Genomic DNA, 57,671 nt, shown 5'->3' with positions numbered 1-57,671 from the left:
CGTCCACCCCGGCGTCGGCGTAGCGGCGCACCCGGTCGCGGCAGCGCTCGGGCGAGCCGTGCAGCACCAGCGCGTCGACCACCTCGTCGGGCACGGCGGCGCCCGCGCCGCGCCGGTCCCCCGCCGCCCAGGCCCGCCACATCGGCCCGAGCGTCTCCGCCCGGCCCAGCCAGCGGTGGAACTCCGCGTACGCGGGCACGGTGAGGTAGCTGGTGATCAGCCGGCGGCCGAGGGCGCGGGCGTGCGTGGCGTCCCCGGTGGGGCAGACGAAGATCCGGGCCACCACCTCGAACCCGTCCCGCCGCTCCCCCAGCGCGCCGAGGGCGGTCGGCACGTCGTCGGCGGCGAGCCAGTTGAGGATCACCCCGTCGGCCTCGGCGCCGGCCAGTCGCAGCATTCCCGGGCGCAGGGCGGCCAGCAGCAGCGGCGGCGGCACGGCCGGCGGCCGTTCCAGGGTGAACCGGCGCACCGCGAAGGTGTCGTAGGCGCCGTCGACGGTCTGCCCGGCCAGGGCGGCCCGCAGGAAGCGCAGCACGTCCCGGGTGCGCTTGAACGGCTCGTCGAAGGGCACGGCGTTCCAGTCCCGCACCAGCACCGGCGAGGACGCGCCGAGGCCCAGGGCGAACCGGCCGGGGGCGGCCTCGGCGAGCGCTGCGGCGTGCATCGCGAGCAGGCCCGGCCCCCGGGTGAAGACCGGGGCGATGGCGGTGCCGAGCCGCAGTTCGGGTTGCCACGCGGCGGCGAGGGCCAGCGGGGTGAACGCGTCGGCCCCGGCCACCTCGGACGACCAGAGGTCGGTGAAGCCCGCCCGGTGCAGGGCCGCGTAGACGGCGGCGTGGTCGGCCAGCGGGACGCCGCTCAGCGGCACGGTCATACCCCATCTGTTCGTCACCGGCCGATCCTCCCGCCGGCCGGGCTGCCCGGCAAGGTTCCGCCGGGCCGGATCGGCCCGATCGTCCTGGCGCACCTGCCCCGCACCGCCTCCGACCACGCCTGACCGCAGCCTGGCAACCGCACAGCACCATCCTGGAAGTCAGCCGCCAGAAGCGAGCCAGCGCAGCCCGGCGCCCTCGGCCGCGGCCCGCTCCCGGTCGGTGAGCGGGGCCCGACCGGTGGCCTTGCGGACCACCGTCAGCCGGTCCCAGCCGAACTCCGCCGGGACGTCCCGGCCGCCGGTCAGCAGCGCCGCGACGACCTCGGCCGCGGCCGGTGTCAGCCACGGCGCGCGGCCCGGGGCGGCGGAGTTTCGCCACCCCGCTGGTCAGTTGCGGCCGATTGCCGGGTCGGGGGCGCCGAGGGTCTCGCCCTCGACCAGTTCGCAGGGGAGCAGCCGTTGGTAGTCGCTGATCCGGCCGTGCAGGATGTCGTCGAGGACCTCGATGGCCTGCCAGCCCATGTCCTCGCGGGGGATGCGGAAGCCGGTGAAGTCGAGGTCGGTCTCGGCCTGTTCGGTGGGATCGCCGAGCGCCAACAGGGACAGGTCACCGGGCACGGACAGGCCCCGGGCCCGCGCCGCCTCGGCCATCGCCGCCGCCTCGACCAGTTCCTCGCAGAAGACGGCGGTGACCCGGGCCGAGCACAGTACGTCGAGCAGTTCCGCCCGGGTCCGTCCGCCGACCGGTTCGTGTCGACCGTCGACTCCGGTCTCCCGGACCGCGGCGGTGAAGCCGGCCAGTCGGTCGATGGCGGACTCCGGGCCGGCACCGGCGCCGACGTACGCCACCACCCGATGCCCGAGGTCGACGGCGCGGTGGACGAGGGCGGCGGTGGCCTGGGCGTAGTCCGCACCGACATGGGGCACCGGACCGCCCTTGCCCGAGGGTAGGTAGGCGTCGTCGCGTCGACCGACAGACACGAAGGGCATGTCCTCAGCGACCATCCGGGCCAACTCGTCGGGGGGAATCTCCCGACCGAGCAGAACGCACCCGTCGGCGAGCCGGATGCGGTTGTTGTCGTGGAAGATCCGCCGGCTGCCGCCACTGACGGGGGCGCTGGTGAACAGCAACAGGTCGCACCCGATGCTCTCCGCGCACGCCTCGATGCCGGACAGGAACGGGTGGTAGAAGTTCACGCTGGTGCTCGGGAACACCGACTCGTAGGTGAACACGCCCAGGATCTGGTTGTGCTGCTGGAGCAGCCGCCGGGCGAGCGGGTCGGCGACGTATCCTGTCTCGCGAATGACGCGCAGCACTCGCTCCCGGGTCTCCGGGGCGATCCGCCAGGCTGCCTCACAACGGTTGTTGAGCACAAGGGACACCGTCGTCTGGCTCACCCCGGCCATCCGGGCGATCTCATTCTGCGTCAGCCTGCCCCGCCCTGCGGACACGGACACCGGCCACCTTTCGAGGTAGTAGGTATTGCCGAGTGTTGTTGCGGAGGATGCTGCCCGGCGCGCGGAACCAGTGTCAAGGGTGGACAGAGGCAGTAATACGAATTACGGGCTCCGGTGGTCTTGACCCGGGGTTCCTGTTGATCCAAGACTCAGCGCACCCCCCGGCAACGCAAGGAGCCGAAATGCCTGATCACGCCCTGTCCCGACGTGGCCTTCTCCGGGCAGCAGGCCTCGCCGGTCTGACCGGCGCCGGCCTCGCCGCCCTCGGTCCCCCGGCTCACGCCCGGCCGAAGACCCCACGACTCGGCGGTATCGCCCTCGTCCCCCTCGACGACCGGCCCTACACCTGGTACGCCCCGCAACAGATCGCCACCGGCGCCGGCTACGACACCCTGTTGCCGCCACGGAAGACCCTGGGTCGGCACTTCACCCCCGGCGACGGTCGCGCCGTCGGCCAATGGCTCACCTCGTCCACCTCGTCGGCGGACGCGCTGGTCGTCGCCCTACCGATGCTCGCCTACGGTGGGCTGCTCAACTCCCGCAACAGCTCCGTACCAGAGGCCGAGGTATTCGCCCGGCTGGCGGCGGTACGGACCGTCCGACGGCGCCGCCCACACCGGCGGCTCTACGCCTTCGACACCATCATGCGGCTCACCCCCGAAGGGCCGTGGCGCAACGAGCTGCGGGGCTGGGCGACGGTGAAGGACGAGGTCGACAACCTCGGAATGGTGGAGAAGCGTCCTCAGCTCGACGCGCTGGAGGCCCAGATCCCGGCCGACGTGCGAAGCGACTATCTGTCCACCCGGGCCCGGAATCACCGGGTCAACCTGACGATGATCGAATGGGCTGCCGAGGGGATCTTCGACTTCCTCGTGGTGGGCCAGGACGACGCCACCGGCAACGGCCTGCACCGACCGGAGTCCCAGGCACTCGCCGCCCGCATCGCCGAGCTGGGCGTCGGTGACCGGGTAGTGATCTACCCGGGTGCCGACGTGGTGGCCGCCCTGCTCATCGCCAAGATCGCCATCAGCGACGCCGGCGTGCGTCCGAAGGTGAGCATCGAGTACTCCCGGGTGCCGGGTGAAGCCTGGACCGCGCCCTTCCAGAACATCCCGTACGCCCAGCTCGTCCGGGGCTACATCGACATCCTCGGCGGGACGGTCGTGGACCAGCCGGAGCAGTCCGACCTGGTCCTGATGGCCAACACAGGTGGCAGTTCCGCGTCGGTGGCGCCGTTCGCCGACCGTCTGGTGGCCCACGTCCGGGCCGGCCGCCCCGTGGCCCTCGGCGACGACGCGATCGCCGGACACTCCGACCGGCGACTGCTGTCCCTGCTCAACGGCCGAATCCGGTACGTCGAGCTGGCCGGCTACTCCGGCTGGAACGTCGGGATCAGCCTTGCCCAGGCGATGTCCCGCTGGGCGCTGCGGCAACGATCGATACATGGTGACCTGCCACCCGGCGCGCGGGCCACCGCCGGTGAGCCGGTGCTGGCCGCACGACGGGCGCTCCTGCACGACGCGGCCCGAGCCAGCATCGAACTGTCCGTCTCGGAGCTGGTGCAGACCGACTCGTACCGCAACAACGTCCGCACCGCCACCACCGCCTACGCCTCCTCGCTGGGCGAGCCGGACCCGCAGATCATCAAGACCTACTTCTCCGAGATCAACGCGTACGCGGTCGACAACACCACCCCGTACGCGGAGAAGCTGTTCGCCGACGAGTTCGCCGGGGCCACGCTCGCCCTCGGCAGCGATGGACGATCGCCGGTGACGGCCCGCGTGGACCGACTCGACGCCTGGCACATCTACCTGCCCTGGGACCGTACCGGCGAGATTGCCGCCGAGCCCCGGATCGCCCTGACCTCGGATCGGGGGCACCGGTGAGGGCGCGGGCAGCGGCGCTGGTGGCCGCGCTCATCGTCGGCGTCGCGGCACCAGTCCCGGCCGCTCCGGCCGTCGCCGCCACCCCCGTCCCGCTCGTCGACAGCTACTTCGACTGGATCCTGGCGTCGTACGACGGGGTACGCAACGGGTTGCGCCGGGACATCGAACACATCTACGGCAACCAGTTCACGGTAGCCGGCCGGCCATGCTCCCCGGCGAGTCCGTGCACCGTCGGCGGACCGCGGCAGAGCACCGCCGCCTGCACCAGCCTCCAGTTCATCTCGGTCTACCTCGACCAGCGGGCCGCGTACGAGCAGCGGTCGCTGTCGAGCGTGGAGACCGGAATCATCGACGAGTTCGCCAACGCGGTGCTCGCCCACCGGCTGACCAAGAACCCGAACGCCCCGAAGATCTTCGACGATGCGGTGGCCAGTACCCCGGACGGCCAGATCCGCTACTTCACCTCGTTCGGCAATGCGGCGTGCGGAGAGGCCCTGCTGGCCGCCCACCAGGCGACCGGCACCGCCGGATACCTCGACGCGGCCACCGGCATCGGCGAGTTCCTGCTCCGCATGCAGGATCCGCGCGCCTACTACCTGTCCTACGGCATCCATCCGTTCGTCGACGCACTCGACCAGCCCACCACCCCGCCGGGCGGCTACGTGGACCAGATCTCCAGTTGGAGCAACCTCTACTCGACGATCTCCATCTGGAATCTCACGGCGATCGCGTTCATGCAGCGGTTGGAGACAGCCGTGGCACCGCCGGACAACAGGTACGGCCAGTCGGCCGCCACCGCCCGGCAGTTCCTCAGCACGGGCCTCCAAGCCGGTGCGGACTGGTACACCTTCGACTTCGACTCCCCCGCCACCAGCCAGAACCGGGTGGTCGCGCAGAGCGCGTACAGCGCGGACTGCCGGGACAACCGGTGGCACCGCAAGGGATCCTGCACCTACACCAACGGCCAGATCGCCGGCGGAACCCTGGGCACCGACATGATCGAGTACGGACTGGCCGGACTCTACGACCACGAACGCCAGCTCAACGGCGCCAGTTCCGCAGCCGCCGCCGTAACGTCCCTCTACACCACCTACACCAGCCTCCCTGGCTGGCACACCGCCTCGGCCAGCGACCCGCTCGACTGTGTCGACGACACCGCGTCCGGAGCCGTGGACCCGTACTACCCACCGGACAACCAGGGGGCGACGCCGTCGGGTGACGCGTCGGACTACGACTCGCACCTGTCCTTCGGGGGTTTCTTCCGCCTCACCTCGCCCAACATGAACGCCGAGGCGAAGTACTACGACATCGTCGGCTTCGGCGTCCTCGCCGAGGTGCGCAAGGAGCTGGTACCGGCCAAGTTCACGGCGGGTTACCAGCGGTTGCAGCAGGCGGACCGGCAGGACGCGCTCTACGCCCTGCTCGACCGCTCACTGGTCGCGATGTTCCTACCCACCCGGGACACCAACGACCTCGACGGTGACACCGACACCACCGAATACCTGTGCAAGGGCACCCGGGGCACCCTCCCGATCGCCCACAACGGGCTCGGCATCCTCAAGGCGGTCGGCTACGCAGGCACCCGGTAACCCCGCGACCGGCGACCTTCATCCCCCAGCACCGAACGAGAGAGAACCGATGCGTCGCACCAGACGACTCACACCTCGCACCCTCAGCATCATCACCACAACCGCCGTCGCCCTCACCCTCGCGGTCGCCCTCCCGGGCACTCCGGCCGCAGCCGCCCGACCGCCGGCCGACCTGGGCCAGCTCGCCGTCGTGCCCCTGGACGACCGGCCGTTCACCGCGTACACGCCGGTCGCGGTCGCCGAGGCCGGCGGGCACCAGGCACTGACACCACCGAAGAACCTGCTCGGCGAGTACTTCACCTATGGTCAGGCCGACGCGGTCGGTGCCTGGTTCCGGAAGGCCGCCGCCGGCGCGGACGGCTCGGTCGTCGCGGCCCCGATGCTCGCCTACGGCGGACTCGTCGCCTCCCGGTCCTGCGACACCAGTCTGGCCGAGGCGCGGCGGCGGCTCACCGTGCTGGACGAGGTGAAACGGAAGAACCCCGACAAGCCCCTCTACGCGTTCGACGTGATCATGCGCCTCACCATCGAGCCGACCAGCAGCTATCCCGGCATGTACTCCGGGCCGATCCGGCGCTGGGCGATTCTGATGGACCAGGTGGAGAACCTCGGTCAGGAGGAGCACCGGGCCGAGTACGAGCAGGTCGCCAAGGAGATCCCCGAGGAGATCAAGGCGGACTTCCGCTGCGCCCGGGCTCGGGACCACCAGATCAACCGGGACATGATCGAACGGGTCGCGAACGGCACCGTCGACTATTTGATCCTCGGCCAGGACGACGCCACCGAGTACGGCCCGCACCGCCTGGAGAAGGCGGGTCTGGCCGCGCTCGCGGCGAAACTCGGGGTCCAGGACCGGGTCAAGATCTACCCGGGCGCGGACATCCTCGGCGCGCTGCTGGTGGCCAAGCACATCACCAAGCGGCTCGGCGAATCCCCGACGGTCGACGTCGAGTGGTCCCGCACCCCCGGCGACCAGTGGGTCGCGCCCTATCAGGACGTCCCCTACGCCACCCTGGTCGACGAATACGTGCGTACTCTCGGTGCCCGCCCCTCGGACCGGCCCGACGCCGACATCCTGTTGATGGCGAACACGGCCGGGGGCGGCGATCTGGAACCCTTCGCCGACCAGATCCACGACGCGGTGGCTCGGGGCCGACTCGTCGCAGTCGGCGACGACGCGGTGGCCGGAAAGGTGGACAGCGAGCTACGTTCGCTGCTCGCCCCCCGGATTCGGTTCGGGGAACTGGCCGGTTGGTCCGGCTGGAACATCGGTCTGTCGATCTCCCAGTCGGTGGTCCGCGCGGCGCTTCTGCAGGCGAGCCGGGCCGGACGCCTGCCGGGTTTCCCGGGCAAGTCGAAGGGGCTTCCCTTCCAGAACGCACGCCAGGCCATCCTGCTGGGCGCCGCCACCGCACACGTCGAGTTGACGTTGCAGGAGCTGGCCCACACCGATGTCTACCGGAACCAGGTGCTCAGCCAGGTCCAGGCGTACGCCCAGAACAACGGCGACGATCCGCAGCACATGACGAAGGTGTTCGAGGGCGCCAACCAGATCGCGGTGGAGCGGACCAGGCTGCTGGCCGATCAGCTCTTCGCCGACGAGTTCGCCGGCACCCCGATCCGAGCCGGCAACAACGGCTCGTACGAGGTGAGCGCCGTCGTGCACCGGCTGAAGTCCTGGGAGATGACGCTTGCCTGGTCGCGCTACCAGGAGCTGGAGGCCTTCCCCACTCTCGTCCTGAGCACCGCCCCCACCGACCGCAGTGCGCTGCTCACCGTCTCGGCCCTGCCCGTGCGAACCACGGTCCGGCCGGACTCGGACGTGGACACCCGGATCACCGCGGTGCTCCGTAACGACGTCGGCATACCGGTGACGGCAAAGCTCGGTGCCGTCGTCCCGCAGGGGTGGGCCAGCCCGGCCCCGGTCGAGGTACGGCTCGCCCCGTTCGCGGTGGTGGAGGTTCCGTTGACCGTGGGGGTCCGACAGCTCGCGGCCGAGCAGAGCGCCACCGTCACAATCGACGCCCCGCACGGCGTGCTGACGAGCGGGCTCCGCCCGTTCACCGCGAGCGCCACCACGACCGTCAGCGCGGTGTGGCGCAACGTGGCGCTGGCGTCCGAAGGCGCCACGGCCACCGCGTCGGGCTGGTGGCAGAAGTACGTGCCCGCGCACGTGATCGACGGCAACCGGGCCAGCACCGGTAGTCGCTGGATCACCGATCCGGCCGGCAGCCACTGGCTGCGGGTGGGGTTCGCCGACCCGGAGCTGATCGACACCGTGCAGCTCCACCAGTACGGCGGGTACGAGCTGACCGCGTACCGGATCTCGGGCCTCGTCGACGGTGTCTGGCAGGTGCTCAGCGAGATCACCGGAAACACGACCCAGGTCACCACGCACACGTTCACGCCGGTCCGCGCAACTGCGGTCCGCCTCGACGTGCTCGGCAGCCGGGACAGCCGGGCGCGGCTCTACGAGATCGAGGTGACCTGCCGGGCCGCCTCCTGCGGCTGACCGTCCGCCCCACCGGGCCCGCGGACCGGCGTCAACACCACCGCTCGACCCAGGTCCGGTTACCGGATGGCTCTCCACCCGGTAACCGGACCGGCGGGCGGCCTGCGGGTCCGCGACGCTCCGGGTGCGGGTAGGGCCGGCGGCTGTCCCCCGCCGGCCCTACCCGTCCAGCGCGGCGGCCTGCTTCGGGTGCCGGGCACGCCACTGCCCAGGCGGGTCGGCTGTCACCAGGCGTCGCCGGGGCGGCCCGTTTCGCGCCGGCCCCGGCGGGTACGCGCGCCCCAGACGAGGAGAGGGGCGCCCAGAGATGGCCGGCATCATGCTGCGCAGCACCGCGTTCAACGATCATGACCAGTTGCCCGGACGCTTCGCCCGTGGCGACGCGAACGTCTCGCCGCCGTTGCAATGGGCCGACGTGCCCGACTCGGCGCAGGAGCTGGTGCTGCTCGTCGAGGACCCTGATGCCGGCCGGGAGCCGTTCGTGCACTGGCTGGTCACGGGGATCACGCCGGAAAGCGGCGGGGTGGCCGAGGGCGCGGTGCCCGACGGGGGGCGGGAGTGGCCGAACGGGTTCGGCGCGACCGGCTGGGGTGGCCCGCGCCCGCCGCAGGGCGAGGAGGCACACCGCTACTTCTTCCGCCTGTACGCGCTGGACCGGCCGCTGGAGCTGCCCGCCGAGCCCTCCGCCGGGGAGGTGCACCGGGCGTTGGCCGGCCGGGAGTTGGCCAGCGGCACCATGGTCGGCACCTACCGCCGCTGACCGTGCACCGGCCGTGCGGGCCACCGGCTGTGCGGGCCGGCGGCCGGGTGCCCGGGTGTCGGGCCCGGGTCAGCCCTTGATCCGGGGGACGAGCCGGTGCACGACCGCGAGCAACAGCGCCGCGACGATGGCCATGGTGCCGGCGATGCCCGCGGCGCTGCCCGCGTAGCCGACGAAGAGCGACCGGCGGCCCATCTGGTCGGGGTCCAGCCGGGGCAGGTCGATCAGCCAGGACAGGGCCAGCGCCGAGCTGACCACGGCCAGTGCGCCGAGCAGGCCGAGCACGATGGCGGCGACGCGGTGGGCGTCGGCCGGCTCCACCTGTGCCTGTTCCCGCTGGGTGACCAGCAGCATCAGCCCGGCCAGCGCCGCCCAGGCCCCGACCACCAGGAACGCCGCTATGGCGTCGCTCGGGCGGTGCCAGCCCGCGGAGAGGGTGGCCACCCCGGCGACGGCCGCGTACCCGACGCCGACGAACGCGCCGAGCACCCGCACGGTGCGCGGGAGGACCAGGATCAGCGCCAGGGCCACCGACGCGGCCACGGCGGTGTGCCCGCTGGGCAGGCTGTTACCGGCTACGGCCCGTTCGGGATCGATGCCGTACTCGGGACGGACCAGGAAGTGCTTGAGCAGTTGGGTGGTCACGTTCGCCCCGGCGATCAGCAGGGTGGCCGTGATGGCCAGCGCGACCCGACGCCGGATCAGCGCGATGAAGCCGATCACCGCAGTCGCCACCAGCAGCGACAGGGCCGACATGGTGTTGAGGATGCGGTCCACCGGTGAGGCGATGGTGTCCTGGCCGATCCGGTTGCCGGTCAGCGCCACCGTGTCGACCCACTGGCCGAGCTCGGTGTGCAGGGCTCTGCGCCACACCACGACGAAGGCGGCTGCCTGGGCCATGGCCAGTACGACCAACCAGACCGCCGTCCACCCTCTCGCCGTCGCACGCACCCGCACACCGTAGCGGCACGCCCGGGAGCGTCTCCCAGTGGCCCGCCGACACCATGGCGCTAGTTTGGGGCGGACCGACAGGAGGTTGCCGGTGACCGTCACACCCGAGCCTGGAGGGCCGTCCACCCGCGAGCCGCGCCCCGCCGACCGGCCGGAGTCGCTCGCGGACCTGCTCGGCGGCCGGCGGGGCGCGGTCGACGCCACGCTGCCGCCGGTGGCGTTCGCGGTCGGCTGGCTGTCCACCGGTCACTCACTGGTCGGCGGGGTGGCCGCCGCAGTGCTGGCCGGGACGGCGGTGGCGGGCTGGCGGCTGCACCGGGGGGACCGGCCTCGCTCGGTGCTGGTCGGCCTGCTCGCGGTGTGCGTTGCCGCGCTGATCGCGTTGCGCACCGGGCGGGCCGCCGACTTCTTCCTCATCCAACTGCTGTCCAACGCGGCCAGCACGCTGGCCTGGGTCGTCAGCATCGTGGTGCGCTGGCCGCTGCTGGGCGCCGTGGTGGGGGTGATGCTGCGCCAGCGGGGGCGGTGGCGGCGCGACCCGGCGCTGCTGCGGGCGTACTCGCGGGGGAGCTGGGTGTGGGCGGCCACGTACGTGCTGCGGCTGGCGGTCTTCGTGCCGCTCTACCTCGGCGGTCAGGTGGTGGCGCTGGTGGTGGCGCGGGTCGCGCTGACCTGGCCGCTGGTGGCGGCGGCGCTGGCGGTGAGCTGGCTGGTGGTCCGCCGGTCGTTGCCGGCGGGTCACCCGGGGCTGCGGCACCCGGTCACCGGGCCCGGCCCCGCAGCGAGGGAGGCGGAGGCGGGCGACGCCCGGAAGGCGGGCGGGGCCGACAGGTGAGGGCCTGGGCCCGGACGTAAAGGGAGAGGCCGCCACGGGGGGAGCGGCCTCTCCGGTGACGTACGTTACTCCGTCGACGACCGTCGCGTGATCCCTCGACGGCCGATTTTCGCGGCGCTTTTTCGCGGCAACTTCGGTTTCGGGCGGTGGGACGGGCCGGCCGGTCCGCTGCGTTGACCGGACGGACGGCCCGTCCCGGCCTGACCGTGGAAGTCAGGCCGTCCGCCGACCGGGCTCACAGTTCCCCCTGGCCCGGCCGGGCTCCGGGTGGGCGGGCCGCGCCGCCCACCCGGAGGACCTGGGTCACCCGTTCGGGAACAGGTTCCCGTAGTCGGCGTACGCCATGGCGACGTCGGCCTGGGCCCAGAACCGGTGGTAGTTGAACGTCGGCTCCGCGCCGCCGTTCAGGTATGCCTGCACCTTCGGCCAGTCGGGGTCGTTCTTGTAGAACGACCGGATGTCGAGGAAGCTCTTGCCGGCGGCGATGGCGTCGCCGTTGGGCATCTTCCCGGTCCAGCCCGGCGGGACGTAGAGGCCCTGGCCGTCGGCGGCGTTGTAGACATCGTCGAAGCGCTTGTAGTCGCCGCGCTTCTCCGGCATCGAGACGCCCTTGGCGTCGCTGGCCGCGTACAGCGCGTCGAGCAGGCCCTTGGCGGTGGTCTTGGCCGCCGCGTTGCCGGACTTCGCGGCGTACGCGATCAGGGTCCGGGCGTAGGCGGCGGCGACGCCGACGTCCTGGCCCTTGACGGTGACCTCGACGTGCAGGTTGGTGTTGGGCTGCGGGCTGGCCGGGTTCCAGTTGGTGGGCTGGCCGGTCCACTTCATGTCCGACGGGATCGACCAGTTGGCGCCCACCGTGGTGTTGGCGATCGCCCACGGCACCCACTTGTCCAGCAGGGCCTTGGCCTTGGCGTTGCCGGTCTCCAGGTACAGCTCGGCGATCCGCTGCATCGACCACGCCTGCATGCCGAACCACTGGTTCGACGGCGGGTCGTTGTAGACCGGGTCGACGTCGTAGAACATGCCGTAGAAGGTGGCGGTGCCGGCCGGCGGGGTGCCGTAGTTGCCGTCCCAGCTGTTGGTGGCGCCGCCGGCGATGCCGCCCTCGGCGGACTGGAGCCAGGTGTAGAACTCCAACTGCCGGTCGAGGCTCTTCTGCCAGTCCGCGACGGCGGTCGGGGACTGCGGCTTGAGCTCCGCCACGTTGGTCAGCGCCCAGGCCGCGAACGGGTTCTGGTAGCCGAAGTGGTTGTGGCTGGAGCCGATCCGCCACGACCAGTTCTGGTTCGCCTCGTACGCGCCGCCCCAGGCGTAGTACCAGGACATCAGGTAGTGCGCCGAGTCCTTGCCGGTACCGGCCGGGCAGGCACTGGCGCCGACGCAGTTGCCGATCTTCTTGAAGTACTTGTCGAACATCGCGTACCGCAGGTAGTCACCCATCTTGGCGGCCTTGGCCACGGTGGCGGCGACGTCGGCCTGCTTGCCCTGCGCCTTGGCCCAGGTCAGGGCCCAGTACGCGGCCTGCACGGCGCGGGCGTCCGCGTCGGGGGCGTTGGTGTACTTCCACTGCTTGGCGGGGGCGTTGGCCTCCTTGACGAACAGGTCGAGGTAGCCGTACTGGCCGCCGTGCTTGAACGTGTCGCAGGACGGCTGCGGCACGGTCTCCCACACCGATTCCTGGGTGCCCCGCTGGAAGGTGTTGATGTACGCCGGCTTGGTGGTGCCGTCGCCGCAGCGGCCGAAGCCGTAGGTGTTGTCGACGTCCAGGAGCCAGTGCATGCCGTAGATGTCACCGGTGCCGTAGGTGCTCTGCAGCTCCGAGCGCAGCGGGTCCGCACCGACCGGGACGTTCGGCTGGAGCTGCGACGGGTACTGGTTGGGCAGCGGCCACTCCGCGGCGTACTGCGGGGTGCCCGCGGCACCGGCGGTCGCCTGGTCGGCGTGCGACGGGATGATGTACTTCTCCATCACCGTCCAGGAGTTGTTGAACGGGGCCCAGTTCTGGGTGACCCGGCCGTACTGGGCCTCCAGCCACAGCCAGAAGCTGAACGCCTCGGACGTGGTCTCGTGGCCGTGGTCGGGCGCCTCGACGATCAGCGTCTCGATCGAGTGGTAGGGCACGCCCTCGGCGCTGAAGTAGCCCGAGTTCTTGATCTTGCCGTACTGGTCGAGGAAGCGCTTGATGTAGGCGTTGTCCCCGCCGGGGGTGTCGTTGTCGATCTCCGTGGCAGTGACGGCCAGGGGGGCGACGCCGGTGCCGGAGGCGGTGATGGTGGCCGTGCCCCCGACGGTGTCGGCGTCCTCCGCCGCAGCCACGGTGACGGTTGCGCCGGTGTTCCAGTTGGCGGGCGTCAAAGTGACCGAGGACGGCGTGACGGTGATGTCGGCGTCGCCGGTGCGGGCGAGCGTCACCGGCACGTTGGCCGTCGGTGCCGCGCTGAGCTTGAGGTTGAACGTGGCGGTGCCGCCCTCGCTCACGCTGACCGCGGACGGGGTGGCCACCAGCCTCGGGCCGGAGGCCGCGGTGACGGTGAACGCCTTCTCGTCGACGGCAATGCCGTTGGCGTTGTCGTAGGCCTTGGCCTGGACGGTGTAGCTGCCGGCCGGCAGGTCCTCCAGGGTGTAGCCGTACGGTGCGGTGGTGTCGGTGTTGACCAGCAGGCCGTTGCGGTAGAACTCGACCTTGCTGATCGTCCCGTCCGGGTCGCTGGCGGTGGCGGTCAGCGGCACGTCCGCCGGGGCCTCGAACGGGCCGGCCGGCACCCCGAGGGACACCGTCGGCGGCTGGTTGGCGGGGGTGCCGTTGCAGGTGACGCCGTTGAGGGTGAACGCGGTGGGCTTCGGGTTGCTGCCGGTGTAGCTGCCGTTGAAGCCGATGGTCGTCGACGCCCCGGTGCCGAGGCTGCCGTTGTACGACTCGTTGGTCGCGGTCACCTCGCTGCCGGTCTGGCTGTACTTCGCCGACCAGCCCTGGGTCACCCTCTGGCTGCTGTTGGGGAACGTCCACTTGAGCGTCCAGCCGTTGATGGCGTCGCCCAGGTTCTTGATGGTGACGTTGGCGGTGAAGCCGCTGCCCCAGTCGTTGGTGGCGTAGACCACGTCGCAGGCCGGGGCGGCCTGCGCGGCGCCGGCCGGCAGGGCGACCCCGCCGACGGCCAACGTGGCGGCGGCGAGCATCGCCGTCCGGCGACGTCTTGCCATGAGTCTCATGTGCGCGGTGTCTCCTCGGACCAGGCCGGGGCGGGGGGCCCCGGCGGGAGCACCTCCACGTGCGGGTCGCACGGGGGGACGGAGGTGCTCGGGATGGTGGTCGATCCGGCCCGGCCGGGTTCGGGACAGGGCGCCGGCGCTGGCAGACAGCGGCCGTCCGTCCTGTCGGGTGCCGTCCGGTAACCGGATGCCCTCGGCGACCCACGCTCACGCGAGCTGGCTCCTCGTCGCGGTAGGCCGACAGTCTGGCATGGAAGCGCTCCCACAACAAGGAGTCGTCGAGGAGAAGCAGGCAGATGTTTCGATCTCGTTTTGGGTCTTTCACAAACCCGTGACGGGCGTTACAGTCGCTTCATCCTCGATGGGAGCGCTTCCATCGATGGAGATCCACCGAAGATGTTGACCGGGGTCGTCGTGCCCGCGACGTTCCCGGGACACTGCCCGAAGGCTGACGGCGGGCCAGCCCGGACGCCGCCGCCAGCCACCACCCACCGGCAATGGAGGGAGGTGGAACCAGAGCCACTCGCGTGGCCCGGCTCCCGCGCGACACGCACGGCAGGACGCCAATTCCACTCGTGCGTGTTTGCATCGAAGGTGGGGACGGGGGTTGCCCTCCCCCGTCCCCACACTAAACCCCCCGCCACGATGGGAAAAGAGGCCGACGGGTCAGGCGTGCCACGCCGCCCGGCCGGCCTCGCTCGCTATCGGCCCACACCCGCGCGCCCCGACCGCTGCCCGCAGCGCCCACTTGGCGCGTCCGCGCAACCGGCCGCGCGCCAAACCCATTCCGCACAGCAGAGCCGACCCGGCGCAGTGGGGTCGGCCGCCCCCGCCTGCCCTATGCTGGGAGCGCTCCCGGCCGGTTGCGGCGGGCACCCACCACAAGGAGAAGGCCCCATGTCGATGCTCAGCCGCCCCGCACTCTCCGCCACCGCCGGGGCCACCGGCGCCGGCCCGCGCGCCGGCGGCCCCGCCGACGCCGCGACCGCCGGTAGCCCGGCCGCCGGCTGCGGAACCGGGTCGGACCCCGACACCGACCCCACCGACCGGCCCCGGGGCGCGCTGCGCTTCCCGACCGGTTTCGGCTGGGGCGCGGCCACCTCGGCGTACCAGATCGAGGGCGCCGCCAAGGAGGACGGCCGGGGCGAGTCCGTCTGGGACACCTTCAGCCGCACCCCCGGCCGCACCCGCAACGGCGACACCGGCGACGTGGCCGCCGACCACTACCACCGCTACGCCGACGACCTCGACCTGATGCGCGACCTGGGGCTGCGCAGCTACCGGTTCTCCATCTCCTGGCCGCGCATCCAGGCCGACGGCGCCGGCGCGGTCAACCAGCGCGGCCTCGACTTCTACCGCCGGCTGGTCGACGGGCTGCACGAGCGGGGCATCTCGCCGATGGCCACCCTGTTCCACTGGGACCTGCCGCAGGCGTTACAGGACGCCGGCGGCTGGGAGAACCGGGACACCGCGTACCGGTTCGCCGAGTACGCCGAGGCGGTCTTCCGGGGACTCGGCGACCAGGTGCCGGTCTGGCTGACCATCAACGAGCCGAAGACCGTGGTGCAGAACGGCTACCTGATCGGGCACCACGCCCCCGGCTTCCAGGACCCGCAGGCGGCGTACCTGGTCGCCCACCACCTCCAGCTCGCCCACGGGCTGGCCGTGCGGGCGCTGCGCGCCACCGGCAGCGCCGGCCGGATCGGTCCCGCGCTCAACCTGCACCCCTGCTACGCCGCCGACGACAGCCCCGAGGCCGCCCGCGCCGCGCGCCTCTACGACGGGTACGAGAACCGCCTCTACCTCGACTCGATCCTCAAGGGCAGCTATCCGGCCGACGTGCTCGACGACCTCGGCGCCGACAGTCGGCTGGCCCGGGGCGTCGCCGACGGTGATCTGGAGATCATCTCCTCGCCGATCGACCTGCTCGCGGTGCAGTACTACACCCCGTACTACCTCACCGGCGACGGCGCGACGGTCACGCGCTGGCCCACCTCGCAGGCGGACTGGCAGCAGATCTACCCGGACGGCATGTACGACATCCTGACCCGGGTCACCCGCGAATACGGACCCGTCCCGCTGACCGTCACCGAGAACGGCCTGCCGCAGGCGGACATCCTCTCCGCCGACGGCACGGTCGACGACGCCGGGCGGATCAGCTTCCTGCACGACCACATCGCCGCCGCGCACCGGGCCGTCTCCGACGGGGTGCCGCTGGAGAGCTACCACGTCTGGTCACTGCTCGACAACTTCGAGTGGGCCGAGGGGTACGACCAGCGCTGGGGCCTGGTCTACGTGGACTACCCCACCCAGCGCCGGGTGCCCAAGCGCAGCGCGCACTGGTACCGCGAGGTGATCCGGGCCAACGGCCTTTAGGCCGACGGCCTCCCGGCCGGGCGGGCGTGGCACGGCCGCGCCCGCCCGTGTCCGGTGCTCGCGTCGTCCCGGCCCCGTCGGGCGGGGCCGGGACGACGGGGTCAGCGGGGCAGCGCCTGCTGGAGTTCGGCGCGCAGCGCCGGGGTGAGCATCTCGCCGGTCTGCTTGGCCAGCCGGGCCATCTCGTAGCCGACCACGCCGATGTCGGCGTCCCCGGCCGCGAGGGTGGCCAGGATCGACCCGTCGCGGACCTGCATCACCAGGAAATACCCGCGTCCCATCTCCACCACCGTCTGCTTGACGATGTCGTCGTCGAACATCTGCGCCGCCCCGGCGGCGATGCTCATCAGGCCCGAGGTGACTGCGGCGAGCTTGTCCGCGTTGTCGCGGGGCAGGTGGTCGGAGATCGCCACCAGCAGCCCGTCGGACGAGACCACGATCGCGTGCGCCACACCGGGCACCCGCTCCGCGAACCCGCTCACCAGCCAGCTCAGGTCCCGGGCTTCCTGGCTCAACGTCATCACTGTTGTCCCCCTTCGGTGCTCCCGCCGGACGGCGGCCGGATGATCTCGGTGGTCTCCTCAGCCTCGGCCCGCCGCACCCCGCTGTAAAGCCGGGACAGCATGCCGCCGACGGCTTCCGGGTCCGGGTCGTGCCGTGGAGTCGGCTCCGGCGGCCGGGCGGGCCGCCTCACGGCGGACAGCTGCGCCATCGGCACCCGCACCGGCAGGCCGCGCTCGTTGGTGCCCCCGGTGATCGGGACCGCCGGGGGCGCCGGGGCCGCCGGGGCGGAGCCCGGGGCCGGGCCCTCCCGCGACCACCAGCCGCCCCCGCCGTCCGCGGGCACCCCGGCGGCCGGGGCGAGCACGTCATCCGCCCGCACCGGCACCGGCCGGGACTGCCGCGGCACGGTCACGCGTCGCGGCGGGCGACCGGCCACCGGCGGCTCGCCCCGGCCCGCGGCGGTGCCGCCCGGCCGCGCGGACCCCGGAACGCCGTTCCGCGTGGCAACGACCCCGCCCGGGCGCGCCGTCGGGGTCAGGGTGGTGGTCAGCATCCGCCGCGACAGCGGCGGGTCGAGCTGGACCGGCGGGGCGTCGGTGAGCAGTGCCGCCGGAATCCGGACCAGAGCCACCAGGCCGTCCTCGCGGGGGTGCAGGCGCACCTGCACCGCGTGCCGGGCGGCCAGGTGGCTCACCACGAACAGGCCCATCCGCTCGGACGCCGCGACGTCGGCTGCCGGCGGGGACGCCAGCACCTCGTTCGCCTCGGCCAGCGCTGCCGGGCTCATCCCCAGCCCTCGGTCGGTCAGCTCCACCAGGGCGCCGGGGCCCTCGAACCGGGCGGCGACGAACACGACGGTGTCCGGCCGAGAGAACGTGGTGGCGTTCTCCAGCAGCTCGGCGAACAGGTGCACCAGGTCGCCGATGACGTGCCCGACGACGTGCAGGTCGGCCACCTGCTCACGGTGTACCCGCTGGTAGTGCTCGATCTCGGCGCTCGCGGCCAGCAGCACGGCGGCGAGACTCACCGGGCGGTTCCACCGCCGGGTCGACTCGCTGCCGGCGAGCACCAGCAGGCTCTCGTCGTTGCGCCGCAGCCGGGCGGCGAGGTGGTCGAGCCGGAACAGGTTCTCCAGCTGGTCCGGGTCGCTCTCGTCGCGTTCCAGGCCGTCGAGGAGTTCGAGCTGCCGCTCCACCAGCACCTGGCTGCGCCGGGCCAGGTTGACGAACATCAGGTTGACGTTGCGGCGCATGGTCGCCTGCTCCACCGCGACGCTGACCGCGCTGCGGTGCACCGCGACAAACGCCTCGGCCAGCTCGCCGATCTCGTCCAGCGAGCGGACCACCGCCGGCGGCACCTCGATGTCGGACACCCCGCTGTTGACCTGCCGCAGCTGGTCGAGGGCCTCGGGCAGGTCGATCTGGGCGATCCGCAGCGCCTGGCCACGAAGCAACCGCATCGAGCGGGCGACGGACCGCCCGACCACCACCGAGATCAGCAGGGCGACCAGCAGCACCGTGCCGATCCCGCCGACCACCAGCAGGGTGGTCCGCAACTGCTCGGATCTGGCGTCATCGGCCTGGGTCACCGCGTCGCCGAGGACGCCGACCTCCAACTGTCGCAGCCGATCCTGGCGCTGCTCGCTGGCCACCCACCACTGCGGCGCGTTCAGCACCCGCGGCGCGGCGCCGCCACTGGGCAGGCTCTGCTCCTCCAGCTTCGTGGCGGCGGCGAGGGCCGGCTCCGCCGAGGCCGCGTCGTACCGGCGGATCTGGTCGGCGGTGGCGGCCACCCGGAACGCGCCGAGGGCGGTGAGCTGCTGGGCCCGCAGGTCGGTCAGCTTGACCTGGTCCGCCACTCCGTACCGGCCGGCGCGGGCGGCGGCGTAGAGCTCGGCTCGGGCCCGGGAGGACAGCTCCTTGACCCGGGCGAGCTGGACGTAGCGCAGCACGCTGTCGTTGAGCACCCGCTGTCCCTCGCCCGGCGAGGGCTGGGCGAGCAGGGTCAGCAGCGCGTCGACCGCCCGGTGGTAGTTGCCGAGGACGGTGTCGCTGCCCAGCACCGCCGGGGGCACGGCCGCCCGGATGTAGATCACCTGGTCGTACGCCTCCAGCGCCTGCGAGTAGGCGATCTGCCAGGCGGCGTCGGCGTCGGCCAGCGGGCCGGCCGCCCGTCGCAGCTCCCGCACTGCCGCGTCGCTGGCGGCATGCAACGGCCGCAGCGCGGCGATCGCGGCGTCCCGGTCGGCCCGGCCGCCGACCCGGCGCAGTTCGGCCAGCTCACCGGCGGTGCGGTCGCGTTCCTGTTGGAGCTGGTGCACCACGGCGGTGATCTCCCGGCCGATGCCGACCTGCCGGGCGAAGTCGCTCAGCGTGGTGGTCTGCCCGACCAGACCCCGGGTCTGCACCCCGGCCAGCACCAGGAACGCCACCGAGGGAATGACGAGCACCGTGACGAGCTTGGTCCCCATCCGCCAGTCCCGCAGCCGAAACGGCGAGCGGCGGCGGTGCGGCACGACGCGGACGTCGAACCGGCGCCGGCTGGGGTTGGACACCCCACTCCCGGCGGGGTCGGGACCTACGCCCACACATGCCTCCTAGGCCCTCGCGTCCGCCGCATCGGGGAGCGGGGTCCATCCAACCAGGCAAGCCGGTGCTGTCAACGGGATCACTTGAGCAGAAGCTCAGGAAGGATACCGAGGGCTGCGCGGACCTGACGGGGTCGGTGAGGGCACCTCATCCGTCCGGCCGATGTCGCGGAGCACCACCGGCTCGTCCAGCCGGCCCAGCGCCACCCGGGCCGCGCCGGTCGCGCCGATCTCCGGGTCGGGCCGGTAGCGCACCCGGCGAGGTGCCAGGACGGCCGCGAACGACTCCCGCCACCACCCGGACGCGGCCAGCGCGCCGCCGCCCAGCACCACCTCGACCGGCCCGTCCACGGTGGACTCCAGCTCGGCCAGGTCGGCGGCGACCAGCCGGCAGATCCCGGACATCAGTCCGGCGAGGATGTCGACCGCGCCGGTGTCGAGGCTCAGCCCGCGCAGTTCGCCGACGCCGGCCGGGGCGCGCCCGGGCGGCCGGTCGCCGCCGAAACGCGGGTTGGCCGACACCCCGCCGCCCGGGGCGACCCGCGCCAGCGCGGCGTCCAGTTCGGCGCCCTCGGGCAGCCGCAGCACCCGCCCGGCCCAGGCGAACAGGTTGCCCCCGCTGGAGTAAGCCGCCCCGGTGACCACATGGTCGTAGTCGACCCGGTACCGCCACAGCCCGGCGGGCAGCGGCGGCAGCTCCGCGCCGGCCGGCATGGCCTGGACCAGCCGGACGGCCGCGGACGTGCCGACGGTCACCGCCGCCCGGCCCGGGCCCACCGCGCCGGAGCCGACGTTCGAGGCGGCCCCGTCCCCCACCGGCGCAGCCCAGGCCGCGTCGGCGAGCTGCGGCCAGCGGCGGGCGTGCTCCCGCCGCAGCCGGCCCCGCCAACCGTCGGGGGCCAGCTCGGGCAGCTCTCCCGGGCCCGCACCGGCCAGCTCGCACGCCTCAGCGTCCCAGGTCAGCGTGCCCAGGTCGAGCAGCCCGGTGCCGGAGGCCTCGGACACCGACATCGGGGCCGCGTCGAGCAGGGCGCCGAGCACGAACTCGGCCAGGCCGAGGAAGCGGGCCGGCGGGGTCGAGGTGCGCTCCCGCAGCCAGGGCAGCCGGACCGACCAGTAGCAGCGGTGCCACCAGGTGCCGGTGCGCCGGTGGTAGGCGACCTCGTCGGCCGGGCCGGTAGCGCCGGCCGGGGGCGCCGGGCGGGTGTCCAGCCAGGTGAGCACCGGGCCGAGCGGCTCGCCGGCCCGGTCCACCGGCAGCACCGAGTGCCACTGGGCGGAGACGGCGACCAGCCCGATGTCGCGCAGGTGACCGCCGGCGGCCAGCTCGTCCAGGCACTCGGCGAGGCAGGCCAGGTAGGTGGGGCCGTCCAGGGTGCCGGTGCCGTCGTCGTCGACGGTGAGGCGCACCTTGCGACGGGCGAGGGCGCCGGGCCGCGGGGTCGCGCCGGTGTCCAGCACGAGACCCCGCACCGAGGAGGTGCCCAGGTCGAGGGCGAGGATGTCCATCGTCGATCACCGTACCCGGCGGCCGGCCCGGCGGCCCGGCGGTCCGCGTCGCCGCAGGTGGCCGCCGTCCGGTCCCGTACCCCGGGATCGGGTTCCGGGCGCGCGGCGGCGCGCGTAGGGTGATCGCATGCCCGCGCACCTGACCTGCTGGTGGCCCGCCGACCCGGCGGCCCACCCCCGCGCGTAGCTTCCCACGCGGCCGCCCGACAAGGCGGTCGCCGGTTCTCTCCCCCGGCCCAGGGCCGCCCCCGACGGCGACGCCCGGCCACCAGGAGAAACCCCGATGACCAGCCCGCACGACCTGCTCGCCGCCGTCGCCCGAGGCGTCGACCCCGGCCCCTTCGCGCTCATGCGCCGCGAGGGCGCCGACCATCTGGAGCTCTTCACCGGCACGGTACGCCCCGTCGACCGGCTCGCGGACATCCCGCTGCCCGACGGGCCGCCCGGCCCCCGCACCCTGGCGCTGGTGCCCTACCGGCAGGTCACCGAGCGCGGGTTCGACTGCGTGGACGACGGCACCCCGCTGGAGTGCCTGGAGATCGTCGGGCACGCCCGGCTGCCCCTGGCCGACGCGCTCGCCGCCCTGCCCGACGCCCCGGTGGCCACCGCCGACGCCGGGTTCGACATCGCCGACGCCGAGTACGCCGACATCGTCGCCCGGGTGCTCGCCGAGGAGATCGGCCGGGGCGAGGGGGCGAACTTCGTCATCCACCGCGCCCTGCGGGCCACCGTGCAGGGCTCCCCACTGGTCTCCGCCCTGGCCGCGCTGCGCCGGCTGCTGCTGCGCGAGCGGGGCGCGTACTGGACGTTCGTGGTGCACACCGGGACGCGGATCCTCGTCGGGGCCAGCCCGGAGCGGCACGTCAGCGTCGACGACGGGCTGGTCATGATGAACCCGATCAGCGGCACCTTCCGGCACGGCGGGACGGCGGACCGGGCGGCGCTGCTGCGCTTCCTCACCGACCCGAAGGAGGTCGACGAGCTGTACATGGTGCTCGACGAGGAGCTGAAGATGATGGCCCGCGTCGCCGAGCGCGGCGGACAGGTCGTCGGCCCGTACCTCAAGGAGATGTCCCACCTGGCGCACACCGAGTACCTGCTGGCCGGGCGGGGCCGCCTGGACGTGCGGGAGGTGCTGCGGGAGACGATGTTCGCCCCCACCGTCACCGGCAGCCCGATGGAGAACGCCTGCCGGGTGATCGCCCGGCACGAGACGACCGGGCGGCGCTACTACGCCGGGGTGCTGGCCCTGCTGGGCCGCGACGACGCCGGCCGGCAGACCCTGGACGCGCCGATCCTGATCCGGACCGCCGAGATCTCCCCGGCCGGCGAGCTGCGGGTGCCGGTCGGGGCGACCCTGGTGCGCCACTCCACGCCCTCCGGCGAGGTGGCCGAGACCCACGCGAAGGCCGCCGGGGTGCTGGCCGCCCTCGGCCTGCGCCCCGACGCCCCCGACCCGGGCCCCGGCCCGGTGGAGCGGCTCGCCGACGACCCGGAGGTACGGGCGGCGCTGGCCGCCCGCAACGCCCCGCTGGCCCGGTTCTGGCTGGACCAGCGGCCCACGGGGTCGGTGGCGCTGGCCGGGCTCGCCGGCCGCCGGGCGCTGATCGTGGACGGCGAGGACACCTTCACGGGCATGCTCGCCCACCAGCTACGCGCCCTCGGGCTGGCCGTCGAGCTGACCCCGTGGCAGCGCGCCGCCACCGACGGGTACGACCTGGTGGTGGCCGGCCCCGGCCCGGGTGACCCGCGGGCGGTGGACGAGCCGAAGATGGCCGCCCTGCGCGGCCTGCTCGCCGGGCGGCTCGCCGTCGCCGCCCCCACCCTGGCCGTGTGCCTGAGCCACCAGCTCCTGGCCGGACTGCTGGGGCTGCCGCTGCACCGCCGGGACGCGCCCTACCAGGGGTTGCAGCGGGACGTCACGGTGTTCGGCACCAGCCGGCGCGTCGGGTTCTACTCCACCTTCACCCCCGTCGCCGACGCCGACCGGGTGGCCACCGCGTACGGGCCGGTGGAGCTGTCCCGCGACCCCGTCGACCACGCGGTGCACGCGCTGCGCGGGCCCGGCTTCGCCGGCGTGCAGTTCCACCCGGAGTCGGTGCTCAGCCGCGACGGCCTGGCGGTGCTGGCCGACCTGCTCGGGCACCTGCTGTCGGTGCCACCGGGTCGGGGGGGGGGGGGGGGGGGGGGGGGGGGGGGGGGGGGGGGCCGCGGCGGCCGCCGCGGGGGGGGGGGGGGGGGGGGGGGGGGGGGGGGGGGGGGGGGGGGGCGGGGCGCCCCCCGGCCCCCCCCCCCCCCCCCCCCCCCCCCCCCGACCGGGGGTAGGGATGCCGGCGACCGGTGGCCGGACGAGGGCTCCCGTACCGCCACCGGTCGCCGGACGAGAGGGGTCAGCCGGCGGCCATGCCCTTCTTCAGCGCCGCGCCGATCCGCACCGCCCGCTTCGCGGTCAGCGCCGTCGCGCCGAGCGCCACGGAGTCCGGGGCCACCTCGCCGTTGTTGCTGGTGTGCGAGGCGCCGTACGGGTTGCCGGCGATGAACTGGCTCGGGTCGGTGTAGCCGGGGGTGACCACGACGCCGCCCCAGTGGTAGAAGACCGTCAGCAGCGACAGCAGCGTGGACTCCTGCCCGCCGTGCGTGGTCGCCGTCGAGGTGAACGCGGAGTACACCTTGTCGGCCAGCGCGCCCTGCGCCCACAGCGGGCCGGTGGTGTCGATGAACTGCTTGAGCTGCGCGGCGACCATGCCGTACCGGGTCGGCGAACCGAAGATCACCACGTCGGCCCAGGACAGGTCGTCGGGCTCGGCCTCCATGACCTCCTGGGTCTCCAGGCGGTGCGCCTGCCACCCCGAGTTGGAGCGGATCGCCTCGTCCGGTGCCAGCTCACGCACCTTGCGCAGGCGGACCTCCGCACCGGCCTCCCCGGCGGCCTCGGCAGCCGCAACCGCCATCTGGTACGTGATGCCGGTCGCGCTGTAGTAGATCACCGCGACCTTGATCTGGCCGTCCATCCGATGTTCCTCTCCTCGATTCAGGTCAGCTCCCGCGCCTACCCGTTCCTTTCGGCGTCAAACGCCGGGCCGGTGCCGCCGCCGGCCCGCGCGCTGGCATGCTCGACGCATGCCGATCAGGGAGGCCACCACCGCCGACTGGCCCGAGATCTGGCCGTTCCTGCGCCGGATCGTGGCCGCCGGTGAGACGTACACCTGGCCCCGGGACGTCGACGAGGCGACCGCCCGGCGGCTGTGGCTGCCCGGCCCGCCCGCCCGCGCGGTCGTCGCCGTTGACGACGACGCCGGGACGGTGCTGGGGACGGCGAAGCTGGCCCCCAACCAGCTCGGCCCCGGCGACCACGTGGCCAACGCGAGCTTCATGGTCTCCCCGGCCGCCGCCGGGCGCGGGGTGGGCCGGGCGCTGGGCGTGCACGTGCTGGACCTGGCCCGGGCCGAGGGCTACCGGGCGATGCAGTTCAACGCGGTGGTGGCCAGCAACGAGCGGGCGGTGGCGCTGTGGCGGTCCCTCGGCTTCGCGGTGGTCGGCCGGATCCCCGAGGGCTTCCGGCACCCGAGCCGGGGGTACGTCGACCTGCTCGTCATGCACCGCCGGCTCTGACCGGTCAGCGGACCAGGGCGTCCAGCAGCCGGTCCAGCTCCGTCGCCGGATCGGCGGTCAGCCCGGTGTGCACCGGGCTGGTCTGGATCATCGTGCTGCGCGGCGCGGCCAGCCAGCGGAACCGCTCCCCGCGCTTCATCCGCCCCGACGGCCCGTCCCCGGCACACGTCCGGTCCCAGGAACCCAGCGCCGCCGCGACCTCGGCCAGGTCCACGTCCGGCGCGAGGGCCCGGACCCGGTCGGCGTCCAGATGGGTACGCGCCGCGAGGAAGTCCCGCCCCTGGCAGTACAGGATCACCCCGACGTTGATCTGCTCGCCGCGCTCGATCCGGGGCACCAGCCGGATCACCGCGTACTCGAAGGGTTCTCTCACGCGGGGCTCCCCTGCGGCAGCCAGTCGGCGGTGCGCGCGACCCGGCGGGTGAGGTGGTCGACGTACGCGGCGCGGGCCGCGTCGGCGGAGTCGAAGTCCGGCCCGGCCAGCCAGGCGTCGGGGACCAGGGCCAGCACCTCGGCCAGCAGCCCGGGGGTGACCCGGGGCGTCAGGTCCGCGTCCGCCTCGGCGAGCCGACCGGCGTACGGGGCGAGCACGTGATCGTCGGCCCGGTACGCCCGGTGCACCGCCGCCTCGGCGCGCGGCCAGTTGTGGTGGAAGTACAGGCAGGCTCCGTGGTCGATCAGCCACAGCTCGCGGTGCCAGATCAGCAGGTTGGGGTTGCGCCAGCTCCGGTCGACGTTCTCGGTGAACGCGTCGAACCACAGCACCCGGGACGCCAGCGCCGGGTCGACCGGGTGCGCCACCGGGTCGTAGCCGAGCGCGCCGGGCAGGAAGTCCATCCCGAGGTTCGGCCCGCCGCTGCCGCGCAGCAGCTCCTGCACCTCCTGGTCGGGCTCTGCCCGGCCGATCACCGGGTCGATGTCGAGGACCACCAGCCGGGGCACCGCCAGCCCGAGCCGGCGGGCCAGCTCGCCGCAGATCACCTCGGCGACCAGCGCCTTCGGCCCCTGCCCCGCCCCCCGGAACTTCGCCACGTACGTGCCGAGGTCGTCGGCCTCGACCACACCGGGCAGCGAGCCGCCCTCGCGTAGCGGGGTGACATACCGGATCCCGGTGACCTGACGGAGCACGATCTCCACCCTAACCGGCCGGCACGGGGGCGACCGTGCGGGCACGCCCCGCAGCTCACCGCCTGCTGGTGGCCGGGCGCGCGGGCCCGGCGGGTTGTCGGTGCCCGGTCCTATGCTGACCGTCGACCCGGACGGAAGGCGGCTGACCACGTGGCAACGAGCGACGCGAGGATGCGTACGGCGGCGGCGGCCGGGGCGGCGGAGCTGACCGGCGCAGAGGCGCTCGCGCTGCGGACGACCAGCCTGCTGCTGCGTCCCCACCCCACCGCCCGGCCCACCGACGTGGCCGGCGTGGTCGAGTGGTTCGGCGCGATGCAGGCGCAGGACGTGGCGAGCGGCCTGTGGTCGCTCGGGCTGCGGCTGCCCGGCTGGACGCAGGCCGACGTGCGGGCGGCGCTGGAGCGTCGGGAGGCGCTGCGCACCTGGCCGATGCGCGGCACCGTGCACCTGGTGCCGGCCCGGGACGCCCGCTGGATGCTGGAGGTGACCGGGGTGCGCATCCTGGACGCCGCCGGGCCCCGGCGGGCGAGCCTCGGCCTCAGCCTGGAAGACGTCGACCGGGCCGCCGACGTGCTCGGCGAGGCGCTGGCCGGCGGCGTCCGGTTGACCCGCTCGGAGTGCCTGGGCACGCTCAACGCGGCCGGCTTCGACACCACCGGGCAGCGCGGCTACCACCTGATCTGGTACGCGGCCCAGCGCGGCGTCACCTGCATCGCCCCGCACGTCGGCACCGAGCAGACCTTCGCCCTGCTCGACGAGTGGGTGCCCGACCCGCACCGCCCCGACCGCGACGAGGCGCTGGGCATCCTGGCGCTGCGCTACTTCCGCAGCCACGGCCCCACCACCCGGAAGGACTTCGCCGGCTGGACTGGCCTGACCGCCGCCGACGCGAAGCGGGGCATCGCCGCCGCCGGGGCGGCGCTGACCACCGTGACGGTCGACGGGGTCGAGTCCGTGGTCGACCCGGCTCTGCTCGACGCGCCCCGGGAGCCGGTCGACGACGTGCACACCCTGCCCGGCTTCGACGAATACCTGCTGGGCTACAAGGACCGGTCGCTGATGGTCGACGCGGCACACAAGCAGGCGATCATCCCCGGCGCCAACGGGGTCTTCCAGTCGACGGTGGTGCGCGGCGGCCGGGTGGTCGGCACCTGGAAGCGGACGCTGACCAAGACGAAGGTGAAGGTCGCGGTGCGCCCGCTGGTCGACCTCGACGCCGCCACCCGGGCCCGGGTCGACGCGGCCCTGGAGGCGTACGCCGCGTTCGTCGGGCTGCCCCTGGCCGTCGACTGGGCCGCCGCCTGACCCGTCGTGTCCGGTGTGCTCATTGCCGGGTCAGTCCGACGGTGGCGGCGAGGCGGGCCACGTCGGCGGCGGTGGGGCCGGCGCGGAGCACGGCGGTCAGCGCGGTGCGGGCGGCGGGGCGGGTGCGGGTCTCGGCGGGGGCGGTGACCAGGGCGCGGCCGGCAGTGTGGGGGTCGCCGAGGTCGAGGTGGGCGCGGGTGATGTCGATGAGGTGGGCGGCCCGGTGGTGGTCGCCGAGGCGCATGGCGGTCAGGGCACGGGCGAGTTCGACGGCAGTGGGTCCGAAGCCGGTGCCGTCGTTGTCGTGGTGGCGGTGCTCGCCGTGGGCGGTGGCGAGGTGGGCCGCGCGTTCGGTGAGTTCGCCGGCGGCGGTGTCGTCTCCGCATGCTGCGGCGGCGAGGGCGGCTTCGATCAGCAGGGTTCCCGTCAGGGCGGGTTCGTCGGGCAGGAAGACGCGGGCGGGTGTCCGGTCGAGTTGGTGTACGGCGGTGAGGGCGGCGGTCATCGCCAGCCGGCCGCGCCGTAGGGCCCGGAGTGCCTGGGCGAGGGAGATCGCGGCGAGGCCGGTGCGGTGTGGGTCGCCGGTGGCGGCGGTCATCGCCCGGTCGGCGGCCAGCCAGGCCAGATTCGCCTCGCCGAGCTTGACCAGCACCTGGGCCTCCACGTCGAGCCCGACTCGGTCGCAGTGCTGCGGCGATGCGTCCGGTACGTCAACGACCAGCCGTCCTCGTTGCAGGACAGCTACTACCCGATGGACCTCGCAGAGGAGGTCCACGAGTTGCTCTCGCCAAAGGACATCCCGCAGGGCACCACCCGGCTCCTGGCCGAACGGGGTCACGAGCAGACGGCCTTCTACGACGAGTACGTCTCCCGGATGCCCACGCCCGAGGAAACGAGGCTGCTCGGGTTGCAGCCCGGCACGACGATCCTGCTGCACATCCGCACCGGCTACACCGAGCAGCGCCCCGTGCGGGTGTCCTTCAACGTGTTCTCCGGCGACCGCAACCAGATCGTCACCACCCACGGAGACGTGCGCATCATCGGCAGATTCCGCCCGGAGGAAGCCCCCGAATGATCATCACGCCGGCCCGGCTGAGGGATGTCGACGTCATCATGAGCTGGCGGCGCGAGCGCGTGGCGTGGCTTGCCACCCGGGGTGAAGAGCAGTGGTCCATCCCGCTGCCCCGCTCCGCCGTGGCATCGACGATCTCAGCCGGACTAGACGTGGATGGTCTGGGAGGGCGACGACCCGATCGCCACCATCACCCTGACCGCGTACGTGGACGTCGACAACCGGTGGAAACCGGACCGGGACCCCGAGGCGCTGTGGCACCCCGAGGATGACCCGGCCGACGCGCTGTACGCGGCGAAGATGATGATCCCGCTCGCCCATGCCGGCGCGAACCTCGGCGGTGAACTCCTGGACTGGGCCGGTGGCCGGGCATACGAGGCGGGGCTGACGTGGCTGCGGCTCGACGCCTGGACCACCAATCACCGGCTGCACAACTACTACCGCCGGCAGGGCTTCCGACACGTCCGCACCGTCGAATCCCGCGTCTCCGGCACGTGCTTCCAACGACCGTCCCAGCCCTACCTGCACGGCCGGCTCAAGACTGAGGCGGCACGACCCGCTCCGGAACCGTGCCAGGCCGCACCACACGCGTCCGGCGGCCCGAACTGCTCGACCCTCTCGTAGTCTCGTCATCGACACCGGGCCTGCCCGCCAACGCGTCCGCCGGCACCATGCCGAGAAAGCGGGAAAGAACGTGGGAGAAGACCCTGCTTGTCAATGGCCTGGCGCTGCCCGCCGTCCTGACCGGACTACTCCACGTTGGCCGCTGGCGGCACCCCGGTAAGGACGTTCTGCGTGATCTCGTACTCTGGTTCAGATCTCCGCTGGACTTTCTCACCAGCATCGAATGGATGCGCCGCGAGAGCAGATCGCTCACCCTGTTTGCCGACGACCCGCCCTCCATGGCCTCGGCGGGTAGGAGGCTGGCTGAGCCCCGCCATCGCGCCGCTGCTGAGGTAGAGCACGACCGCGTACCGGCCAGTCGCGTCGGGCTCAAAGCCAACTCATGCGGCCGAGGACAGCCAGTCAGGATCGGCGGGTGGAGCGATCACGACACGGCGCCCGGGGATGCGCGCGCTGCCGGCATCATCGGCCCCTGCCGGGTCGGTCTGCTCTGCGTTGGTCCCTATGGAGCTGCCCCGTCTGTGCGGTCGGTGGAGTGGGAGCGTGGACGGGGCAGCTCCATAGGGACCGATGGGTAGGTCCCCGACCGGGTGGGGGCAGTTGTCAGGTCGCCGCCCGACTGCCCGGTGCACGGGGCGGCATGGGGCGGCGTAGCGGCGGCCTCCCGGGCATTTGGGCGAGAAGTGGAACAGCTGAGGTTCGGCGGAACCAAGGCCCCGGGCCCCCGTACGGCGCACCACTACCAGGAGCGCCATTTCCGACGGCACGACTGACCACGCGGGAGGTCTTGGTAAAAAAGGCCCCCGGAGGGGCCAATTCCTTCCATGATCTCCGGCCATCCCGAGACGCGGAACGGGATTCCCGGAAGGTGGATGAACTTCGGGCAGAATCGGACACCCTCGCGACTTTGCCGGGGCCCTGGGTCAGACCCCCGCTCGAGTTCCCATTGTGGAGCTGACGTTTCACCGAGTCGTAGACCCACCCGAAGACATTTTCACTGCTGGCCGGCGACAAGAAGCCCAATTCTGTTCAGCCCGCCCTGAGGGTGACGGCGATGTGCATGATCGTCGTCTCGGGCCGGGCCGACGCGTCTCGGGCCGCGCTCCGGGCCGCAACCGGCGAGGCCCCGCACACCGAAGCGATGGGCGACACTGCGCTTCCCGGTACGACGCTCGGCCGGCCGGCCCAACCGGGTCGCCTCGACGCCCATCCTGGGCCGGCCCGATCTCGCCAACATCAACACCGCGCCGGAACCGGTTCTGTAAACAGACTTATCCATCGTGGAGGCTTCGGATGCATCCGGTCCGTCACGAACCGGCCTTGATCATCATTTATCCAGAGTGGATCATAAAAGAGGCCCCCCTACCTGGGAAAACGTATGAGATAGATCTTCACAGTGCCGGCGGGCTGCGGTAGCTTCAGGCCACTTTGCTAGGAGGCTGTCAATGTCTGCTGCGCGGTTCACCCGTGCTCTCGCCGCCGCCGTCACCGGCACGGCTCTGGTCCTGACCTCAACCCACCCAGCGCTCGCCGAACCGTCCACACCGGATGGTCCGCCACCCCCGACAGCCCCATCGGCCCCACGACCCGAACCGGGAGAGATCGGCACGCACCGCGTACCGCTGCTCACCGGCGACACGGTCACCGTGAACACCGGTGCCGACGGCCGATCGACGTACGCGGTCGACGCCGCCGACGATCCGACCCGGTCCGCCACGTTCACCGTCCAGGGCAGCGGCGACGACCTGTTCGTCATCCCGTCCGACGCGGCACCGTACGTGACCTCGGGTTTCCTGGAGCGCGACCTGTTCAACGTCCGCGAACTGGTCCGGCAGGGAATCACCGGCACCGCGAAGACCCTGCCGGTGATCGTCACCTTCCAGGGCGACCCGGCCGCCAAGACCCTGACCCGACAGGCCGACGCGCTACCGGCCAGCGAGAACAAGCGCACGTTGGCCAGCATCGACGGGGCGGCGCTAAGCGTGTCGACGGCGAATGCCGGGGAGTTCTGGAACGCACTCGCCCCGGCCACGCCCGACCGCACCGGCCGCGCCACACTCGGCAGGAGCGTCGAAAAGGTCTGGCTGGACCGCAAGTTCAAGGTCAACCTGGCCGAGAGCGTGCCCCAGATCGGCGCCCCCGCCGCCTGGGCGGCGGGCGTCACCGGGACCGGTGTGAAGGTCGGTGTGATCGACACCGGCATCGACCCGACCCACCCGGACCTGTCCGGCAGCATCGCCGGCATCGCCAACTTCACCGGCGAAGCGGACGGCGTCGACCACCACGGCCACGGTACCCACGTGGCCTCCACGGTGGCCGGCACCGGTGCCGCCTCCGGCGGACGTTACAAGGGTGTGGCACCGGGCGCCCAGGTGCTCTCGGCGAAGGCCCTCGACAGCAGCGGCTCCGGGCAGGACTCCTGGATCATCGCCAGCATGGAGTGGGCCGCCGCACAGGGGGCCGCCGTGGTCAACATGAGCCTGTCGGCGCCCGTCACCACCGACGGCACCGACCCGATGAGTCAGGCGGTCGACTCGCTGACCGCCTCCACCGGCACGCTGTTCGTGGTCGCCGCCGGCAACAACCAGGGTGACCTCTCCATCGGTAGCCCCGGCGCGGCGAACACCGCGCTGACCGTCGGCGCGGTCGACAACCGGGACGTACTCGCTTCGTTCTCCAACCGCGGTCCCCGCTACGGCGACGCCGCGGTCAAGCCGGAGATCACCGCGCCGGGCGTCGAGATCGCGGCGGCCCGCGCGGCCGGCACGTCCCTCTGGCCGATCGTGGACGGGCAGTACACCAGGGTCAGCGGCACCTCGATGGCCACGCCACACGTTGCCGGCGCAGCCGCGCTGCTCGCCCAGGCCAACCCGGACTGGACCCCGGCGCAGCTCAAGGACGCGCTGGTGACCACCACCAAGGCCGGCGCCTACTCGTGGTGGCAGGGCGGCACCGGGCGGCTCGACGTTCCGCGCGCCCTTCAGCAGCATGTCTACGGCTCGGCCACGGTCAACGTGGGCAGGATCGCCGACGGCACGCAGGCACCGATCGAACGTAAGGTCGCCTACACCAACGCCGGCGACGCTCCGGTCACGCTCAACCTCGCCCTGGACGTGAAGGCGTTCGACGGCAAGCCGGTGCCCGCCGGTTCCGCCACGCTCTCCGCGACCAGCGTCGTCGTCCCCGCGAGGGGTGCCGCCGAGGTGACGTTCACCGTGGACCCCAAGGCCGGCCCGACCGGTGGGTACGGCGGTCTGCTGCTCGCGAGCACCGCCGACGGCTCGGTGTCGGTGCGGACCGCGCTGTCCTGGTACAAGGAGACCGCGATGCAGCCGGTGACCATCCGGCTCATCGGGTCCAGGGGCGACACGCCGCGCCCGCAGACGGTGGGCGCGATCCGGGTCGACAATCCGGTCGACAACGACCCGATGACGCTCCCGGCGTACTACGAGAACGTCCGCGACGGTGTCGTGACGATGCGCCTGCCGGTCGGGGTGTACGACATCCAGGTAGCGATGATGGAGCACGAGGAGGACGTCCGGCGGGCGACGCTGATGACCGAGACCGAGGTGCAGGTCAACGCGCCGACCGAGGTGACGTTGGACGCCCGCACGGCGGTCAACGTCCGGCCGCCTACGGCTGCCCCGACCGACATGCCGAGCGTCAGCTACGGCACCCTTCGCGGGTTGGCCGACGGCTCGGTGCTGCCCTTCGCGATGCTCATCGGCGGCGGCCAGTACGAGGGCTACGCCACGCCGACCAAGCCGGTGAAGATCGGCTTCTTCGAGTTCCACAACCAGTGGACCCTGTCCGAGGCGCTCGTGGACCTGCGGGTGCGGGGCGGGGGCCGGCTCGCGCCGGACTACGACATGCTGTCCGCCAGCAGTCACCTGAACGGCAAGAAGCGGAACCTGCCGATGGTGTTCGCCGGTGCCGGTAGCCCGCAGGAACTGGCCGCGGCCGGCGTCAAGGGCAAGGCGGCGCTGATCCGGATCCAGATCCCGACGGACATGGAGTGGCCGTGGCGACACGCGTACGCGCAGAATGCGGCGCGTACGGCACGGGACAACGCGGCAGCCGCCGGGGCCGGGCTCGCCCTGATCTATGTGGACGTCGCGAGGGCTCCCGCGCTGCTGGGCAACCTCGTGCCGAGCACCGGCACGATGCTCGCCCTCACCCTGTCCCGCGACGAGGGTGAGTCGCTGCGCAGGCGCGGCAAGAGCACCGTCACCCTGGGCGGCACCAGCGGCCCGTCGTACGTCTACCACCTGCGTCGGGACCACCCCAACGGCGTGCCGGGCACCCCGGAGCGGCCGGTGGACCCGAAGGCGATGGTGAAGCTGAAGACGACCTACCACGCCGACAAGCCGCTCATGGTCGACTCGATCTGGGGCGCGCTGGGTCCGAGAGACCCGTGGTCATCGCAGAGCACCTGGCGGTTCCCCGGCCCGACCGCACGTACCGAGTACGTCGGTGAGGGTGACCACCTGCAGTGGCTGCGGTACATCGTGCAGGTGGGCAAGACCCAGGCGGGCGGGGAGGAACAGTTCTGGTGGACCTCGGACGACTACTTCCGGGCGGGCACCCGCAGCCGGGACGAGTCGTGGTTCGCCGCGCCCATCCGGGTCGGGGCGATCGAGGTCACGTCCCCCGTCGTGCGGGCGAACACCTGCGGGTTCTGCCGGGACGGCGACACCTTCCTCGCCGGGCAGTACTGGCTGGACGGCACCCCCGGGCACAGCATGGTCGCCTCCACCGCCAACAGCACCTGGAAGCTGACCCGGAACGGCGTGGTGATCCCACCGCTGACCACGTCCCCGCGCCGGTTCCAGCTACCGGCCGGGTCGGGCGTCTACCGACTGGAGACCACGGACACCGGCTACGGGCTCAGCTCGGTCCAGACCCTCGCCCCCCGGGTGGACTCCGTCTACACCTTCCGCTCGGCGACCCCGACGAAGGGCACCCCTGCCGGGTACATCTGTCCGATCGGCACCGGCTCGTGCGCGTTCCAGCCGGTGCTGCAGCTCGACTACGACCTTGACCTGGACCTGAACAACCAGGCCAAGGCCGGCCGGGGACACCAGTTCACGATCACCGCGGCCGCGCACGGGCTCACCCCCGACAGGTCGAGGGTGAAGGGGATGTCCGTCTCGACGTCGACCGACGGGGGGGCCACCTGGCACGCCGCGCGGGCGGTGCCGATCGGCGGCGGGCAGTTCAACGTCCGCACCGTTCACCCGGCGTTGTCCAGCACAGACGGCTACGTCTGGCTGAACGTCAACGCCTGGGACGCCGACGGCAACCGAACCGAGCAGACCGTCCAGCGGGCGTACGCCCTCCGGTAGCTCACCGTGGTGGGGCGCGGTCGGATCCTCCCGTCCGCGCCCCACCGTTGGTGTCCAGTCCTACTGGCAGGACCTTCAGCCGTCGGACCGCTCTTCGAGCACTCCCACGAGGGCCGAGGCGATGAGGGCGACAGCCCGATCATCGTCGTGGGCCAGTTGCCGTAGGACGCCCTGCGCGATGGTCGCCGGCATCTCGGCGAGTGCCTGGGTCAGGCGTATCCGCACCGCAGAGTCCGCAGGGTGTGCGGCGAGCTCGTCGACCAGCGCGCTCATGATCCGGTCCCCGTACCCGGGGTCCAGTGACAATGCTCCCAGGACCTCGGCCGCCTCGACGTCGATCGCGCCCTCGACCACCATGCCGACGAGTGTCGGCACGGCTGCGGTCGCGCCACGCGCACCCAATGCCAGAGCAGCATGCCTGCGCACCGTCTTGTCCGAGTCCCCGAGTGCGTCCGCGAGCACCGCGGTCGCCTCGTCACCGGGCATCTCGGCGATCGCCAGGACCGCGCGCCGCCGGATGTCGACGTCCTCCGAATACACGCCGGACGCCACGCTCGCCACACCGCCACCGCCCGCCCGCGCGAGGGCCCACCGCAGGGCGCCGGCGACGTTCGGATCGGATTCGGCGAGGACCGCCCCAGCCAGCAGCTCGGTGGGAACCGGCACGTCCTCGGCCGGGGCCAGGACGGCCTGCTGCCGGCGCGCGGCACTGGGCGAGTTGAGCCCGTGCAGAAGCTCGACGATGCGCAGCACGCCCTGCCAGCCGGAGGGTACCGAGGCATCGACCGTACGGAGTCGATCGAGTAGCTCCTGTTCCCGCTTCAGTCGGTCTTCGGTCCGTCGGATGAGGTCGCCGACCAGTGCGGACGGCGCGAAGGCGGGATCCTCCAGAGCGCGTCCGATCTGTCGCAGCGACAATCCCAGGGACCGCAGGCTCTCCACGTGGTAGATCCGGCGAATGTCCTCGGCGGAGTACTCGCGATAGCCGCCCACGGTGCGGCCTGTTGGTCGCACCAGCCCGAGCGAGTCGTAGTGCCGGAGCATCCGGGTACTCACCCCCGAGCGGCGTGCCACCTCGCCGATCAGCACGCTGTTCCCTCGGCCCGTTCCGGGCCGAGGGCGACGATCCGCTTCGCCTCGTCGACGGCTGGGTCGAAACCGGCATCCGGGTAGCGCAGGAGCCGCTCCGTGGCGCGGGCATGCGCACGCACCGTCGGGTCGCCACTCGCCAGTCCCGTATGCAGGGCCGGCTCGATCACGTCTCCGAGGGCGACGAGTGCCCGGCTGAGACTCAGTTGCACATTCCGGTCGCCGCGACCGAGTTGTGCGGCCAGTTCCGCAGCCAGCCCTTCCTGTCTTCCGGCGGGCACGAGGACGACGGCAGCACGCCATGCGCTTCGCGCGACCTCGTCGTCGGCGTCGTGCAGCAACGACCGCGTGATCGCGGGCCATGCGCTCCCGTCCCCGATCTTGGACAGCGTATGCAACGCCTGGCTTCGGGCCTGAGCGCGCTCGGAACGGAGCTCCGCGCGGAGTCTGGGCACCGTGATCTCCGGCGGGAGGCGGGTCAACGCCCAGGTGAGCATGTCGCGTACGAAGAAGTCCGGCTCGATCGCGCACCGTGCCACGAGCGCATCGAGGAGGCCGGGGTCGGCGTGCGTGCCAACGGCCAGAGCCGCCTGGAGCCGCGCCGACGGGTCTCCGGCGCCCAACGCGTCGGGCAGACGCGTGTCCGGTGAATTCCTGTATGTCGAGTTGACGGGGACCACCTCCTGCACCCAGTGAAGACCTTGTCACGGTGTCAACGTCAAGTGCAGGATGCCCGGGCAGGGCCCCGGCAAGTTCGCGGAGTGTCCGATCCCGCCCGAAGCTCATCCATCCTCCGGGAATCCCGTTCCGCTCCTTGCGGATGACCCGAAATCCTGGCCAGGGCCTCGGTCTCACCGGTCCTCCGCCATATCCCTCTCCCGCGCATGCCCTGGGAAGGCCGCCGCTACGCCGCCCCATCCCGCCCCGCACACCGGGCAGTCGGGTAGAGCGGGCCGACGAATACCCCCACCCGGTCGGGGACCCACCCTCCGGTCCCTATGGAGCTGCCCCGTCCACGCTCCCACTCCACCGACCGCACAAACGGGGCAGCTCCATAGGGACCAACGTAAGGCAGGCCGACCCGGTAAAGGCCGACCAGGCTGGGGCCGATGGTGTCGGCAGCACGCGCATCCCCTGGGGCCGGCCGCAACAGCGAGGCGTCGATCTGGGCGCGCGCCAACTGTCCGGTCCGGATGAACCTGGCACGCCCGGTCGCCCGCGACCTGCGGTGGTGCCAGGTAGCTCGGACGGTCCGGCCCGATGTTGTCCGGACCTACTTGGCGCTTTCTGTGATCCTCAAGGTCACTCAGCGCCGCAGCGTTCCGGCGCTGAGTGCCCTGGCTCATTGAATCTTGCAGAGGTGGAGCCGATGAACTGCGGAGTGACAGGCTGCTTGCAGAGTTCGCCGGGTGTTTGTCAGTGGGCGTTCAGCGGATCGGTGTCGTCTGCGCCAGGGCAATGCGCCAGTCGTCGCCCCTGCGGGTCATGACGTAGGTCATGATGCCGGTCAAGGGCAGCTCGGATGAGTCCTCCGCCTCGGGCCGTTCGTCGTGGATCGTCTTTGTCAGGCTCACGATGGCGACGTCGGGGGTGGCGAACCGGATGTCGTTGACTTCCAGCACGGTCCGGATGTCCTTGAGCGGGGAGGAGAGCGCTTCGGCCATGGCCGAAGCGAAGGACTCGCGCCCGAAGAGGCGCCGCCCGGCGAGGTTGATGAGCACCAGGTCGGAGGTGTGCAGGGCGGGCAGTACGTCCGGGTCGATCTGCGCCTCCTGGGTCCGCGCGACGAGTTCGCGGATCCTCTTCTCGTCGTCGTTGGTGGGGGGAGTGGAGTTCGTGGTGTCCATGGGGACAACCTAGAACCTCAACTTAGGTTGAGATCAACTCCTCGGGCCACCCTCACCCGGACTGGACCACCCGCTGGACCAGATAGCCCGGACTGGGCCACTTTCACCCGGACGGGACACCAACGAGCGCGTAATCGCATCTGATCGAACAGGCGCCGGTAAGACCAAGACGGAACGATCATTACGAGAAGACGTCCACACTCGGGGGTTACCCCTGGGCAGTTGCCGTTGCGGTAGTCAGGAAAGGTCCCCTGCTATCAAAATCCGATAGCAGGGGACCTTTCCTTGCGCACATCGTTGCCGCGCTGGGGCCCCGTCCGGGCTGCCGCGCTGCCGCGCTGCCGCGCTAGACGCGGGTGATGCGGATCGCGTCGGCGATCACGTAGCCGGTGCTACCGGACCACCGGCTGATACCTACCTTGTTGGCGTCTCCGGCGGCCAGCGTGAAGTTGCCCAGCGAGCGCCAGCCACCACCATTGGCCGACTGGTTCACGTTGACCGTCTGGTTGCCGCTGCTGGTCGCCACGATGTACGGCGTGGTGGCGTTGTAACCGGCGACGGCCGGATACCAGACCTCCACCCGGTAGGTGGCGGTGGCCGGGATGTTCACCTTGTACCAGGCGGCGTCGCTGGCCGCGACCGGGTTGGCGTACCGGTAGTCGGCCCCGTAGCGCTGCGACGAGTACGACGAGGTGCTCCAGTTGGCGCTCGCGGTGAACCGACCGGCGGTGGTGTTGTCCACGATGGTCGACCAGGTCGGCGGCGGCGTCGTGGTGCCGGTGACGAGCTGCATGTAGTAGGTCCAGTTCCAGTTCGGACCCGGGTCGGTGTGCGTGGCGCCCGGCACCTGGTTGTGACCGATGATGTTGCTGCGGGTCTTCGGGATGCCGTACTTGTCGCACAGGTGCCGCGTCAGCGCGGCCGACGACCGGTACATCGCGTCGGTGTACCAGGAGGCGTTGTCGACGTAGCCCTCGTGCTCGATACCGATCGACTGGGTGTTGTAGGTCCAGTTGCCGGCGTGCCAGGCGACGTCCTTGTCCCGCACCATCTGGGTCACCGCGCCGTCCGAGGAACGGAGCAGGTAGTGGGCGCTGGTGCCGGCGGCTGCGTTCTGGAACCAGCTGATCGAGCCGGCGTAGCTGCCCTGCATGGTGTGGATGATGATGTAGTTGATCGGGTACGACGACTCGCGGCTGGAGGCCGTGTAGTTGGACGAGTTCGCCGCCACCCAGGCCGCCGGGCCGTAGTCGGTGCTCTGGGTGCCCATGTCGGCGGTGCCCAGCGGCGCCACGTTGGCGTAGTCGCCCCGCTGGGGCGCGACCGGACGGCCGTCCACGGTGACCTGGCCGGCGGCCGTGGTCGCGCTGAAGCCGCGGCCGAGCAGGTCGTACACGGCGTCGGCGTACAGCCGGGCGGTGGCCTTGTCCGACGAGCCGCCGTAGCGGGCGATCAGGCCGTACCACTGGTTGACGTCGTCGCGCTGCTTCGCGGTGAGCCCGGCCTGATCGGCGTACGAGCGGAGCACCGCCGCCGCGCCGGCGACGTTCGCCGCGTCACTGGTGCGCAGTTCGGTGCGGTCCAGTCGGGCCCGGCGCGCCGCCTCGTCGAGGGTCCGCACCTTCGGGTTGCTGGTCAGGTGCATCACGCCGTACCCGCCGGAGGCGCTGGGCTCGCCGTTGTGACCGTCCAGCCGGGTCTCCGCGTACCCGAGCGCGGCGAGCAGGTCGCGCGGCACGTCGGAGCGGGCCGAAGCCTGGTCGAAGGCGGCAGCGAGCGTCTCCGCGCCCTGCTGCGGCTCGGCCTGGGCCGGCTGGCTGGTCAGGCCGATCATCAAAATCGCTGCGCCGCCGAGCAGTTGGCTCACCCGACGCGAGGGTCTCCGAACAGTCACCGTCACTCCTCGTCGACTACAAAGGGCGACTGCAATCCTGCCGCCCGGGTCGCCGCACCATATAGCGCGACATCTGTCTATGTCGAGACCTTGCATCGAGCTTGATGATGATGAAGAATTCCTTCATTTCGTGGGCCTCGGGACAACAGCGGCGTGCCGCCTGGGGCACGCCGTCGACACGACTCACCCCACCACACCTGCCGTGGAGCGGCACCCACGCCAGGACCCCCAGGCCCCCTGATCGAAGCGCTCCCATCCGACGTCGCAATCGCCCCGGCCCTCAAGACCGGAAGCCACGGATGGGCCGGCCTGGTTACCTCCCGCAGTCGCTGACGTCGCAGGCCCGTGGGTACGACACTCGGTCAGTCGCCTCGACCGTTCGGCGGTCACCCGCCCCGGGCGCGTCTGTCTTAAGGTGACAGTCCTGACGAACTACGTACACCCATCAGGATCGCGTGTCTTCTCCACCGCGCCCTCGACGATCGGAAGAGCGATGACCGGCCTCGCCGTCCTGTCCGACGCACCTGTCCGCTGCGATGAGGACCAGCTGCGGTTCGACCGATACGTGGAGCCGATCCTCTCGTTGTTGACCAGCCCCACGAGCACGACCCCCTTCACCGTCGGTGTGCTCGGCGCGTGGGGCAGCGGGAAGTCGAGTGTCCTCGCCATGGTGGACGAGCGGCTGGGTGTGGAGAACCCGGATGCCTTCGTCCGGGTGCACTTCAATCCCTGGGTGCACCGCAACGAGCCGAACATGCTCGTACCGCTGTTGCACGCGCTTCAGGAGACACTGCTGGCGGACCGGAAGAAGCGATTCACCCACGCCGTAACCCGGGTCGCCAGCGTCATCGGGACCCTCACCGCGGACGCACTCCTGACCACCCTCACCGCGGGCTTCCTGACCGTGGACAAGTACGACCAGGCCGTGGAGCGGTACGTGGCACAGCGGAGCCAGGTCGAGAGCGAGCTGCGTAACCTGCGTAACCTGCTCCGCGACGAGGTGGCCGGCATCCGTGGCCAGGGCGCCCAGGTCGTCTTCTTCATCGACGACATCGACCGCTGCGAACCGGACCAGATCGTGGACCTGCTCGAGTCGGTCAAGCTCTTCCTCGACGTGCCCGGGGTGTTCGTGCTGATGGCCATCTCGAAGGAACTGGTCGACCGGGGCGTGGCCATCAAGTATCAGGGCTTCGGCTTCGACCCGGACGGCATGATGGACATCGGGGACGAATACCTCGAGAAGATGATCCAACTGCCGCTGTACCTGCTGCCGCTGGACAGCCGGAGCGTTCGGCGTTTGGTCGAGGCGCACGCTCAGCCGGCTCTGCTGGCTCGGCACGGCGACCTGTTGCAGGCGGTGCTGAGGCCGAACCCGCGCAAGATCAAGCGCGTGCTGAACTTCCTCACGGTCACGACCGCGATCGTCGCCGGGACTCCCGGCCTCGACGAGTTGCGCGACGACCTGGTGGTCCGGCTGGCCGTACTGCGGGTGCAGGTGCCCCGGCTCTTCTCCGCCGTGCTGACCGATCCCCGGGTGCTCGTGGTCCTGGAGTGTCTGTACCGGGACCGCCTGGAGTTCACCGAGGACGGCTTCCGCAGTCGATACGGGGACGACTCGGGCACCTCCCTCTACCACGCCGTCGCACCGCACTACCGGCGGCAGCCCGAACTGGAACACCTGTTCGCCGCGTCCACCTTCGAGGAGGAGCAGGACCGGATCCACGACTACCTCACCCTGTTCGGCGGGCGGGCGGCATGAGCGGTGGCGTCGGCCCTCGGGCCCGAAAAGCCAAGGACCAGGTGGACTACAAGCGGTACGGCCTGACCCAGGGCGACCCGTACCGGCACCGTGACCTCGATCCCCGGAAGGAGCGGGACCGCGCTCTGCTGGTGGACTTCGCCGGGGCCCCGTTCGACGAGATCGAGGAGCAACTCGACCAGGCGGCGGCAACGGGTAAGGCCGCCGCCTTCCTGCTGTCCGGCCGCGAGGCGACCGGCCGAACCTCGTTGGCCAAGCTCATCGCGCACCAGTACCGGGAACTCCACCAACTGGGCGACGACTTCAGGTTGATCGTGTACGACGAGATCGATCACGACAGCCTCCGGCGTGCGCAGGAGGTGCTGAAGGCGATCCGGAACGAGCTGATGGAGCTGGGGGGCTGGGGCGAGCACCGGGACCGGCTGCTCGAGGTGGTCCCCAACGGGCCGACCCGGCCGGAGATCCTCGACCTGCAGGCCCAGGCCGGTTTCCTGGCGAACTACATGCGGAAGCGGATGAAGCCGGCCTGGACGCTCGGCCTGCTGATCGAGGGCATACAGAACGACGACTTCCTCGACACGCTGGCTGTCGTGTTCGCCCGGGTCGATCTCCTCGTCGTCGTCACCCGGGACGACTACCGCACCGCCGACACCGCCGACCCGGACCGGATGAAAGAGCGCGACCGTTGGCGGCGGTGGGCTCTGCCGGTGCAGGTGCCACTGCTGAGCGGGGACGACGTCGACCTGCTGGCCCGCAACCGGTGGCAGCACGAGGCACCCGAGCTGGAGTGTCCCTTCGAGCTGAAGGGCATCCGGGACACCTTCGGCGCGCGGCGCCCGCCCGTCGGACGCGCGCTGCACTGGCTCGGTTGGCTGCTGGAGTGGCGGCTACGCACGTACAACGGGGACGAGTGCTGGCCCGCCGCGCGGAACCTGCGCATCCCCGCCCAGTGGATCGAGGAATCGGTGCAGCAAGCCGAGAGCGCCCCGCCCCACGCGGAAGGAGGCCTCCGTCGTGTCCGCTGAGCTGCCCCGGTTGAACCCCTTCCCCGCGCAGGCCACCACCGCCATCGAGGAGGGGCCCTTCGCCGAGTCGTACCAGAGGTGGGCCGGCGCCACGCCCACGGTGGCCCTGCAACAGGTCCGCCGGCTGAGTCTGCTCGTGAGCAGGTTTCGCCGGTCCCATGAGCTGGGCGGCGTCTCCAGCGGCCAGGTGGCATACGTGCACGGTGCCCACGGCGCCGGCAAGACCCACGCCATCCGGGCCGCCGTCGGCCAGATCGCCACCCATCCCGGCAACGCGCAGGTGTTGCCGTTGTACGTCAAGCTCGATGGTTCGGACTTCGTACAGGCGTACCGCCGGCTGATGGCGCAGCTCTCCCTCTCCGACCTCACGGGGCTGGCGCTGCGGTTCCTTGGTTCCCTGTCGGCCGTGGCCGACCCGTCGCCCGCGACCGCCGATATCCAGGACGACCTCCGCCGGGATCCCGCCGCGTTGCTGCAGATGTTCGACGACCACCTGTTGGAGCGCGGCCTGCTGCTGGAGGCGCAGGCGGACCGGATGCGCGACGCCGTACGCGACGAGAGGAACTTCCAGCGCGCACTGACCTACCTGCTGGAACCGGCCCTGAAGGAGGTCGCGTACGACTGGCTGCTGGGGCGGCAGGTCAGTGAGCCCGAGCTGCGGCGCGTCGGCATATCGCGGCAGCTCGACACGCCGGACCAGTGCCGCTACGGCCTCCAGTTGCTGACGCTGATCTGCGAGCGGGCCGGTCGGCCGCTCGTGCTCATCCTCGACCAGGCCGAGAAGCTGCTCCTCGATGCCCAGGAGCGGGTGGTCCCGGAGGGCGCGGGGCTACTGCACTCCCTGGTCGAGGCGATTCCCGACCTCAAGGGCATGCTCATCGTCGCCAGCAACGACCGCGCCTGGAACGCGCTCCCGCAGGACCTGCGGCAACGCTTCGGCGCGAACGACATCGTCTGCTCGACGTTGCAGCCCGACGAGGCCCGGGACCTGGTCGGCCGGTACGTCGTCGCGTCGTTCGGCACGCAGACGCCGCCGGGCTACCGGGCCCCCTGGCCGTTCAGCGACGCCGCGATGCGCAAACTCCTGCGCAACAGCGGTGGCAATCCGCGGGCCCTGCTACAGCTGGCATTCCAGTCCTTCGACGCGCTGGACACGGACGCGAAGGAGATCGACGAGAGCGGCGTGCCGGACGATCTCGCGGTTCTCGACCGCGAGGGCGTGGACCGGGCCGTCCGTCGGGTCCTACGGCGGCTCGGGCCGATCACCCGCGAGCCGGAGCTGGGCTTCCACTACGCCGTGGACACTCCGCACGACGGCCGCCTGCTGATCCGGCTCAGCGAGGCCATGTTCTACACCGACGAGACCGAGCGCGCCGAGGAGGACGTGGCGGTTCGGCTGACCATGCCCCGGAGCGCGGCTGACCGTATGGGCGGGCCCGCCGCGCCGGTCGGCATCCAGCCGAGGCACGTCCTGATCGTGATCGGCTATGCCAGCACCGAGGTGCTGCACCTGCTGCGGGACGTCTACGACGAGGTGCTCGTCTACCGTGACGGCGAATCCATCGCCAGGGCGCTGGCGGCTCTGATCGAGGGAGCCGAGCGGCACGGCACGGGGCGATACGAGCAGGTCGACTTCCCCAGGCTCTACGGCGAACTCGCCGACCTGGGGCTGGACCGGTCCCGTAACGCCGGTGAACTGCGGCGGGCGATGCTCGGGGCGAACCGGCGACAGGTCGACAGCCAGATCGAACGGCGCTTCGACGAGTTGGCCATCCGCTGGCCGGACGAGCGGCGGCGGTTGGTGGACAGGATCGAGGCGGTTCGGGTTCGGCGGGAGCGGGAGGAACTGGCCGAGATCCACGAGGTCTACCTCACGCACCGGCAGCGCACCTGGTTCATCGGCTCCCTGATACTGCTCGTCACGACGGGGGTGGCGGTCATCGCGTTGGCGGTCGGCGAAACCCTGCCGACCAACCTGCTCTATCTGGTGGCGATGTTCGCACTCGCCCTCGCCTTTCTCGTGCTGGTCCATGGCAGCCGGACCAGGGTGATACGAGCCGGTGAGCCAGCGTCGAGGGCGGAACTCGACCGCATCGCCGCGGACCAGATCCGGCATCGGGGACCTGCCCTGTGGCGGGCGCCGCTGCAACCGTTCCTGGCACTGCTGCAACAGCCGCCGTGGACCGATCTCCGCTCCGGTGATCCCTACCGCCGGTACGGCTTCGTGCTGACGAGAAGCCGTGCGGACCATCGGAGGAGGCTCAGGGCCGCGCTCGCCGTCGAGCGGGTGGCGGTGATCCGCCGCGCAGTGATGAACGCACTCGGTCAGCTGACCGAACAGAGTCAGCATGCCCCGGACCTCGTCGACGTGGAACTTCTGCCCCGGTCGGTTGTTCCCCACGACCCCACCGCGGCCGAACCGGCCGACGTCGAGCTTCCTTACCGGATCCAGCATCAGCGGATCGACGCCTGGTCGAAGATCGCCCGGCGACCGCCGGCGGAACGGCTGCTCATCGCCCTGGCGAATCTCGATCGCCCGTGGGTGGGACGGCCGGAGAACAGGACGAACGAGAACACGACGACGTCTGCGGACGGCGGCCGGGGCCGGCCTGCGCACCCGGGCGTGGTCGGCCAGGTCGACCGGAACGTGCGGGGCGAGACCGACCCGGCGATCCTCTTCGTGCTGGACGTCGCGAGGGGTCGAGGCGCGGCCGGCGAGTTGTACGACACCGGCCTGACCCGGCACCCGGACCTGCTGCTGGACGCGTTGGCGGAGGTGTCCGAGGGCGGCATCCGGCGCGCGGCGCACCTGTTGTCCCCCTTCACGCCGCAGGGCCTGGGATGGCACGACCAGCTACATCTCGCCACGGAGATCGAGCGGCTGTACCTCTTCGTCGAGCAACTGCTCTTCTTCCGCGACGGGGGAGTCGACCGGGGCGCGGCATGATCGGCCGGGGCGGTGGACCACCCCACCATCCCCGCTGTCAGCCGTGGGGACGACCTCGGCCCGCTGCGGTCCGGCCCGTCCCGCCGTAGGCTCGGCCGATGGACGCCACCTTCTTCTTCGACCCCGCCTGCCCGTGGACCTGGCGCACCTCGCGCTGGCTGGTGGCCGTGGCCGACGCCCGCGGGCTGACCGTCGAGTGGCGGTCGTTCAGCCTCGCCATCCTGAACGAGGGGAAGGTGGCGCCGCAGTTCGCCGAGGCGATGGCCGCCTCCGGCCGGGCACTGCGGCTGGTGGAGGCGCTGCGCGCCGAGGGCCGGGGCGAGGACACTGCGCGCTTCTACGCCGAACTGGGCGCGCGCACCCACGACGCCGGCAACCCGCTGTCGGGCAAGCTGGTGGAGGCGGCCGTCGAGGCGGCCGGCCTCACCGCCGCCGCGCCGGCCCTCGACGACGACCGCTGGGACGAGGCGGTACGCGAGTCGCACGCCCTGGCGTACTCCTCGGCGGGCCCGGACATCGGCTCGCCGGTGCTGACCGTGCCCGGCGCGGAGCGCGGCATCCACGGCCCGATCCTGACCGAGGTCCCCGGCACCGACGACGCGCTGACCGTGTGGGACTCGCTGCTGCCGCTGCTGCGACTGCCGGCCTTCCACGAGATCAAGCGCGGTCGCCGCTGACCGGCGCGGACGGTGGCCGTCGGACCCGGCCGGCATGATGGCCGGATGATCGCGCGCTTCAAGGACCTCTGCATGGACGCCAACGACGCCCTCCGGCTGGCCGGCTTCTGGGCCGGTGTGCTCGACGGCGAGGTGGTCGACACCGGCGACGGGGACGCCCGGATCGACCCCCGGGGTGGCCCCGGCGCCGAGTCGATCTGGGTCAACCGGGTGCCCGAGCCGCGCACCGCCAAGACCCGGGTGCACCTCGACCTGCGACTGGCCGGGCCCGAGCCGACGGAGCTGTTGGCGGCCGGGGCCCGGCTGGTCCGCGAGCCGGACGTGGAGGTGAGCTGGTGGGTGCTGGCCGACCCGGAGGGCAACCAGTTCTGTGCCTTCGCCCCCCGGGAGGGCTCCCGGCCGGGGACGTTCGAGCTGGTGGTGGACAGCGCCGACCCGATCGCCCAGGCCACCTGGTGGGCGGGGATCGTCGGCGGCCGGGCGGAGACCACCGAGGAGGGCACCGCGTCCGTCGTCGGCGCGGCGGGCTTCCCCTGGGACCGCTGGGTCTTCGACCCGGTGCCGGAGCGCAAGCGGGTGAAGAACCGGGTGCACTGGGACGTCGACCTGACCGGCCCCGACGCCACCCGGCTGATCGCAGCCGGCGCGACTCTGCTGCGCGAGCCCGACGCCGACATCGGCTGGTGGGTGCTGGCCGACCCGGAGGGCAACGAGTTCTGCGCCTTCGCGCCGCGCCCCAGCTCCTGAGCGCCCGCCCGGCGGCAGGAACGTTCCGACACGGGCTCGGCGATGCTACCCAGCGTCCACCGGTTCGACTAGCGTTTCCCCAGCGTTTGCCCAACTCGGCCGCCAGGCGTCGCCGTCGAAGTCGACACCCCTCCGGCCAAGCCCTGCCTGCCCGATCGGTGGGTAATCGAGCGATCCCCCCGCTGCCGGTCCACCGGTTGGGCAGGATCGTTGACGACGAGGAGGTGCCGTCGTGCAGGACACCCGCGCTCTCGCCCTGACGTTCGAGGTGAGCGGCCTGCCACCGGTGAAGACCGAAGCCCTGTCCATCTTCGCCGCCGGCCACCGGCAGGCGACGAGGGTCCGGGCCCTGCTCCTGGCAGCCTGCTCGGCGGCCCAGCGCACCGGCTGGACCCCGCTGGACGGGCCGGTGGAGGTGGAGGTGACCCTGCGCTGTCCGCCGGGGCACCGCATCTCCGACGCCAGCGCCCTGCTCGGCGGGGTCTGCGCGGTGCTACAGAACAAGAAGCGGGTCGCCACGATCGGCCTGACCCACCTCGGTGTCCTCGCCGACGTCGCGCTCTACACCGACGACCGGCAGATCCGCCGGCTGTCGTACCTGGAGAAGCCGGCGGAGGAATTCTCCTACCAGGTACGGGTGGCCGCCGTGCCGGCCATGGTTTGACCGACGCCCGAGGTGGGGTACCGCGGACGCCGACGAAGGGAGCGCCGATGTCGGAGCCACATGTCACGCTCGACCCGAGCGGGCTCGACCCCGTGCAGCAGAAGTTGCGGGGCCCGCTGGAGGATCAGCTGACCTCGGCCCTGCAGGCGGCCACCGAGCGGATCCGGGTCAGCTACGCGGGCGAGCCGGTCGAGCAGGTCTGTCAGCGGCTGCTGGACGAGACCCGGTCCGGGCTGCACCCGGACATCGCCGCCGGATTCCGACCGGACATGGACGAGTTCTGCCGGGTGGCGGTGGCGATCGTCCGGGGCGAGATCTCCTGAACCACGGTCGCCGGCCCGCGACCGGCGGCGTCGGCCCGCCGGGTCGGCTCGGGTCAGGACCGGGTCCGCAACTCCCCGGCCCTGACCCACCAGCCGTCGTCCGGCACGGCAGCGGAATCCGCCGCGACGAGCGCGGGCGCGCGGCACGCCGCCCACGCCGGGCTCAACGCGGCGAGCCAGCCCGCCCGCACCTCAGCTCCACGGTGCTCCACCGCCGGACTTCGGCACGCTCCCGACTCACCCCGACGAGCCGCGAGCGCCGGCCAAGGCTAGGTCCGTCGCCACCGGTCGAACAAGATTTCCCGCCGCCGGGCGGGGATGATTGATGTCAATGCCGAAAACCGGCATGTCCCCGTAACAGGGTCAGCGGTCCCGGCGCTTAACCCACCGGGAGCGGGTCCGTCCGGGTGGTTCGCGAAAAGCCGGACGAGGGCTCAGAAGTGCCGGAGCAGCTCCGGGAAGGCGGCCAGCCGGAGCACCCCGACGTCCGTCGGGTCGAGGTCGTCGTGCTCCAGTACCCAGGTGTTCTCGTTCGGGATGAACACCGCCCGCATCCCGGCCGCCCGCGCCGGCAGGATGTCCGACCTCGGGGAGTTGCCGATCATCCAGGCGGCGGCCGGGTCGAAGCCGTGCTCCCCGACCAGCCACCGGTAGGTCTCGGCGTCCTTCTCCCGCACGATGTGCGCGGCGTGGAAGTGGTGCAGCAGCCCGGACGCGTCCAGCTTGCGCTGCTGCTCCTCGCGGTCGCCCTTGGTGAGCAGCAGCAGCCGGTGCCGCCCGGCCAGCGCGTCGAGCGTCTCGGCGACCCCGGGCATCAGCTCGACCCGGTGCGCGACGAGCGCCTCGGCCAGCAGGTCGATCTCCCGGCGCTCGGCGTCGGTGGCGGGACGCTCGCGCAGCCGCTCCAGGCACTCGCCCAGGCTGCGCAGGAAGACCTTGCTGCCGTACCCGTGGGCGACGGCGTTGGCCCGCTCCACGTCGTCGAGCACCTTCCGGATCTCGACCCGGTCGAGCGTGGGGTGGTCCAGCCAGTCGAGGAAGTCGTCGATCACCCGCTCGAACAGCACGTTGTTCTCCCACAACGTGTCGTCGGCGTCGAAGACCATCACCTGCGCGCCCCGGCGCCGCCCCATGGCGTGTCCCATGTTCTTCCCTCCCGCACGACCCCGGGACACCGTACTGCCGGCGCGGGAACGAGGCACGCGGGTTTACGCCGGGCAGAACGGGTACCGCCGGGACGACCCGCGACGAGAGGAGCAGCCGCGATGACGGCGACGACGAGCGCCATGCTCAAGACGTACCCGGCCGAGATCAACCTGGACCGCGACCGGCTGGCCCGGACGATCGACGCCCTCGCCGCGTGCGCCCAGGCGTGCACCGCCTGCGCAGACGCCTGCCTGGGCGAGGACAACGTGGGCATGCTCGCCAAGTGCATCCGCACGGACCTGGACTGCGCGGACATCTGCGCCGCCACCGCCCGGGTGATCTCCCGGCACACCGGCTACGACGCGAACATCACCCGATCGCTGCTGGAGGCGTGCGTCACCGCCTGCCGCTCCTGCGGGGACGAGTGCGAGCGGCACGCCGGGACACACGAGCACTGCCGGATCTGCGCCGAGGCCTGCCGCGCCTGCGAGCAGGCGTGCCGGGACCTGCTCGCCACGATCGGCTGACGACGCGCCCACCGCCGGTCGGCCTGACCGGTCGGGGCAGGCCGGCGGCCGACGCCGATGCGCCGACCAGGCGCGTCCCGGCCGGCCGCGGCTCATTCATCCGGGAAACCCGATCTCGATGTCGAGACCGCCGGTGGCCCGGGCCCGGGCGTCGATGGTCGCCCCGTGCGACTCGGCGATCGCGCGGACGATGGCCAGACCGAGCCCGTACCCGTGTCCGTCGGGGTGCCTGATCCGGCGGTTGCCGACCTGCCGGAACGGCTGGAACAGCGCGTCGACCTCGCCGGGTGGCACCACCGGGCCGGAGTTGCTGACCCGGACGGCGCCGCCGGTCGCGGTGGTCGTCGTGCTGATCTCGACCCACCCGCCCGGCGCGTTGTGCCGCACGGCGTTGTCGACCAGGTTGACAACCAGGCGCTCGATCAGGTCGGGGTCGCCGGTCGTCGGTGCCCGATCGAGGGCGGTGTGCATCCGGATGCCCCGCCGACCGGCGTCCTGATGGCGGGCGGCGACCACCTCGGCGGCGGTGTCGGCGACGTCGAGCCGGGTGTGCGGTTGGAGGCCCTGTTCGCCGTGCGCCAGGGTGAGCAGCGCCTCGATGAGGCGTTCCTGTTGGTCGTTGAGCGCGAGGACCTCGTGGCACGCCGACCGCAGCGTCTCGGCGGTGGCGTCCGGGTCGGCGAGCGCCACCTGGAGCACCGTCCGCTCGGCGGTGAGCGGGGTACGCAGTTCGTGCGAGGCGTTGGCGACGAAGTGCCGCTGCGACTCGAAAGCGGCCTGCAACCGCTGGAACAGGTCATCCAGCGTCTCGGCCAGGTCGGTGAACTCGTCGTGCAGACCGGTCCGGCCGAGCCGGCGGTGCAGGTCGCTGGCGGAGATCTCCCGGGCGGTGGCGGTGATGGTGCGCAGCGGGCGCAGGAACCGGCCGGCGACGAACCAGCCGAGCAGCAGGGAGACCACCACCATGCCGGCCACGGCCCACGCCGAGGTGGTGAACTGCCGGTCCAGGTGACCGCCGTCGCCGGGGACGCCGGCGGGATCCGCGACCGGACCCGCCGGGGTGGCCTGCCTGTTGCCCAGCAGCGGGATCGCGAGCAGCACGACGCCGGAGATCAGGAAGGGCACGGCGTAGAGCAGCGTGAGCTGGACATGCAGGCTCCGCCGGGGAAGCCGGACGTGCATCACGGTTCGCCGACCCGGTAGCCGCCCTCGCGAACGGTGTGGATGATCGGAGGGTCGCCCAGCTTGGTCCGCAGCCGGCGGATGGTGGTCTTCACCGCCGTGGTGAACGGGTCCGCCGCCTCGTCCCAGACCCGTTCGAGCAGATCCTCCGCCGACACCAGCCGGCCGTGCGCGGCGAGCAGGCATTCCAGGACGGCGAACTCCTTCGGGCTGAGGTCCAACCGGCGTCCTCCGCGGGTCGCGACCCGGCGGCCGGGGTCGAGCGTGAGCTCCCCGTACTCCAGGATCGGTGGCACGGCCGTGCCCGGCCGCCGGCCGAGCGCCCGCACCCGCGCGACCAGCTCGGCGAAGTCAAAGGGCTTGGCGAGGTAGTCGTCGGCCCCGAGGCCCAGGCCGTCGACCCGCTGTTTCACCGACGCGGCCGCGGTCAGCATCAGCACCCGGGTCGCCGAGTGCTCGTCCACGATCCGCCGGCACACCTCGTCGCCAGGCACGCCCGGCAGGTCGCGGTCGAGCACCACCACGTCGTAGCGGGTCACGGCGAGGTGACCGAGGGCCGCGTCGCCGTCGAGGACCACGTCGACCGCCATGCCCTCACGGCGCAACCCGACACCCACCGTACGGGCCAGCACCTCGAAATCCTCGACCACGAGCACACGCATGATCCCCACCATGCCACCGCGCGGGTGTCAGAACGGTGTCACCCGGCGGCACCGTCATGACACCGGCATCCGCGTAGAACCGAAACCTGCAAACCGCGTCAGCAGGACGGAAGGGTCACGGATGGAAATCGTTCTCGAGACCGACCAGCTCGGCAAGAGGTACGGCAGGGCCTGGGCGCTGCGGGACTGCTCGCTGCGCCTCCCGGCCGGGAGGGTGGCCGCGCTGGTCGGCCCCAACGGAGCGGGCAAGAGCACCCTGTTGCACCTGGCGGTCGGTCTACTGCGGCCGGACGCCGGCGCCGTACGGGTCTTCGGCCGGACGCCGTACGACGACATCGCCGTCCTGTCCGAGGTCGGCTTCGTGGCCCAGGACACGCCGCTGTACCGGGACTTCACGGCGGACGAGCTGTTCACCATGGGCGCCAGGCTGAACCGGCGCTTCGACACGGCGCAGGCGCACCGCCGGCTGGCGCAGATCGGCATCCCGCGCGACAAGCCGGTCGGCAAGCTGTCCGGCGGTCAGCGGGCCCAGGTCGCCCTCGCCCTGGCGATGGCCAAGCGCCCACGGCTGCTGCTGCTCGACGAGCCGGTCGCCAGCATCGACCCGCTGGCCCGGCGCGAGTTCCTCCAGGCGCTGATGGGCGTCGTCGCCGAGACGGGCACCACGGTGCTGCTGTCCTCGCACATCCTGGCGGACCTCGAACGCACCTGCGACCACCTCATCGTGCTGCACGCCTCGCAGGTGAGGCTCGTCGGCGACGTCAGCGCCCTGCTCACCGAGCACCGGCGGCTGGTCGGCCCCCGAGACGGCGGCTCGCCGCCCGACGGGGTCGCGCAGGTCGTGCGGGCCGAGCACACCGATCGGCAGTCCACGCTGCTGGTCCGCACGGACGCTCCGCTGCGGGATCCGGCATGGAAGGCGTACGACGTGACTCTGGAAGACCTCATCCTCGCCTATCTCGGTGACGCCGGCCCCCGGCCGCACGCCGCGTGGGAGGTGCCGGCATGATCTGGCTCGCCTGGCGGCAGCACCGCAAGCAAGCACTGTTCACCGCGATCGGCCTCGCGCTCCTCGCCGTGTTGATGGTCCCCACCGGTCTGGCCATGCGGCACACCTTCGCCGACCTGGGCCTGGACGACTGTGTCCGCGCGCTGGGCACCGCCTCGGTGATCCCGGCTGACGCCGACACCTGCGGCAGGGCGTCCATCCAGTTCAACGGTCAGTACGGCGTGCTGACCATGATCGGTGTGCTCTTCCTCGTCCTGCCGCTGCTGGTCGGGCTGTTCTGGGGTGCGCCGCTGGTCGCCCGCGAGATCGAGCAGGGCACCCACCGTATGGTCTGGACCCAGGGCGTCAGCCGGGGACGCTGGGCGCTGGTCAAGTTCGGGGTCGCCGGCTCCGTCGCGCTCGTCGCCTCGGTGGTCTACGGACTGGGCGTCTCGTGGTGGCTGACCCCGATGAGCCAGGCCGGGCAGCACAGCCGCTTCAACATCTTCTTCTTCGACATGCAGGGCACGGCCCCGATCGGCTACACGATCTTCGCGGTCACGCTCGGCATCTTCGCCGGCACCATCTGGCCCAAGGTGCTGCCGGCGATGTCCGCCACGCTCGTCGGGTTCCTCGGGCTGCGCATCGCCCTGACGACACTCGCCCGGCCGCACTACCTGCCCGCCCGCGTCCTGACCTTCCCGGTCAAGGACGCCACCGAGCAGACCAACCCGGCCGCCGGCGACTGGATCCTGTCCTACGGCATCCGCGACGCCTCCGGCAAGATGGTCACGGCCAACGCACAGATTGCCTGCGCGCCCGACGCCACCGGACCGGGAGCCGCCTGCGGCGCCGACCTCGGCATCACCTCGGGCGCCTACAACTGGCAGCTCTACCAGCCCGGAACCCGGTTCTGGCTGTTCCAGGCCATCGAGACCGGCATCTTCGTCGCCGTCGCCGCCCTGCTGCTCCACCTCGCCGTCCGCCGCATCCGCCGCGTCGCGTGACCGGGACGCCGTCGATGGGCCGGGTCAGCGGCGCAGGGTGAGGATCAGGTCGGCGACCAGGGCCGTCCAGCCGGTCTGGTGCCACGCGCCCAGGCCCGCGCCGTTGTCGCCGTGGAAGTACTCGGGGAAGCAGATGAGGTCCCGCCAGTCCGGGTGGGTCTGGAAGAGCTGCGCGGCCCCGTAGATCGGCCGGCGACCCCAGTCGTCCCGGGTGAACAGCGAGATCAGCCGGGCGGAGAGGTCGTCGGCGATCTCGTCGAGGGTGTGCTTCACCCCCGACCTGGTCGGGTACTCCACCTGGAGGTCGTCGCCGAAGAACGCGGCGTAGTCGCGCAGCGCGCTGATCAGCAGGAAGTTGGTCGGCATCCAGATCGGGCCGCGCCAGTTGGAGTTGCCGCCGAACAGGCCGCTGGTCGACTCGGCCGGCTCGTAGCCGACGCTGAACTCCTGCCCGCCGAGGGTGACGGTGAACGGCTTGTCCAGGTGCGCGCGGCTGAGCGTGCGCAGGCCGTACTCGGAGAGGAACTCGTCGGGGTCCAGCATCCGGGCCAGCAGCCGGACCACCTGCTCCGGGCCGACCATGGACAGCAGCCGCTGCTGGCTGCCGTCCGGGCCGATCCGGCGGGCGCCGATCACGCCGGCGTACTCGGGGCGGTTGGTGAGGAACCAGCGCAGCCGGGCGCCCAGCTCGGGCAGCCGACGCAGGGTCCGCGCGGTGAGCCGGGTGGTCGCCGCCAGCGGCAGCAGCCCGACCACCGAGCGGACCTTCAGCGGCACCTGGCTGCCGTCGGCCAGCCGCAGCACGTCGTAGAAGAACGCGTCCTCGTCGTCCCACAGCCCCTGCTCGTACGCGGCGGCGGCGATGTAGGCGAAGTGTTCGAAGAACTTGGTGGCGGTGTCGGCCCAGGTGGGGTCGTGTTCGGCCAGGACGATGGCGATGTCGAGCAGGTTGAGCGCGTACATGCCCATCCAGCCCGTGCCGTCGGACTGCTCCAGCGTCCCGGCCACCGGCAGCGCCGCCGAACGGTCGAACGGGCCGACGTTGTCCAGCCCGAGGAAGCCCCCCTCGAAGACGTTGTTGCCGCCGGTGTCCTTGCGGTTGACCCACCAGGTGAAGTTGAGCAGCAGCTTGTGCATCACCCGGGCGAGGAACTCGTGGTCGCGGGAGCCGTCGATCTCGAACACCTTCAGCGCCGCCCAGGCGTGCACCGGCGGGTTGACGTCGCCGAACGCCCACTCGTACGCGGGGATCTGCCCGTTGGGGTGCAGGTACCACTCCCGCAGCAGGAGCAGGAGCTGCGACTTGGCGAAGCCCGGGTCGACCCGGGCGATGCTCACGCAGTGGAAGGCCAGGTCCCAGGCCGCGTACCAGGGGTACTCCCAGGGGTCCGGCATGGAGATCACGTCGAAGCTGGTCATGTGCCACCAGTGGCTGTTGCGCCCGTGCCGGCGGCCGGCCGGCGGGGGCGCGGAACCGGGGTCGCCGGCCAGCCACCGCTGCACGTCGAAGTGGTAGAACTGCTTGCCCCACATCAGCCCGGCGATGGCCTGCCGGGCGACCAGCGCCTCGTCGGCCGTGGCGGCGTCCGGCACGACGCTGTCGAAGAACCGGTTCGCCTCGGCCCGCCGGGCCCACACCACCGCGTCGAAGCCGTCGCCCAGGTCAGCCCGGGGCGGCGGCGTCCCGCCGGGCGGCGGGACGGTGCGGGTCAGCCGCAGCCGGATCTGCCGTCGTCCGCCGGCGGGCACGTCGAGCACGTAGTGCAGCGCCCCCTTGGTCCCCACCCGGTCCGGGTTGACCGTCGCCGCGCCGTCGACCACGTGGTCGTTGATCCCGTCCTTCGGGTACGGCGAGCGGCCGGGCAGCCCCCAGAGCCGCTCGGCGTTGGTGTCGTTGTCGCACAGCAGCGGGACGGGGTCGCCGTCGCCCTCCAGCAGGATCTGGCCGAGCACCCAGTGCTCGCCGACCAGCCGGGCGCCGCCGTCCGGGCCGGAGCCGGAGCCCGAGCCCGAGCCCGAGCCGACGATCCGGGGCACCCGGTCGCCGCCGGGCAGCCCCCACGCCCAGGTGTTGCGGAACCACAGCGACGGCAACACGTGCAGCCGCTCGTCGGTGTCCCCCCGGTTGGCCACGGTCACCACGACGCACATGTCGCTCGGGGACGCCTTGGCGTAGTCGACGGTCACCGCCCAGTACCGGTCGTCGTCGAAGACCCCGGTGTCGACCAGCTCGTACTCGGTGTCGTCGCGACCGCGCAGGGCGTTGACGGCGACCAGTTCGTCGTACGGGAAGGCGGCCTGGGGGTAGTGGTAACGCCAACGCATCCAGGAGTGGGTGGGTGTCGAATCGAGGTACCACCAGTAGTCCTTGGCGTCCTCGCCGTGGTTGCCGCCGTCCCCGCCCAGGCCGAACATCCGCTCCTTGAGGATCGGGTCCCGGCCGTTCCACAGGGCGAGGGCGAAGCAGAACGTCTGCCGGTCGTCGCAGACGCCCGCCATGCCGTCCTCGTTCCACCGGTAGGCTCTGGACCGCGCGTGGTCGTGGGGGAAGTAGTCCCACGCCGTACCGTGCTCGCTGTAGTCCTCCCGTACCGTCCCCCACGCCCGCTCGGACAGATAGGGACCCCATGCGCGCCAGTCCTGCTCCCCCGAGTCGGCCTGGGCGAGCCGGAGCCGTTCGGCGTCGGGTGCGGACGCGGGTCCATGGGGCACGTCGGTGATCACGTGCCTATCTTCGACGCCGCCGGGGTACTCCACCACAGCGGCCATTCTCGTCGTGGCGTGTTACACCTCGCCGCCGCTGGAGGAAAGTTGATCGACATTCGTTTCGGACCCCAGGTGTGCGGGGAGCTGACCGGCGGGGCCACCAGGGAATGGCTGGTCCCGGACGGCCTGGGCGGGTACGCGATGGGCACCGTGAGCGGGCTGCGCACCCGCCGCTACCACGGGCTGCTGGTGGTCCCCGGCCAGACACCGGCGTCCCGCCGGATGGGACTGGTCAGCCTGGACTCGGCGGTCGTCCTCCCCTCCGGTGCCCGGCTGCGCCTCGGCGCGCACGAGTGGTCCTCCGGCGACATCGACCCGCGCGGCTTCGAGCTGCTGGAAGGCTTCGACCTGACCGACGGCCTGCCCCGCTGGCGGTGGCGCATCGGCGACGTGGTCATCGAGCGCGAGCTGGCCATGGCGTACGGGCGCTCGTGCGTGGCCGTGGTGCACCGGCTCGTCGCCGGCGGGCCGGTCCGGCTGGAGCTGTCGGCGGCCTGCACCTGGCGGGACGCGCACGGCGAGCGGCGCGCGGACGGCCCGGCGCCCCGGGTCGAGCCGGTGGACGGCGGCGCGGTGGTGGAGGGCGCGTTCCGGCTCGCCGGGCCGGGCTGGTCCCCGGAGGGCCAGTGGTGGGTCGGCGTGCACCACCGCGAGGAGGAGGCGCGGGGCCTGCACCCCGACGAGGACGTGTGGCACGCCGGGCGGTTCTCCGGCGCCCTGGAGCGCCCCGGCGACACGGTGTCGGTGCTGGCCTGGGCCGGCGACCTGGCCGCCGATCCGCCCCCGGCGGAGGAGATCGTCGCGGCGGCCCGGCGGCGCAACCGGCGGATGGTGGCGCGGGCCGCGCCGGCCGACGCGGTCGAGGCCACCCTCGCGCTGGCCGCCGACGCGTTCGTGGTGCGCACCGCCGCCGGCCCCGACGTGGTCGCCGGCTACCCGTGGTTCGGCGCCTGGTCGCGGGACACGATGACCTCCTACGAGGGGCTCTTCCTGAGCACCAACCGGGCCGACGAGGGGCGGGAGCTGCTGCGGGCGTACGCGGCGACCCTGTCGGAGGGGATGCTCGCCAACACCGCCGACACCGGGCGGGTGGAGTACAACACGGTCGACGCGACGCTGTGGTTCCTGCACGCGGTGAGCCGGCACGTCACCGTCAGCGGGGACACCGACCTCGGCGACGAGCTGCTGCCCGCGCTGCGCGGGATCGTCGACGCACACCTGGCCGGCACCCGGTACGGCATCGCCGTCGACCCGGCCGACGGCCTGATCACCCAGGGCGGCACCCCGGGCACGGCGCTGACCTGGATGGACGCCCGGGTGTCCGGGGTGCCGGTCACCCCGCGCACCGGCAAGCCGGTGGAGGTCAACGCGCTGTGGGTCAACGGCCTCGCGGGGTTGGCCGAGCTGACCGAGCTGGCCGGCTCCGACGCCGCCGAACTGTGGCGGCTGCACGCCCGGGCCACCGCGTCGTTCGCCGCCCGGTTCCCCTCGCCGGTCGGCTGGCTGCACGACGTGGTGGACGCGCCCGCGCCCGCGTACCCGCTGGGTGGTGCGCCGTTCCACGACGACGACCTGCTGCGGCCGAACCAACTGCTGGCCTGGTCGCTGCCGTACGCGCCGTTGGAGCCGGACGAGCCGACCCTGCGCCGGGTGGCCGCCGGGCTGCTCACCCCGCTGGGGCCGCGCAGCCTCTCCCCCGGCTGTCCCGGCTACGTCGCCCGGCACCGGGGCGGCCCGGCCGAGCGCGACGGCGGCTACCACCAGGGCACGGTGTGGCCGTGGCTGCTCGGGCCGTACGCGGACGCCGCCCGGCGGGCGAAGATGGACATCGACGGGTTGTTCGCGGGCGTCGACGCGCACCTGAGCGAGTACGGGCTGGGTTCGGTCAGCGAGACCGCCGACGGGGCGGCCCCGCACGGAGCGACCGGCTGCCCGTTCCAGGCGTGGTCGGTGGCCGAGGTGCTGCGCGCCCGGCGGGTCCGCCGGTAACGCTTTACATCCCGGCAACGGCACCGTCTCCGCCGGTTATCCGGCCGGGGAAAGGATTGGCCCCGATCCAGGGCGCGTCGGCGGCATCCGGTCTGCGGGTGGCGCCGGCGCGCGCCGGAGCCAACTCCGAGGGGGCCGAATGTCACCTGACGCCGAAGTGATCGACATCCACCCCGCCCGGCGCCAGCGGGTGCTGATGCTGTCGTGGGAGTACCCGCCGGTGCTCGTCGGCGGCCTAGGCCGCCACGTCCACGCCCTCTCCGTCGCCCTCGCCACCGCCGGCCACGACGTCACC

At 72.1% G+C, this 57,671-nt stretch carries 42 protein-coding genes and 1 pseudogene (1 of these 43 running past the window's edge); 24 read left to right on the top strand and 19 right to left on the bottom strand.

What is annotated here, in order from left to right; all coding sequences use genetic code 11:
• Both ACFYZF_RS27575 and ACFYZF_RS27570 read right to left on the bottom strand, forming a co-directional pair.
• Positions 1–874, bottom strand: the 5' portion of a protein-coding gene (locus ACFYZF_RS27575; RefSeq protein ID WP_387025605.1) for an LLM class F420-dependent oxidoreductase. The gene continues 92 nt to the left of window position 1, outside the view; the window shows 874 of its 966 coding nt (coding positions 1–874); its start codon is at positions 872–874; its stop codon lies beyond the left edge, outside the window.
• 387 nt (positions 875–1,261) lie between these two features.
• Complete coding sequence (locus ACFYZF_RS27570) at positions 1,262–2,332, bottom strand: LacI family DNA-binding transcriptional regulator (protein WP_387025585.1); 1,071 nt, start codon at positions 2,330–2,332, stop codon at positions 1,262–1,264.
• Positions 2,333–2,514: 182 nt separating this feature from the next.
• Between ACFYZF_RS27570 and ACFYZF_RS27565 the strand changes: the two genes are divergently transcribed.
• From ACFYZF_RS27565 to ACFYZF_RS27550, 4 genes are all read left to right on the top strand, one after another.
• Positions 2,515–4,218 (top strand): DUF4127 family protein, encoded by a 1,704-nt coding sequence (locus tag ACFYZF_RS27565; RefSeq protein WP_387025583.1) that lies wholly within the window; start codon positions 2,515–2,517, stop codon positions 4,216–4,218.
• Entirely contained in the window at positions 4,215–5,807 is a 1,593-nt protein-coding gene (locus ACFYZF_RS27560; RefSeq protein WP_387025581.1) for a hypothetical protein, read from the top strand. Before ACFYZF_RS27565 ends, ACFYZF_RS27560 begins: the two co-directional genes overlap by 4 nt.
• 49 nt (positions 5,808–5,856) lie before the next feature.
• Entirely contained in the window at positions 5,857–8,319 is a 2,463-nt protein-coding gene (locus ACFYZF_RS27555) for a DUF4127 family protein (protein ID WP_387025579.1), read from the top strand.
• A gap of 307 nt (positions 8,320–8,626) precedes the next feature.
• On the top strand, positions 8,627–9,079 hold the full coding sequence (locus tag ACFYZF_RS27550; RefSeq protein ID WP_350884662.1) for a YbhB/YbcL family Raf kinase inhibitor-like protein: 453 nt from the start codon (positions 8,627–8,629) through the stop codon (positions 9,077–9,079).
• A gap of 69 nt (positions 9,080–9,148) precedes the next feature.
• On the opposite strand, the gene ACFYZF_RS27545 is transcribed toward ACFYZF_RS27550, so the two are convergent.
• Positions 9,149–10,036 (bottom strand): phosphatase PAP2 family protein, encoded by an 888-nt coding sequence (locus ACFYZF_RS27545; RefSeq protein WP_387025577.1) that lies wholly within the window; start codon positions 10,034–10,036, stop codon positions 9,149–9,151.
• Positions 10,037–10,121: 85 nt separating this feature from the next.
• Here ACFYZF_RS27545 and ACFYZF_RS27540 point away from each other — a divergent pair, with 85 nt between their 5' ends.
• On the top strand, positions 10,122–10,865 hold the full coding sequence (locus tag ACFYZF_RS27540) for a DUF3159 domain-containing protein (RefSeq protein ID WP_387025575.1): 744 nt from the start codon (positions 10,122–10,124) through the stop codon (positions 10,863–10,865).
• A 303-nt stretch (positions 10,866–11,168) separates the two neighbouring features.
• Here ACFYZF_RS27540 and ACFYZF_RS27535 read toward each other — a convergent pair whose 3' ends face one another.
• A complete protein-coding gene (locus ACFYZF_RS27535; protein ID WP_387025603.1) occupies positions 11,169–14,066 on the bottom strand; it encodes a glycoside hydrolase family 48 protein in 2,898 nt (965 codons plus the stop codon).
• 906 nt (positions 14,067–14,972) lie between these two features.
• Here ACFYZF_RS27535 and ACFYZF_RS27530 point away from each other — a divergent pair.
• Positions 14,973–16,451, top strand: a complete 1,479-nt coding sequence (locus ACFYZF_RS27530) for a GH1 family beta-glucosidase (protein ID WP_387025573.1) — start codon at positions 14,973–14,975, stop codon at positions 16,449–16,451.
• A 101-nt stretch (positions 16,452–16,552) separates the two neighbouring features.
• Here the strand turns inward: ACFYZF_RS27530 and ACFYZF_RS27525 are convergent, their stop codons facing one another.
• The 3 genes from ACFYZF_RS27525 to ACFYZF_RS27515 all read right to left on the bottom strand — a co-directional run bounded on the left by ACFYZF_RS27525 (position 16,553) and on the right by ACFYZF_RS27515 (position 21,051).
• Complete coding sequence (locus ACFYZF_RS27525; protein WP_387025571.1) at positions 16,553–16,966, bottom strand: roadblock/LC7 domain-containing protein; 414 nt, start codon at positions 16,964–16,966, stop codon at positions 16,553–16,555.
• Positions 16,967–16,971: 5 nt separating this feature from the next.
• On the bottom strand, positions 16,972–19,542 hold the full coding sequence (locus tag ACFYZF_RS27520) for a nitrate- and nitrite sensing domain-containing protein (RefSeq protein WP_387025569.1): 2,571 nt from the start codon (positions 19,540–19,542) through the stop codon (positions 16,972–16,974).
• Between the two features lie 96 nt (positions 19,543–19,638).
• Positions 19,639–21,051 carry an FGGY family carbohydrate kinase gene (locus tag ACFYZF_RS27515; RefSeq protein ID WP_387025567.1) on the bottom strand — a complete coding sequence of 471 codons (1,413 nt, stop codon included), beginning with the start codon at positions 21,049–21,051 and terminating at the stop codon, positions 19,639–19,641.
• Positions 21,052–21,334: 283 nt separating this feature from the next.
• Between ACFYZF_RS27515 and ACFYZF_RS27510 the strand changes: the two are divergent.
• A pseudogene (locus tag ACFYZF_RS27510) lies at positions 21,335–23,212 on the top strand (chorismate-binding protein); the annotation flags it as partial.
• A gap of 229 nt (positions 23,213–23,441) precedes the next feature.
• On the opposite strand, the gene wrbA reads toward ACFYZF_RS27510, so the two are convergent.
• Positions 23,442–24,062 (bottom strand): NAD(P)H:quinone oxidoreductase, encoded by a 621-nt coding sequence (wrbA, locus tag ACFYZF_RS27505; RefSeq protein WP_387025565.1) that lies wholly within the window; start codon positions 24,060–24,062, stop codon positions 23,442–23,444.
• Positions 24,063–24,171: 109 nt separating this feature from the next.
• Between wrbA and ACFYZF_RS27500 the strand changes: the two genes are divergently transcribed.
• Positions 24,172–24,663, top strand: coding sequence for a GNAT family N-acetyltransferase (locus ACFYZF_RS27500; protein ID WP_387025563.1), 492 nt, complete (start codon positions 24,172–24,174; stop codon positions 24,661–24,663).
• Between the two features lie 4 nt (positions 24,664–24,667).
• Here the strand turns inward: ACFYZF_RS27500 and ACFYZF_RS27495 are convergent, their stop codons facing one another.
• Both ACFYZF_RS27495 and ACFYZF_RS27490 read right to left on the bottom strand, forming a co-directional pair.
• Positions 24,668–25,036 (bottom strand): DUF3037 domain-containing protein, encoded by a 369-nt coding sequence (locus ACFYZF_RS27495; protein WP_387025561.1) that lies wholly within the window; start codon positions 25,034–25,036, stop codon positions 24,668–24,670.
• Positions 25,033–25,791, bottom strand: coding sequence for a HipA family kinase (locus tag ACFYZF_RS27490; RefSeq protein WP_387025559.1), 759 nt, complete (start codon positions 25,789–25,791; stop codon positions 25,033–25,035). The genes ACFYZF_RS27495 and ACFYZF_RS27490 overlap by 4 nt, the downstream gene beginning before the upstream one ends.
• Before the next feature lie 171 nt (positions 25,792–25,962).
• Here ACFYZF_RS27490 and ACFYZF_RS27485 point away from each other — a divergent pair, with 171 nt between their 5' ends.
• Positions 25,963–27,096 carry a winged helix DNA-binding domain-containing protein gene (locus ACFYZF_RS27485; RefSeq protein ID WP_387025601.1) on the top strand — a complete coding sequence of 378 codons (1,134 nt, stop codon included), beginning with the start codon at positions 25,963–25,965 and terminating at the stop codon, positions 27,094–27,096.
• Between the two features lie 19 nt (positions 27,097–27,115).
• Here ACFYZF_RS27485 and ACFYZF_RS27480 read toward each other — a convergent pair whose 3' ends face one another.
• Positions 27,116–27,748: a hypothetical protein gene (locus ACFYZF_RS27480; protein WP_387025609.1), complete on the bottom strand. Its 633-nt coding sequence runs from the start codon at positions 27,746–27,748 to the stop codon at positions 27,116–27,118.
• On the opposite strand from ACFYZF_RS27480, the gene ACFYZF_RS27475 reads away from it, so the two are divergent.
• The 3 genes from ACFYZF_RS27475 to ACFYZF_RS27465 all read left to right on the top strand — a co-directional run bounded on the left by ACFYZF_RS27475 (position 27,668) and on the right by ACFYZF_RS27465 (position 34,137).
• Positions 27,668–28,171, top strand: a complete 504-nt coding sequence (locus tag ACFYZF_RS27475; protein ID WP_387025557.1) for a UTRA domain-containing protein — start codon at positions 27,668–27,670, stop codon at positions 28,169–28,171. The two genes, ACFYZF_RS27480 and ACFYZF_RS27475, sit on opposite strands and share 81 nt — an antisense overlap.
• Positions 28,172–28,324: 153 nt before the next feature.
• On the top strand, positions 28,325–28,792 hold the full coding sequence (locus ACFYZF_RS27470) for a GNAT family N-acetyltransferase (protein ID WP_387025554.1): 468 nt from the start codon (positions 28,325–28,327) through the stop codon (positions 28,790–28,792).
• 1,646 nt (positions 28,793–30,438) lie between these two features.
• Positions 30,439–34,137, top strand: coding sequence for a S8 family serine peptidase (locus ACFYZF_RS27465; protein ID WP_387025552.1), 3,699 nt, complete (start codon positions 30,439–30,441; stop codon positions 34,135–34,137).
• A 75-nt stretch (positions 34,138–34,212) separates the two neighbouring features.
• On the opposite strand, the gene ACFYZF_RS27460 is transcribed toward ACFYZF_RS27465, so the two are convergent.
• From ACFYZF_RS27460 to ACFYZF_RS27445, 4 genes are all read right to left on the bottom strand, one after another.
• On the bottom strand, positions 34,213–35,226 hold the full coding sequence (locus ACFYZF_RS27460) for a MerR family transcriptional regulator (protein WP_387025550.1): 1,014 nt from the start codon (positions 35,224–35,226) through the stop codon (positions 34,213–34,215).
• Positions 35,220–35,906 carry a HEAT repeat domain-containing protein gene (locus tag ACFYZF_RS27455; protein WP_387025599.1) on the bottom strand — a complete coding sequence of 229 codons (687 nt, stop codon included), beginning with the start codon at positions 35,904–35,906 and terminating at the stop codon, positions 35,220–35,222. The genes ACFYZF_RS27460 and ACFYZF_RS27455 overlap by 7 nt, the downstream gene beginning before the upstream one ends.
• 747 nt (positions 35,907–36,653) lie before the next feature.
• Positions 36,654–37,073, bottom strand: a complete 420-nt coding sequence (locus ACFYZF_RS27450) for an SgcJ/EcaC family oxidoreductase (RefSeq protein ID WP_350888818.1) — start codon at positions 37,071–37,073, stop codon at positions 36,654–36,656.
• Positions 37,074–37,419: 346 nt separating this feature from the next.
• Entirely contained in the window at positions 37,420–38,940 is a 1,521-nt protein-coding gene (locus ACFYZF_RS27445; protein ID WP_387025547.1) for an N-acetylmuramoyl-L-alanine amidase, read from the bottom strand.
• 520 nt (positions 38,941–39,460) lie between these two features.
• Here ACFYZF_RS27445 and ACFYZF_RS27440 point away from each other — a divergent pair.
• The 7 genes from ACFYZF_RS27440 (at position 39,461) to ACFYZF_RS27410 (ending at position 47,109) form a co-directional block, all read left to right on the top strand.
• A complete protein-coding gene (locus tag ACFYZF_RS27440; protein WP_387025545.1) occupies positions 39,461–40,726 on the top strand; it encodes a P-loop NTPase fold protein in 1,266 nt (421 codons plus the stop codon).
• Entirely contained in the window at positions 40,723–41,751 is a 1,029-nt protein-coding gene (locus ACFYZF_RS27435) for a hypothetical protein (RefSeq protein WP_350888815.1), read from the top strand. Before ACFYZF_RS27440 ends, ACFYZF_RS27435 begins: the two co-directional genes overlap by 4 nt.
• Positions 41,741–44,698, top strand: coding sequence for a hypothetical protein (locus ACFYZF_RS27430; protein WP_387025543.1), 2,958 nt, complete (start codon positions 41,741–41,743; stop codon positions 44,696–44,698). The genes ACFYZF_RS27435 and ACFYZF_RS27430 overlap by 11 nt, the downstream gene beginning before the upstream one ends.
• A 98-nt stretch (positions 44,699–44,796) precedes the next feature.
• The gene (locus ACFYZF_RS27425; protein ID WP_350888813.1) at positions 44,797–45,375 is read left to right on the top strand and encodes a DsbA family protein; all 579 of its coding nucleotides are present in this window, start codon (positions 44,797–44,799) and stop codon (positions 45,373–45,375) included.
• A 45-nt stretch (positions 45,376–45,420) separates the two neighbouring features.
• Positions 45,421–46,122: a VOC family protein gene (locus ACFYZF_RS27420; protein ID WP_387025541.1), complete on the top strand. Its 702-nt coding sequence runs from the start codon at positions 45,421–45,423 to the stop codon at positions 46,120–46,122.
• A 232-nt stretch (positions 46,123–46,354) separates the two neighbouring features.
• Positions 46,355–46,786 (top strand): hypothetical protein, encoded by a 432-nt coding sequence (locus tag ACFYZF_RS27415; RefSeq protein ID WP_387025539.1) that lies wholly within the window; start codon positions 46,355–46,357, stop codon positions 46,784–46,786.
• A gap of 47 nt (positions 46,787–46,833) precedes the next feature.
• Positions 46,834–47,109: a hypothetical protein gene (locus ACFYZF_RS27410; protein WP_387025537.1), complete on the top strand. Its 276-nt coding sequence runs from the start codon at positions 46,834–46,836 to the stop codon at positions 47,107–47,109.
• A 434-nt stretch (positions 47,110–47,543) separates the two neighbouring features.
• Here ACFYZF_RS27410 and ACFYZF_RS27405 read toward each other — a convergent pair whose 3' ends face one another.
• Positions 47,544–48,242 (bottom strand): HAD family hydrolase, encoded by a 699-nt coding sequence (locus ACFYZF_RS27405; RefSeq protein WP_387025597.1) that lies wholly within the window; start codon positions 48,240–48,242, stop codon positions 47,544–47,546.
• A gap of 132 nt (positions 48,243–48,374) precedes the next feature.
• Here ACFYZF_RS27405 and ACFYZF_RS27400 point away from each other — a divergent pair, with 132 nt between their 5' ends.
• Positions 48,375–48,782, top strand: a complete 408-nt coding sequence (locus tag ACFYZF_RS27400; RefSeq protein ID WP_387025536.1) for a four-helix bundle copper-binding protein — start codon at positions 48,375–48,377, stop codon at positions 48,780–48,782.
• Between the two features lie 96 nt (positions 48,783–48,878).
• Here ACFYZF_RS27400 and ACFYZF_RS27395 read toward each other — a convergent pair whose 3' ends face one another.
• Both ACFYZF_RS27395 and ACFYZF_RS27390 read right to left on the bottom strand, forming a co-directional pair.
• Positions 48,879–49,964, bottom strand: coding sequence for a sensor histidine kinase (locus ACFYZF_RS27395; RefSeq protein WP_387025535.1), 1,086 nt, complete (start codon positions 49,962–49,964; stop codon positions 48,879–48,881).
• Complete coding sequence (locus tag ACFYZF_RS27390; protein WP_387025533.1) at positions 49,964–50,626, bottom strand: response regulator transcription factor; 663 nt, start codon at positions 50,624–50,626, stop codon at positions 49,964–49,966. The genes ACFYZF_RS27395 and ACFYZF_RS27390 overlap by 1 nt, the downstream gene beginning before the upstream one ends.
• Positions 50,627–50,747: 121 nt before the next feature.
• Between ACFYZF_RS27390 and ACFYZF_RS27385 the strand changes: the two genes are divergently transcribed.
• On the top strand, positions 50,748–51,635 hold the full coding sequence (locus ACFYZF_RS27385; protein WP_387025531.1) for an ABC transporter ATP-binding protein: 888 nt from the start codon (positions 50,748–50,750) through the stop codon (positions 51,633–51,635).
• Complete coding sequence (locus tag ACFYZF_RS27380) at positions 51,632–52,621, top strand: transporter (protein WP_387025529.1); 990 nt, start codon at positions 51,632–51,634, stop codon at positions 52,619–52,621. Before ACFYZF_RS27385 ends, ACFYZF_RS27380 begins: the two co-directional genes overlap by 4 nt.
• A 24-nt stretch (positions 52,622–52,645) precedes the next feature.
• Here the strand turns inward: ACFYZF_RS27380 and ACFYZF_RS27375 are convergent, their stop codons facing one another.
• Positions 52,646–55,390, bottom strand: a complete 2,745-nt coding sequence (locus ACFYZF_RS27375; protein WP_387025527.1) for a glucosidase — start codon at positions 55,388–55,390, stop codon at positions 52,646–52,648.
• 42 nt (positions 55,391–55,432) lie between these two features.
• On the opposite strand from ACFYZF_RS27375, the gene ACFYZF_RS27370 reads away from it, so the two are divergent.
• Together ACFYZF_RS27370 and ACFYZF_RS27365 are read left to right on the top strand one after the other, a co-directional pair.
• Positions 55,433–57,376 carry an amylo-alpha-1,6-glucosidase gene (locus tag ACFYZF_RS27370; protein ID WP_387025525.1) on the top strand — a complete coding sequence of 648 codons (1,944 nt, stop codon included), beginning with the start codon at positions 55,433–55,435 and terminating at the stop codon, positions 57,374–57,376.
• Between the two features lie 85 nt (positions 57,377–57,461).
• On the top strand, positions 57,462–57,671 hold a 210-nt coding region (locus ACFYZF_RS27365; protein WP_387025595.1), incomplete at its 3' end, for a glycogen/starch synthase.

The organism is Micromonospora sp. NPDC001898 (genome assembly GCF_042891255.1).
Lineage (GTDB): Bacteria > Actinomycetota > Actinomycetes > Mycobacteriales > Micromonosporaceae > Micromonospora.
This window is presented reverse-complemented; position numbering and strand designations above follow the sequence as displayed.

Coding starts and splice junctions, on each gene's coding strand:
- ACFYZF_RS27405 (WP_387025597.1), bottom strand. CDS start 48,242: ATGGGGCGGCGCCGGGGCGCGCAGGTGATGGTCTTCGACGCCGACGAC.
- ACFYZF_RS27550 (WP_350884662.1), top strand. CDS start 8,627: ATGGCCGGCATCATGCTGCGCAGCACCGCGTTCAACGATCATGACCAG.
- ACFYZF_RS27500 (WP_387025563.1), top strand. CDS start 24,172: ATGCCGATCAGGGAGGCCACCACCGCCGACTGGCCCGAGATCTGGCCG.
- wrbA (WP_387025565.1), bottom strand. CDS start 24,062: ATGGACGGCCAGATCAAGGTCGCGGTGATCTACTACAGCGCGACCGGC.
- ACFYZF_RS27390 (WP_387025533.1), bottom strand. CDS start 50,626: ATGCGTGTGCTCGTGGTCGAGGATTTCGAGGTGCTGGCCCGTACGGTG.
- ACFYZF_RS27485 (WP_387025601.1), top strand. CDS start 25,963: ATGCGTACGGCGGCGGCGGCCGGGGCGGCGGAGCTGACCGGCGCAGAG.
- ACFYZF_RS27380 (WP_387025529.1), top strand. CDS start 51,632: ATGATCTGGCTCGCCTGGCGGCAGCACCGCAAGCAAGCACTGTTCACC.
- ACFYZF_RS27470 (WP_387025554.1), top strand. CDS start 28,325: ATGGTCTGGGAGGGCGACGACCCGATCGCCACCATCACCCTGACCGCG.
- ACFYZF_RS27535 (WP_387025603.1), bottom strand. CDS start 14,066: ATGGCAAGACGTCGCCGGACGGCGATGCTCGCCGCCGCCACGTTGGCC.
- ACFYZF_RS27440 (WP_387025545.1), top strand. CDS start 39,461: ATGACCGGCCTCGCCGTCCTGTCCGACGCACCTGTCCGCTGCGATGAG.
- ACFYZF_RS27410 (WP_387025537.1), top strand. CDS start 46,834: ATGTCGGAGCCACATGTCACGCTCGACCCGAGCGGGCTCGACCCCGTG.
- ACFYZF_RS27555 (WP_387025579.1), top strand. CDS start 5,857: ATGCGTCGCACCAGACGACTCACACCTCGCACCCTCAGCATCATCACC.
- ACFYZF_RS27375 (WP_387025527.1), bottom strand. CDS start 55,390: ATGGCCGCTGTGGTGGAGTACCCCGGCGGCGTCGAAGATAGGCACGTG.
- ACFYZF_RS27450 (WP_350888818.1), bottom strand. CDS start 37,073: ATGGACACCACGAACTCCACTCCCCCCACCAACGACGACGAGAAGAGG.
- ACFYZF_RS27385 (WP_387025531.1), top strand. CDS start 50,748: ATGGAAATCGTTCTCGAGACCGACCAGCTCGGCAAGAGGTACGGCAGG.
- ACFYZF_RS27420 (WP_387025541.1), top strand. CDS start 45,421: ATGATCGCGCGCTTCAAGGACCTCTGCATGGACGCCAACGACGCCCTC.
- ACFYZF_RS27530 (WP_387025573.1), top strand. CDS start 14,973: ATGTCGATGCTCAGCCGCCCCGCACTCTCCGCCACCGCCGGGGCCACC.
- ACFYZF_RS27425 (WP_350888813.1), top strand. CDS start 44,797: ATGGACGCCACCTTCTTCTTCGACCCCGCCTGCCCGTGGACCTGGCGC.
- ACFYZF_RS27515 (WP_387025567.1), bottom strand. CDS start 21,051: ATGGACATCCTCGCCCTCGACCTGGGCACCTCCTCGGTGCGGGGTCTC.
- ACFYZF_RS27400 (WP_387025536.1), top strand. CDS start 48,375: ATGACGGCGACGACGAGCGCCATGCTCAAGACGTACCCGGCCGAGATC.
- ACFYZF_RS27565 (WP_387025583.1), top strand. CDS start 2,515: ATGCCTGATCACGCCCTGTCCCGACGTGGCCTTCTCCGGGCAGCAGGC.
- ACFYZF_RS27435 (WP_350888815.1), top strand. CDS start 40,723: ATGAGCGGTGGCGTCGGCCCTCGGGCCCGAAAAGCCAAGGACCAGGTG.
- ACFYZF_RS27395 (WP_387025535.1), bottom strand. CDS start 49,964: ATGCACGTCCGGCTTCCCCGGCGGAGCCTGCATGTCCAGCTCACGCTG.